Genomic DNA, 46,897 nt, shown 5'->3' with positions numbered 1-46,897 from the left:
ACCGTCCGCGCGATACGCCTCATAGAAAGCCGACAGGTCCGCCTCGCCGACCAGCGACACAATCTCCCACGCCACATGGTCATCGGGCAGCCATTCCCGCATGTCCGAGGAGATCGAAAACAATTCCCCATCACTGTGGTCAACGTCCACAAAAACCATAAACAGACTATGCCCGAAGATCAACCCGAAGTAAATCAGGATCGGACGAAAGAAGCCCGCGAAACCCGAACCAGGAAATGCTTCCGCACCCCAATCGGCGAACCCAAGACACCGCCGTCAATCGTCCTCCGACCGCGGCTCCCGGCCGACAAGCCGACGGAACACGCCGGCCCAACATCCTTGACAGCCCGCAACCCCCAGTTACGCGACAGGCTCTATGACCCCCTAAAGTTTCACGATCTTACTGAATACAGCACCGTCTCAAATGGCGTACACCTGAGCGTCTCGGCTATTGAGAAACCGGGCTTCTGTCTCACATTGCGTACGCCACTTGCTGGATCTCACGCGCCAAGTCCCCACCTCACGCGGCAAATTTCCCTTGCCTGGTAGGGATATGCCCCGCCTCGCACCGCAGAAGGTGTACACAATGTGAGACGCCACCCGCGGCACGCCCCAACTGGCGAAGGTGTGGCGCCTTCTTCGCCGAGACACCGCCACCAAGCCGGCTCCCGCTCCTTTTCACGATGCCGCAAGCTATCGGTGCGACGGGTTTTACTGGCCTGACCGACGACTACTGGCCTGACCGACGACTACTGGCCTGACCGACGACTACTGGCCTGACCGACGACTACTGGTCTGACCAGCGACTACTGGCCTGACCGGCGACGGCCGGCCCAGGTCCAGGCGTACTCCCCGTCATCACTGGCGAGGCCTGCTTCGCCGAGTTCGAGCGGGCGGAACGTGTCGACCATGACCGCCAGTTCGTCGAAGGACTCCGCACCCAGCGCCGCCTCCACCGCACTCGGCTGCGGCCCGTGCGCGTACCCGCCAGGATGCAGGGAGATCGAGCCGAGGGTGATCCCAGAACCCTTGCGCGCCTCGTAGTCGCCGCCGCAGTAGAACATCACCTCGTCGCTGTCGACGTTCGAGTGGTAGTACGGCACCGGAATGGCGAGCGGATGGTAGTCGACCTTGCGCGGGCAGAAGTTGCAGACGACGAAGTTGGTGCCCTCCCACACCTGGTGCACCGGAGGCGGCTGGTGGATCCGCCCGGTGATCGGCTCGAAGTCGGCGACGTTGAAGGTGAACGGGTAGAGGCAGCCGTCCCATCCGACCACGTCGAAGGGGTGGCTGGCGTAGACCATGCGACTCCCGACGACGCCCGACGGCCCGTCGCCACGGTGTTTGACGTACACCTCGACGTCCTCGCCGGTGCAGACGTACGGCTCGTCCGGACCGTGGAGGTCCCGCTCGCAGTACGGCGCATGCTCGAGGAACTGCCCGTACCTCGAGAGGTACTTCTTCGGCGGAGAAATGTGCGAGTTGGCTTCGATGACGTACGCCCGCAGCGGCGCGTCACCCAACGGGATCCACCGGTGGGTCGTCGCCCGCGGCAGCATCACGTAGTCACCGGTGCGGGCCTCGAGCACACCGAACACCGTCTCGACCCGTGCGGAGCCGGCCTCGACGTAGACACACTCGTCACCGATGGCGTTCCGGTAGTACGGCGACTCCTCCCCCGCCCACACGTAGGAGATGCGTACGTCGGCATTCCCGAGGAGCAGCCGGCGGCCGGTGACCACGTCGTAGGCCTTCCAGTCCAGGCCGTCGAACAGACCGTGCAACTTCAGGTGCCGCGGCACCAGGGGATGGTTGGGGCGGGTCGAGAGGTCGGACACCTCCCACACCGTCGAGTCGACGATCGCGGAGGGTACGCCGACGTGGTAGAGCAGCGACGAGTCGGAGGAGAACCCCTCCTCGCCCATGAGCTCCTCGCGATAGAGCGTGCCGTCGGGCTGGCGGAACTGCGTGTGACGCTTGGGCGGTACCTCGCCGACCCTGCGGTAATAGGTCATCTTGGACACCCCTTCCAGGCCGACCCAGGCTCGTGACCGGGCCTCCCTACCCGTCTGTTTCCCCGTCGCGCGCGGGCAGCCGGTGAGCCTTCGCAGCGGCGCGGTGGCGCAGCGTCCGGCGTACCGCCTCGATGTCTCGCGGCGACGTCCTGGACGCCAACCAGTACATCACTCCGGTGGGTATGAAGAAGAGCTGAAACAGCGCCAGGCCCAGCGCGTAGTTGATCGGCGGCGGGAACGCCGACGCCAGCGCGCGGAAGGTCACGCCGACCAGTCCGTTGCCTATCGCCCGACCAATCCCGTTGGCGAGGTTGCCCGCGCTGTAGACCGTGCCGCGGTGCTCCGGTGGGTTGACGTCGGCGATGAGGGCGAACCAGTTCGGTGAGTTCGCCGAGGTCAGCGCGAGCGCGAGCATGGCGGTGAGGAAGCTGGCCGCGACCGTTGGCTCGGTGACGAGGCTGGACAGGACCGCTGCCGCGACCGCACCCGTGCCCGCACCGCTCGGCACGTCGATCCGCAGCGGAAGGAAGAAGAGTACGGCGTAGAACGGCACTCCTCCGAGAATCCCCACCGCCGCGACGAGCGCACGCGCCCGCGGGGTCCGGCGGGCCAGCCGATCACCGAGCAGGCCACCCGCGATCGACAGGACGCCGCCGAGTTGGAAGAGCGTCGCGACGAGGCTGCCGATCACGATGGCGACCTCCTCGCTGTGTCCCTGCGCCTCCGCCTTCGCCTGGAACAGCCGCGGCAACCAGACGAGGGACCCGAACACGACCTGCGCGGTGACCCCCTGCAGGATCAGCCAGAGGTTGGTCCGCCGGGCCAGGATGCCGGGCATGTCGGCGCGGCCGATCCGGTGGTCGTACTCCCCGCCGGCGTCGAAGAGCGCGGCGAGTTCGGGTTCGCTCTGCCCGCGCCGGATGTCGTACGTCAGGAGGTACGCCAGCGCCGCCGCCACGCCGACCACGGTCAGTACGAGGAACGGTTGGCGCCAGTTCGCGGCACCGAGCAGGCCCGCGAGGAGCGTTCCCGCGAGCGTGCCGACGCCCTGCGACAGGCCCCAGAAACTCATCACGAGGCCGCGACGCCTGGGTGAGATCAGGTCACTCACGACCGAGAAGCCGACCGAGGCGACCGCGCCCAGCCCGGCAGCGGCCAGCATCTGGGCGGCGAAGAAGGCGGGATAGTTACCGGCGGCCGCGGTGGCGGCGGTGCCGACCGCCCACACCAGGGTGCCGATCATGAGCATCGGCTTGCGGCGAGTGCGGTCGCCGGCGTACGCCCACCCGACGGCGGCGAACGCCGCGACGAGGAAGCTGACCGCCGTGACCAGCCCGACCGCGCTCTCCCGCACGCCGAGGTCACGGGCGATCGGGCTGTAGAGCGGTGGGACGAGGACGGCGGCCACGTTGTCGACCGACGCCAGGATGATGAACACCACCACGCTGTAAATGCGGTGCGCGGCGCTTCCCCGCAGGTGGGCCAGCCGGCCGACAACCCTCGTCACGCGCACATCCAACCAGGAGTGGCCCCGCAGTGGCGTGCTGCGCCGCTCGGCTGGTGTGCTACGGCTTCAGAACCACCTTCGTCCAACCCGGCTCGCGGGCGTCGAAGTGTTTGTACGCGGCCGGCGCCTCGTTCAGCGGAAGCTGATGGGACACCACGAACGACGGCTGGGCCTTACCAGCGTGGATCAGGTCGCGCAGCTTGCGGTTGTACCGCTTGACCGGGCACTGTCCGGTCCCCATCTGCTGCCCCTTGGACCAGAACAGCCCGTAGTCGAAGACGGCCTCGCCCTTCCTGCTCAGGTCGTCCGCCGCGCCCGGGTCCTGTGGTACGAAGTCACCCACGACACCCATCCGGCCCGCGATCCGGACCGACTTGACGAGGTTGTTCAGGGTGAGGTCGATGTGCTCGTGCCCCTCGGGGTCATGCGCCTGGTAGCCGACGCACTCGCACCCGCAGTCGGCGCCTTCCCCACCGGTCTGGTCGAGCACCTGCTCGACCGGTGACGCCTTGGAGTCGTCGATCGGGATAGCGCCGATCTTTTCCGCGAGGGTGAGCCGGTCGGGGTGCCGATCGACGACCATCACCGTCGCGGCGCTCCTGAGGATCGCGGAGTACGCCGCCATCTGCCCCACCGGGCCCCCGCCGTAGACCACCACCGAGTCGCCGGGGCGTACGCCGGCCATCACCGTGGAGTGATAGCCGGTCGGGAAGATGTCGGCCACCATCACGTAGTCGTTCTCCTTCTCCCGGGCGTCGGGTGGGAGCCGGAGGCAGTTGAAGTCCGCCCACGGGACCCGGAGGAACTCCGCCTGCGCACCCTGCCAGGGGCCCATGTCGGCGAACCCGTAGGCGCCGCCGGCGATGTCCGGATCCGGGTTCGCGATCACGCAGTAGTTGGTGAGGCCGCGCTCGCAGTTCTTACAGAATCCGCAGGCCACATTGAACGGCATACAGACCAGGTCGCCGACGCGTACCCGCTCCACCGCGGATCCGACCTCGACCACCTCGCCGAGCGGTTCATGGCCGAGTACGCGGCCGGCCTCCATGTCGGTGCGACCTTCGTACATGTGCAGATCCGAGCCGCAGATGTTCGTCGTGGTGATCCGTACCAACGCGTCCTTCGGGTGCTCGATCCTCGGATCCGGAACATCGGTGACGGTGACGTTGCGAGGGCCGTTGTATATCAGTGCCTTCATGATCCCGTCCTTCCTGGCGTTCGACCGGCAATGCGACGCGTGGCGCGTCGCGCACGGCACGGCGGTAGGCCAGGCGGTGACCCCTGAGGTCCGCCCAGTCTTCGGATACGTACGCGCACCGGGCCAGGGCGCCATTCCGGCGAGTTGGCACCAAACCGCCCCGGTGCTGAAGCTCTCTCGGCGCAACCGATCGTGGCGCCGGCCCACCCGCGCACTCTGGAGCGCCTGCCCACAATTGACGGGCACAAACGCCCCAGCGGTCGATGCTGTGCCAGACCACCGCCGCCCGCCCGGATGATCGGAGCCGGTGTTTCCGACAGTTGGCTTCCAACCTCGTCAAGCGAACGGACCAACCGGTCTCTGTCGGTTCCCGGTGTTACGGTCGCGACCTCTCACCAGACGCCGGGAGGCACCATGAAACCACCCGTCAAGAACCACATCGGCGCGATCTTCGTGCCTGTCCGTGACGTCGTGAAGGCCCGTGAGTGGTACACCCGGCTCCTTGGGCTCCCCATCGGGGACGAGTTGCCGCACGGACACCTTTATGTCGTCCCGATGGACGGCGGCAGCGGGCTCATCCTCGACGAGATGCCGAGGTGGGGAGGCGACCGTCCGGGCGGACCGCCCACCTACCAGACCCCGGCGTTCATGTTCGACACCGACGACGTGCGCGCCGCCTACGCCCACGTACGCGACTACGGCGCGGAGCTGGTGACGGAGGTAGAACCGGGCGGTTGGTTCACCTTCCGCGACCCCGACGGCAACCTCCTCATGGTGTGCGGCGCCGACCCCGAGGCTCCTTCGGCCGCGGGAGACTAGAGGGGTGACGAGCACCGCCAGCCGGCGCGGGATTCCGGCGCACCTTTCTGGGCTGGTCGACGACGCCGCGATGTTCCCGCCGTCCAGTACGCCCCTTGACGAGGCACTGGCCGCTCACGTCGAGCACCAGAGCGGGTGGTACGCCGACCTCGTGGGGCCCTTCCTCTGCCCTGACCTGAAGCTGCCCGATCTTGCCGGCGCGTTGGGAAGCCTGGCGGGCCACTCACCCGACGCCACGCCGCTCCCCGTCGGGCTGATCGTCACTGGCGGGGCTGGCGCGATCGGCCCGGCGCTCACCTGGGCCGGCCGCGACGAGCGGATCCGGCTTGCTGGCGTCGAGATCGCCCTGCGCGACGAGCCGGACCTCGCCCGCAACGTGGCCCGGATCGCGCTCGCGTTCGACGCCGCCGGTCTCGACGAGGATGTGCCGGCCGCCATCGAGATCCCGCGCACCGAGGGCTGGCAAGGCGCCCTTGACGCGCTCGCCGAGACCGGACACCGCGCGAAGCTCCGCACGGGCGGGGTGTCCGCGGACGCGTTCCCGACTGAGCGGGAGGTCGCGGCGTTCATCCTCGCCTGCCTCGACCGCGAGGTCGCGTTCAAATGCACGGCCGGTCTCCATCATGCGGTGCGTACGACCGCGCCCGGCGACGGGCCGGGCGGGAGCACCACCGCAGACCAGCCCCTGGAGCAGCACGGATTCCTCAACATCCTGCTGGCGACCCGCCGCGCCCTCGACGGTGCGGGCGCGGGCGCGCTCGTCCAGGTCCTCGCCGAGCGTGACACCGCCGCCGTCAGCGACCAGGTGCGGGCCTGCGGCCCGGCTGGCCTCGCCTCGTCCCGCCGGTGGTTCACGTCCTTCGGATCGTGCAGCGTGTCTCTGCCACTTGACGGCCTGTTACGGCTCGGTTTCCTGCAGGATTGACCTGTGGCATTGACAACCTGGGTGCACGTACCCGAAGGTTCCGCGTTCGGCGTACACAGCCTGCCCTACGGCGTGTTCTCCCACGGCGACGAGGATCCCCGCATCGGTGTCGCCATCGGGTCCTACGTCCTCGACCTCGCCCCGCTCGCCGCCAGCGAGTGGGCCGACTTCGCGAGCGTGTTCACCGCACCGACGCTCAACCCCTTCCTGGGGCTCGGGCGGCAGGCGTGGCACGCCGTACGCCAGTGGATCACCGAACGCCTCACTGACGAGAGCTACCGCGCCCTTGTCGAGCCCGAGCTTCTCCCCCTCGACCAGGTCCGGCTGCACATGCCGTTCGAGGTGGCTGACTATGTGGACTTCTACGCCTCCGAGCACCATGCGGCCAACCTCGGTCGGTTGTTCCGGCCAGACGAGCCCCCGCTGCCTCCCAACTGGAAGCATCTGCCGGTCGGCTATCACGGCCGGGCGGGCACGGTGTCGGTGTCGGGTACGCCGCTGGTGCGGCCATGCGGCCAGCGCAAGGCCCCCGACGACGCCGCGCCCACGTTCGGTCCCAGTGCCCGGCTCGACTACGAGGTCGAGGTCGGTTTCGTGGTCGGCACGCCCACCCGGCTCGGTCAACGTGTCAGCGTCGACCAGGTTCGCGACCACGTGTTCGGCGTCGTTCTCGTCAACGACTGGTCCGCCCGCGACCTGCAGGTCTGGGAGACCCGTCCGCTCGGACCATTCCTCGGCAAGTCCTTCTTGACATCCATCTCACCGTGGGTCGTCCCGCTCGAGGCGCTCGAAGCCGCGATGATCGATCCGCCCGCGCAGGACCCACGACCACTCCCCTACCTGGCCGGCAAGGACAACTTCGGCCTCGACGTCGACCTCGAGGTCCGCCTCAACGGCCAGGTCATCGCGCGACCGCGGTACTCCGAGATGTACTGGACGCCCGCGCAGATGCTCGCCCACCTGACCGTCAACGGCGCGGCGCTGCGCACCGGCGACCTCTTCGCGTCCGGCACGGTGTCGGGTCCCGAGCCGGCGGCGTACGGCTCACTGATCGAGCTCACCTCGGCCGGTGCCGAGCCGCTCACCCTCGCCGACGGGACGACCCGAGCCTTCCTCCACGACGGTGACCAGGTGACGATCAGTGCCACCGCGCCCGGCCCCGACGGCACCCGCATCGGGCTCGGCGAGGTCACCGGCACCGTCTGTCCCTGCCTCCCCGCGAGCCCGCCCACGTGAGAGGTCGCGCTCAGTAGAGCGCGGCGGCGAATCCGACGAACACCAACGCGAGTACGCCGGTCAGCACCCGCACCGCCCGGGACATGCCACTCCACGGTGCGTCGAACCTTCGCGTCACCGCGACCACCCCGGCCAGGACCACACCCATCACCGGCAGCCAGCCGATTCGGGCCAGCACCCAGGCGAGGTCGGTCGGCGCGGTCGTCAGCCCCGCCACGTCACCCACGGCCGCACCCGCCATGGAGACGAGCACCATGGGTACCTGATGCCAGCAGAAGATCGTCATCGCGCTGAGGTTCACCAGCGCCACGCCCGCCCACAGTCCCGGGCGCCGCAGCACCTGGTTGAGCCGGCGGTGGAGCAGGATCGCGAGGCCGGACTGGACCGCTGCCAGCGCGGGGACGAGGAGGGAGGGCGGGTGGGAGTTGGTCCGGTCCGCACCCGGCACGCCCACCATGCTGAGCGGATAGTCGAACGCCGTGATCAACAGGACGAACACCGCCGCGCCGCCCAGCACGAGCAGCCACGCGCCGCGCCGCGCAATCCGGCCTTGCGCCCACGACACACCAAGCTGGTAAGCGAAAAGCCAGCCAGGGACCAGGTTGATCATTCCGATCCAGCCCGGCATCGAGTCCTGCCAGGGGCCGTACCGCAGCAGATCCGCGAGCGCGACCACGCCGATCAGGGGTAGGGCCGCCCACCCACCGAGCCTCCGGTCAGCGGCCATGGCGTACTTCGTGAGGGCTGTCAAGGCGAGGTAGACAGCGACGAACCAGAACGGCTGGATGAGCAGGACCACCCAGGTGCGCAGTGTCCCGGAGGGTACGCCGATCGCCCCGAGCACCATCAGGCTCGCCGCCGACAGGGCCACCGCCCCCACCACGGGCCGGCCGAGCCGCACGAACCGCTGGCCGAGCCAACCGGCGTACGACTCTCCGCGTTCCCCCGAGCGCCGCAGGCTCAGCGCGGACGAGTATCCCCCGACGAGGAAGAAGAGGCCCAGCATCTGGAGGAACCAGCTGGCCGGGGCCAGACCTTCGAGGGTGCGCAGCGGGCTGGAGATCCGCAGCGCACCGTCGCTCTGCGGGATCAAGGCGCCTACGAGCCAGTGGCCCACGATGACGCCGACGGTGGCGAGGGCCCGCAGTCCGTCGATGGCGCGGTCTCGGTGAGCCGGCGTGGCCGCCGTTACCTGGTGGGTGAAGGTATTCCAGCCGCGGGCGGCCGGGCGGGAATTCTCGATGGTCGCGAGACTGGTCATGAAAGGTCCCCCGAATTCGTACGTACCGGCGTCACGTCGCCCGGCTGGTCCATGACAATGCGGGCGATATTCACCAGCGATTCACTGCCTGGCTGGAAATAGCGGTCGTGGCCACGAATCGACCCGGTGGAAAAGGAATTCGCGCCAAACTTTCGAGCCACTGGGCTGGTGCCGTGGCCGATTCCGTTCACGCGGACCGCCGGAACCATCCTGATCGGATCATCGGCGGCCCGCGCCGCCCAGACCCGCGCGGTGGTTCGCAGCTCGGCGGCGGAGTCGACGTCCATGCCAGGGCTGCCCAGCGCGATCAGATGGTCGGCGCGGGCTTGCGGAGCGGCCCGCCCGAGGACCACGGTGCCGTAGCTGTGGCCGATCAGGGTGATCGTCGCGCGCGAGGGAAGCAGGTGCGTGAACCGCGCCAGGTCCCGGCCGCCCGCCGCCGCCCGATCCGACCGGGCCGCGACGACATCGATCCGTTCCGGCGCGTCGTACCCCATCCACACCACGACGGCGACCCGCCGGTGCGGCGCCTGCCGCCGGAGTTCCCGGAGCAGCGCCACGCCATTACGGCGCGGTGCGGCCGCGGAAGTGCTCGTCCAGAAATTGCCCAACCGGTGACCCGAGCCGGGCACCACGACGGCGATATGGTCAGCGGTGGCCAGGTCGCCCAGGACCTCGACCACCCGGCCGTCACCCTTGGGGTCATAGGCGAGCAACTGGTGCCCGTCGACAACCCGGCTGCGGTACTCCAACGGACCAAGGGCCGGATGCGTGTCGATGGTATTACCAGCGACACCTGGACCGACCGCTAATGTCGCCGCCAGCGCCGCGACGCTCAGAAATCCCTTCACATCAAATGACGTTAGGGAAATGCGACTCCGGCAACCATCGGGCTGATACCCGAGCTTGCGGTGGGGCCAACCCCACCCCTAGGGGAATTCCCCTGAGTTCCCCCAGAGGCCTATTCAAATTACCTGCGTGACCTGCCTACCGTCCAATATCTTGCTTGTCCGCAATCTGAGACGGCCCGCCCATCACGAGGCTGGCGGTGGGTTCACCAGGCTCCTGCGCCTGGTGATCCCGATACCGGCCTGGTGATGTGACGCCGCCTGCGGCAAATCGTCACCGTACACAGTCCAGGGTGCGGCGATCCTGTCAGCGCGAGGGGTTCTGAAAATGCGCGGTTGATATCACGGCGGGGCAGGTCTGGTGTTAGTCCACCCCGCGGAAACGATGACCACCATAACGTCCTTGAGAATTCCCTTGTCGTTCTCCGTCGTGGTTCTGGTCTCCAGCAGCTGGCCAGAATCGGGGTCGATGAGGAGTACGGCGGTCGACGACACGCCTTTCTCGCGACGGGTCCGCTCTATCGCCACGCCCTCCCGGCCGAGCTGATCACGCACGCCGCGACGACTCGCGACGCTGGGCAGGTCGGCGAGTAGTTCGAACGTCGCCGCGCGCACGCCCGGCGCCAGGGGCGCCCTGGCCAGCAACTGCCCCGCGACGGAGAAGAGCCAGTCCTCCGGCGACGTTTCGACGTCGGCTTGACGCCGCAGGTCCAGCAACCGGGTGCGCAGAGCGTGCGAATCCGCTGGCAGGCCCTGCAGTTCAGTGAGCGTCAGTGATACCTCGCCGATCTGGAGGACCGCACCTCTCCGCGCCGTAACCGGCTCGAGTGTCGCCGCGCCAGGTCGGATCGACACAGTCGAATCCCGGGTGCCGCCGTCACCCGTCTCCCAGGTGGTCGGCTTGCCGTCTCGTCGCCACGCGTCCTCGTCCTGCGCCGTCAACGGCTTCGCGCCGAGGTTACGCATCCCGACCAGCGAGTGCGCGCCCTGCACCCGCTCCGCCGGCGTCCAGGTCTCCTCCAGCCAGCGGCGTGCGATGGTGTATCTCCGCGTCGTACCAACCGTCAGGGGTACGACGGTCTGCGAACGGACCCGCCAGAAGAGTCCCGTGGAGGTCACGCCCCCACGTGCCGCCTGGGCCGCGGCGAGCAGCGGCTGCCGGGTGTCGGACGCCTCGGAGTCCCGCGACGGTGCCGGCGTCCCGGCCGTTGCCGCCGGCTGCTCCTGGAGTCCACCCCCGAGGAGGCTCCCGGAGAGCGCTGGAGGAACGAGGATCAGAGCCGCCACCGCCACTGCGGCGACCGTCGCCGCACCAAGGCCGAGTACCCCGAGGCGGCCCGCCCGCCTGGCGTTCGCGCCCCGCACGGCGTGGTCGTGGCGGACGGCGTTCATCAGTCGCGCCCGCGCCTGCGCGACCGCCTCCGGCGCCGGCTCCGGCCGCTCTGGAAGGAGTTCGCCGACCCGCTCCAGCTCATCCATGTCCGACCTCCCCCGTCGGATCGATGCCACCCAACGCCTCCCGCAGCCGGCGCCGCGCCCGACTCAACCGCGAGCAGACGGTGCCGTACGCGATCCCCAACGCGAGCGCGACCTCGTCATAGGTCAGCCCGGCCAGCGCGACCAGCAGGAGCACATCCCGGTCACCCGCCGAGAGCCGGGCGAGGGCGGCGGCGAGTTCACCCTGGACCCGCAACGCCCCGACCCGGGCGACCGCCCGCTCCTCGTGGCTGTCCACCAGCGGCGTGGCCGGAACCCGGGTGAGGGCGCGGTAGGCGCGGATCTCCTGGCGGCGGTGGCGGCGGATCAGGTTGGTCGCGATGCCGTACAACCAGGCGCGCGGATCGCCTCGCTCGGCGTCGAACCGCGCCCGCTGCCGGAACGCCGTCAGGAAGGTGTCGGAGGCCACGTCGTCCGCGACATCAGACCCGAGCCGGCGGGCGGCGTACCCGTGGATCTCGACGTAGTAGCGGTCGAAGACCTCGGCGAAGCGTTCCGGCTCCTGGCAGGACGCGACCAACGCACTGGCCGCGGCCGCGGCCGCGGTCGACCCGGCGTCTGCTCGGCGGACCACGGCGTCGGGTGGAGCGGTCATGGCGGGCCCCTCCTGGCGGCTTCGCACGGGCCACTCTCCTCGCCAGCGACCCCTGTCGTCACATCCTCTTGCCCTTCCCCGGCCGGACCCTTCTCGCCGAGCTACGGCGTCGCCAGCGCCTCGGTCGGAGTGAGCCGCGCCGCCCTGATCGCGGGGTAAAGACCCGCGAGCGCGCCCACGCACAGGGTCACGAGGAATCCTCCCAACGTCGCCCAGGCGGGCACGAGCGTAGGCCACCCCTGCACCACGGCATAGCCGGCCGTCGTCACCACCCCGAGAAGCACACCGCTGATCCCGCCGAGAGCGGACAGTACGGCGGACTCGGCGAGGAACTGCGCCCGGATGTGACCGCGGGTCGCGCCGAGGGAACGCCGCAGCCCGATCTCCGCCCGGCGTTCGAGCACCGAGATCACCATCGTGTTGGCGACGCCCACACCTCCGACCAGCAGCGCCACCGCGCCCAGACCGAGCAGGAGCCGGTCGAGGGCGGCGTTCGCGGCCCGCTTCGCCGCCAACGCGTCGGAGGGTCTGGAGACCGTCACCTCATGCGGTGCCGAGGGGTTCGCAGAGGCACCGAGCACCGACCGCACCGCCTCCACCTGGCTCTCAGCGGCCCGGGCGTACACCTTCGCCGGATGCCCGTCGAACCCGAGGTACTGTCCGGCCGCACCCCACCCGACCAGGACCGCGGAGTCGAGTTCCTTGGCCAGCGGCACCGGATCCAGGATCCCGACCACACCGAACCATTGGCCGCCGAGCCAGACCCGCCCGCCGACAGCTCGGATGTCGAGGCGCTCCGCCGCCGCCGAGCCGAGCACCACTCCTGGGTACGTCGCGGTCGCCGGGTCGAGCCACGCGCCGACACCGACGGTCGCCCCGACGGTTCGCGGAAGGTCCAACTCGGCCGCGAACACCGCGATGCCGCCGGTCCGGCCGACCGCGATGTGGTCGTTCCGGTAGACCGAGGCCGCCACCTTGCCGATGGCGGCGGCGTCGTGGACGGGGCCGATCCGGCCGACCATCGCCGACGCGGAGTCAGGCAGGGTGGTCTCGTCACCGGCCACCGTGACGCCAGGAGCCACCGTCAACAGGTTGGTGCCAAGCCGCGCCAGGGTCGCGTCGAGTTCCGCCCGGCTGGACGCGGAGATGCCGACCACCGCGACCATCGCGGCGATCCCGATCGCGATCCCCAACGCGGACAGGAAGACCCGCAACGGCCGGCCGCGTACGCCCACCAGGCCGAGCCGGAGGAGTTCGACCGGTCGCAGGCGGGCCGGACGCAGGGCGGCCTTCGGCAGGGTCATCTCCGGCGCTGCCACGCCCGTCATCGCGACCGCCCCGAGTCACCGACGATCGACCCGTCGCGCATTTGGACCTGCCGGGGAAGAGCCGCGGCGATCTCCTTGTCGTGGGTGATGACGAGGACCGTCGTTCCCGCGAGATGCAGCTCACTCAACAACGCCAGAACGCCCGCTCCGGCGGCGGAGTCGAGGTTGCCGGTGGGTTCGTCGGCGAGCAGCAGCGTGGGCTCCCCCACCACCGCGCGGGCGACGGCCACCCGCTGCCGTTCACCACCGGAGAGCTCCTGCGGTAGATGGCCGAGCCGATGGGCGAGGCCCACCCGGTCGAGTGCCGCCTCCGCCCGCCGGCGGCGGATCCGGCGGGGTACGCCGGCATACAGCAGGCCGTCCGCCACGTTGTCGAGGACGGTCACTCCGGTCGCGAGGTGGAACTGCTGGAACACGAAGCCGATGTGGGCCGACCGCAACGCCGACAGCTCCCGATCGGAAAGCCGGTCAACGTCGTAACCCACCAGCCTGACCCGTCCCGTCGTCGGCCGGTCGAGAGTCCCGATGACGTGGAGCATGGTGGACTTCCCCGACCCGGACGGCCCCGCGATCGCGACGAACTCCCCCCGCTCGATCGTGAGACCGACCTCGTGGAGGGCGCGGACGCCGCCGGGGTACGTCTTGGAAACGCCGTCGAGGGCCACAGCCACCGTCGTTCCGGTATCCGGTATCCCCGGCTCCATGTCGGCATCCACCTTCAGTTTGGCGCCCGCCTTCACTTCGGCATCCCCACCGTCACGCCCGCTCGGATGCCGTCACCGCGCACCTCGACCCGGCCGTCGGCGAACATGCCGGTACGCACCGCCACGAGCCGGGTCGTGCCGCCGGTCACCACCTCCACGGCATACCCACCCTCGCTGAGGGCGAGCAGTGCGGGCACCGGCACTGTCAAGACGTCCTTGCGTTCCTCGATGACGTGGCGTACGTCGACCGGAGCCGTCTCGAAGCGACCAAGCGCCCGCTGGTCGTGCACGCCGATCACGACCGGCACCGTGGCCTCCTCGCCCATGCCGCCCGCTTCCGCCGGCTGCTCGCCATCAGTGGACGTAGCACCCCCGGCCACCGGCGCGGCCTGAGCGCCCACCTTCAGGACCGTACCCGGCACGGTCCCGCCATCCGGCAGCGTCAAGGTCACCTTGACGCCCGGTCGGGCCCAGGCAAGCTCCGACGTACCAGCCGCGACCGAGACGACCTTCGTACTACCGCTGTAGGTGAGGACCTCGGCCGTCGCCGCGGCACCGGGGCGCACCTGGTGGGTGGCGATGCGTACCGGCCCCGGCGCGTAGATCACCTGCCCCACTGCCACCTTGCCGGTTTCTTCCAGCCCGAGGTCGGCCTGCCACCGTTTGACCGCTCGGGCCGTCGCATCGGTGAACCTCTCGTCGACGGTGAACCAGCGGTAGCCCAGGGCGCGCAGATTGCGCTCGAACTGCACGACATCCGTTCCCTCGACGCCTTCGGAAAGCTCGCGGAACATCGGCACCTGCCCGTAGAGAAGGGCGACGGGCCGCTCGTCCGCCCTCAGCAACACCCCGCCCCGGCGGACGACCGAACCAACCGGTGCCAGCCACGTCACGGTCCCGGCGGCCTTGGAGTCAAGCGGCCGCGCCTCGCCGTAAGTCAGCTCACCGGTCGCCGTCGCGGTTCGTACCAACGTCTGCCTGGTGACCTGGGCGGTCGCGGCGGGGGTCGTACGCCGCGGTGGCGGCTCGGCCTCACGTCCGCCGAAGCCGACCGCGGCCACCGCCGCCGCCGCGACCGCCAGCACCGTGCCACCCACCGCGAGAAGGACGCCCGCGCTTCGCGGGGTCATCCCTTCGCCTTCACTGAGGGGTCGTACTCCGGGTCGATGATCCCGTAGCAGGCACGGAACGCGCGGTCCCAGGTTGCCGCACTCGCACCGTAGGGCACGTCCGGCCCGTCCTCAGGAAAACGCCCCTCCGCATCAGGGTCAGGAAAACCGCTCACCCCCTTGTCCCGCATGCAGTCCGCGTACCGTTGGCTGTTCCTGATCTGCTCGGCCGAGAGCGGCGGCAGGTCGCGAGCCTCGATCGGAGGCAGGTCCTTCGTGCACTCGTTGCTGGCCGCGGCGTACTTCGGGTCCTTCTTCAACGCGCGGTTCTGCTCGGCGCCCATCTCGAGGTCACCGTCCGGGCCCGGGTCAGGCAGGTCGAAACCCTCGGCACGCATGCAGGTGACCCAGGCCAGTTGGCGTTCCGGCAACGACATGGGGGTCGCGGTGCCACCGGTCGACGGCGAAGACCCTGGCGCCGTCCGCACGCTGGCCACTCGGGGCACTGGCTCCTCGCCAGCGCAGGCGACCAGGCCGACGGTCGCCAGTGCGAGTCCGGACAGCAACCAACCCACAGCTCTCGACATGTACCCGTGCACTCCTCGTCAGGCGGGTGAACTCTTCTATGGAGTTGTTCACCGAACGCCGACAAACCCTTCTCGGGCTCCCGTCAAGCATCTGCTTACCCGCCGAACTGCCGGCCGGTGGCGGCGCCGACGGACGACGGGGGACAGGCCCGTGAAGGGAGCCGGAGCCGACTTGGCGGAGGCGTCTCGGCTTCCTTGCCGAAATTCCTCCGCCAAGTCGCCGCAACTTCGCGACCGATCTCGCATAGTGGCGCCTCGAACCCGTTCAAGATCCTTTTCGGGGAAGTGGCCCACGGTCCGCGCGAAAGATGGGCCACTTCCCCGAAAAGGATCTTGAACGAATCCCAAGCCGTCCGGTATCCGAGACATGAGGCTGAGCCTTCAAAGATCGTGAAGGATCTTGGTCATATAGCGACGAAAACCCTTCACGATCACGGCCCGCGGCTTCAGGCGAGAGGTCCTGAACAGGCCTCGCACCGCAAAAGGCGTACTCAATGTGAGACAGCTGGGCCCTCGCGCGGCGAGTCGTCACTATGCAAGGCGAATTGAGCATGCTTCGTCGGGCAAGCCGGGTGAGTCGCGGCCATCTCGAATGGCGTACACCCGACTGTTTCGGATGCTGAGAAATCAGGGGGCAAACCCGAGTTGTCACAGGTTTCTCGGTCTCTTAGCCGAGGAACCTATGACAACTCCGCAAGCTCACCTGTGGCGGCTCGGCGGACCCGTGGCACCTGGCTTGCTAGCCGAGGGTGGTGTCGTGGAGGCGGGGTACGTCGGCCAGCAACCGCTGGGTGTATTCATGCCGCGGGTTGAAGATCACCTCGTCGGTCGGCCCCTGCTCGACAAGGCGACCTTGACACATGACGAGGACGCGGTCGCTCACATAGCAGGCCTGGCCGATGTCGTGGGTGATGAAGAGGATCGTCATGTCGTAGTCGCGCCGCAGATCCCCCAGAACGTTGAGGATGTTGGCGCGCAGCGACGCGTCGAGCATCGAGGTGGCCTCGTCGGCGACCAGCACCCGCGGCTGCAGCATCAACGCGCGCGCGATCATCACCCGCTGCCGCTGCCCGCCGGAGAGCTGGTGCGGCCACTTGTCGAGCACGTCGCGGGCCGACAGACCCACGTGGTCGAGCGCCTGGCCCATCAACGCCTCACCGCGGTCCTCGGTCGCACCCGAGAGCCGCAGGGAGCGCGCGAGCAGCCGGCGTACCGTGAAGAACTGGTTGAACGCGCTGAACGGATCCTGGAAAACCGCCTGGACGTCCCGCCAGTACGCCCGCAGCGCACTTCCCTTCAACGCCGTGATGTCCCGGCCGTCGAGCGCCAGCGTCCCAGCTGTCGGGTCGAGGAGGCGAAGGACGAGCCGGGCAAGCGTCGACTTCCCGCTGCCGCTCTCGCCCACGATGGTGACGACCTCCTGCCGGCCGAGCGTGAACGACACGTCGTCGACCGCGTGTACGGCGTTCCTGCCGTGGCCGAAGACCCGGGTGAGCCCGCTCGCAGTGAGCAGTGGCGCGCTCATCGCTCACACCTCCCGTGCGCGGCTGGGGTTCTGGCTGGGATTCTGGCCAGGGTTCTGCTCCGCCCACCAGCAGCTGGCGAAGCGACGCTCGTCGCCCACCTTCGGCGGGGCCTGGTCGCGGCAGACGTCCATCACCAGACCACACCGCGGATGGAATCGGCAGCCACCCGGTGGATGCATGAGGCTGGGTGGCGCCCCGGGAATCCCCTGAACGCGGGTACGCCGCATCGCCGGCTCCGGCACGAGCACCGACGAAAGCAGCGCCGCGCTGTAGGGGTGGCGCGGCTGGTTGATGATGTCGCGCGCGGTACCGACCTCCGCGATCTGCCCGGCGTACATGATCGCGATCCGGTCGGCGACGATGTTGAGCACCGGCAGGTCGTGAGTGATGAAGATGACGCCCCCGATGATCTCCTCGGACAGCATCTCCTTCAGCATCTCGATGAGGACCCGCTGGGACGACACGTCGAGCGCGGAGGTCGGCTCGTCGGCGATGAGCAGCCGCGGATTGAGCAGGGTGGAGATGACGGTGACCACCCGCTGCTTCATTCCCCCGCTGAGCTGGTGGGGGTAGTAGTCGAGTACCCGCCGGGGAAGGTCGAGGTGCTCCAGCCGCTGCCGGGTCCGCTCGATCGCGTCGTCCCTTCGCACCCCCGACTGGTGCGCCCGGATCACGTCGTACGCGAAGTCCCGGATCCTGACCGTGGGGCTCAGGGAGTTCATGGCGCCCTGCGGCAGCAGGGAAACGACCTCGCCGCGCCAGCTGCGGGGCGGCTTCTGGTGCGGGCCCAGGTCGAGCCGCCGCCCGTCCACCTCGAGCTCGCCACTGCGTACGAACAGCGGCGGCCGGAGGGTGAGCGACAGCACCGCGCCCAGCGTCGACTTGCCGCAGCCGGACTCGCCAGCCACGCCGAGGACCTCGCCTCGCCGCATGTCGATCGACACGTCGTCGACCGCGACCACCTCGCCGCCGTCCACGGTGTACGCCGCCGTCAGGCCGGTTGCCCGCAACAGCGAGTCGGTCGTGGTCAGTACGTCGCTCGTGGCGTTGCGCTTGACTATTCGCTCGCTCATGCCCCGGGCGACCCTTCCTTCGAGCGTGCATCGACAGCGGGCGCGCCCACCTGCGTGAGCACACTCGCCGGGCGGCCGGCGCGTTGCCGTCCACGCCGGAGCCGGGGATTGAACACCTCGTCCAGGCTCGACTGCAGCATCAGCAGCGTGAAGGCGACGAACGTCAACAGCAGCGTCGGCGGCACGAACGCCCACCAGGCGCCGGTGCGGACCGACTCGCCGACGAGGGCCCAGTTGAGCATGATGCCGAGCGAGACGCTGTCGCTTGGGCCAAGACCCAGCAGGGAGAGTCCGGCCTCGGCGAGGATCGCACTCGACACCTGGAGCACGAACGCCATACAGATGTACGACATGAGGTACGGCAGGACGTCCCAGAGCAGGATGTTCAGCGTGCTGGCGCCCGACAGCCTGGCTACGTCGAGGTGCTCGCGGGTCTTGACGCTGCTGGCCTGCGCCCGCACGGCCCGGGCGGTCCAGGGCCAGCTGGTGATCGCGATGACGATCGCCATCGCGACGATCGAGCGGAAGTCGAGCGCGACCGACAGCAGGATGAGCACGACGATGCCGGGGATCGCGAGGGCGACGTTCGTGATGCCCATGAGGGCTTCCTCGACGACACCGCCGTGGTAGCCCGCGATCAGGCCTAGGACGACGCCGATGACGGTGGCCACCGCACCGGCCACCAGCCCGATGATCAGCGACGTGCGGGTACCGAACACCAGGTTCGTGAAGATGTCGTGGCCGAGGTCGTCGGTGCCGAGCCAGGCGGCACCGGACGGCGGGTCGTAGAGCCCGCCCACACCCTCACCCAGCTTGTCGCCCACGAAGATCGGGCCCAACAGGGCGAACGCGGCGACGAGGAGGAAGACGCCGGCCGAGATCCAGAAGCGTGGGGTGAACCGCACCATCCGCATCAGCGCTCACCCGCCCGGGCCGCACGGATCCGGGGATCGACGAATCCGTAGGCGATCTCGACCAGGAAGTTGGAGGCGAGAACGGCGATCGCGATGATCAGCGTGATCGCCTGGATGACCGGATAGTCGTTCTGGCTGATCGCGCTGAACAACAATGAACCGATTCCTGGGTAGGAAAAGACGATCTCGGTGATCAGCGCGCCACCGACGAGCGTACCGATCGAGAGCGCGAGCCCGGTCACCTGCGGCAGCATGGCGTTCCGGAAGATGTAGCGCACGATCCGCTTGTCCGGCAGACCGAGCCCGCGCCCGTAGTTGACGTAGTCGGAGTTCAGCTCATAGATCGCCATCGAGCGCATGCCGACCGCCTGGCCGCCGATGAAAATGATGACAAGCGAGAAGAATGGTAGCCAGTAATGTCGGAGAACGTCGGTGGCGAAGAGCAGCGACCAGTCCGGCATGAGACCCGGCTCATAACCACCACCGGGCGGCAGCATGCGTAAGGCGACCGCGAAGAGATAGAGCAGGATGATCGCCAGGCAGTAATAGGGCATGCTCGACAGGAACAACGAACTCAGAAAGGCGCCCCGGTCAAACCACCCACCCTTGAACGCCGCGAGCGCGCCCAGCCCGTTGCCGACCAACCACCCGATGAGGATGGCCGGCAACTGCAGGCCGAGCGTCCAGGGGAGGGCCTCGGCGATCAGGTCCCCCACCTTGGCGGGACTTTGCGCGAACGACGTTCCAAGGTCGAAGTGGAGCAGGTTACCCACGTAGGTGAAGAACTGCGCCCACATGGGTTGGTTGAGGCCGAACTCCGCGACGTAATGCTCGTGAATTCGCTTGAGCTGCTCGGCCTGCGCCCCCGAACGTCCAAGCTGCGCGACGATGGCGTCGACCGGATTGCCCGGCACCAGACGCGGCAGAAGGAAGTTCAGGACGAGTGCCACGATCAGGGCGCCGACGTACCAGAGCGCCTTGCCCACGAGGTACTTTCGTAGCCGCATGGCGAGTCCTCACCTGCTCCGATCTGGGGTTCTCCTTCGCTGGACGAATGCCGCCTCAGCTCTCATGCCTCGGAGATCCGCTTGATCTTGTAGAGCCAGGTGATGCCGGCGCCGGAGAACATCGGCGGCGCGTAGGGGTTCTTCTCGCTGGGGAAGTTCTTCCAGTTGGTTTCGTTGAACTCGAAGAACTCCAGCGGACGGTACATCAGCGGGATCATCGGAGCGTTCTTCATGAAGATCGTGTCGAGCTGGTTGTAGATCTCCTGGAGCTCGGAGTCCTTGGCCGCCGCGGCCTGGTCGAGAAGCTTGGCGACACTCGGATCCTTGAACCTGCCGTAGTTCCAGAACGCGGGCTTGCCGGGCTTGGCGACACCACGGTCGTCGAGCACGTCGCGGAAGCGCTGCCACGGCGTCGCGACGTTCGTCGACGCGACTCCCCAGCACGCGAGGTCGAAGTCGCCGGCCTGCACCGAACTCGTGACGTTCGGGGCCTGCGGGAACTTCGTACGAATCTCGATGCCGACCTCTTTGGCATTGGCCGCCACGATCCGGAGCGCGTTCTGCCAGTCGCTCCAGCCGGTGGGGGTCTGCGCGGTGTAGGGCCCGAGCCGAGTGCCGTCGGAAAGGACGTAAATACCGTCCGAACCCTTCTTGGCGCCGAGCTCCTCCTCGAGGATCTTCGTAGCCTGCGCGGGGTCGTACTTCCAGCCGTTGGCGGCGACGTTCTCCTTGTTGAAGAACTTCTGCTCGGCGCCGGTCGGCAGGATGACGCTGGAGTTCGCCGGCTGCGAATACCGCGACATCGCCTTGTCGGCGATATCCGCGTAGTTGATGGCGAACCCGAGAGCACGCCGGACCTTGGGGTTGTCCAGGCCCTTCTTGGTGGTGTTGATGACCAGCATCGGCATGCCGCCGGGTACGTGGTACGGCGCCTTCTTGTACCACGTCGAAACAGCGAGTTTCTTTACCTCCCACATCTTCCAGATCTGGGGAGTGAACTGCTGCATGACATCGACGCCACCGCGCTCGAACCGCAGGTCGCCGTCCTGGTTGCCCTTGAAGATCGGATGGACGATGGTCTTGGGCTTTGCCAGACCGCCAGTGATCTCCTTGCCCCAGTAGTCATCGTGCCGGGTGAGGGCGAGCTGCTGCTGGTTGTAGGACCCGACGGTGTAGGGGCCCGAGCCCACGGGGTTGATGTTTTCGTGCTGCCCCATGGGTTTGCCCTGCTTCTCCAGCGGCTCCCAGATGTGCTTGGGCAGGATGAATGTCGAAGCCAGGCTGTTCTTGACCAGGGCGGGGTTGTATGGCTCGCGCCCGAGCGTCACCTTCACCGTGGCGTCGTCGGTCTTCTCGATTTTTTCGACGTAATCCCAGAAGGTCGCGTACGAAAGCTCGCTGTGCCGCTCGGCGAGTTCGAAGGTGAAGACAACGTCGTCGGCGGTCAGCGGTTTGCCGTCCTGCCACGTGGCACCCTCCTGCAGCGGCACCACCAACGAGCTGTCGTCCGGCTCCTGAATCTCCTTGCCCAGACCGGGTTGGAGACTTCCGTCGAGCAGGTTGAAGCGTACGAGCGTTTCGTAGACGAGTTGCATGCTGCCCTGGCCGCATGGCCAGGCGGCGCTTTGTCCCAACGGATTGAAGTGGTTGGGTGGCCCCCACTGAAATCCCGCGATAAAGAGCGTCTCACCCTCTTTACCGGTTCGACCGCGGGTTTTACCTCCCTCTCCACTGGGGCCCTGACCACAAGCGGTCAGGGTACTTCCCCCGATTCCCGCCGCCGCACTCAACAATGCGGCATTGAGCAGGAACTTCCGGCGCGACTGTCGCGCGCCACCGAAACCGGACATCGCTGCGCTTCCCTCCTCGCGGGCGAGGCTGTACAACGCTCCGAACGCCGCAGACGCGGTCATCGGGGCGACGGTTGCCCAGCAGGTTACGGGGTCCCTCATTCGGAAACCAGAAGGAAGCGGCATTGAAATTCTTTTGTTGTGTTCGGCCGACGGAGGCAACTCTCGTAGTCCGATTGCACTGCGCACAGGCAGCGATCAGCACCATGCCCTGAGTAAAGGAATGGCCGCGTTCGGTCAGCTCCGCGTTCAATTCTTGAATGCGATAACTGCCGCTGGCCTTTTACGAATACCGCTCGCGACCGACTTCGAACGAAGTCACGGACGGGGTGGGGCGTCGGCGATTTCGGTGGCCAGAACCTTGCCGGGATTCAGGATCCCCTGCGGGTCGAAGAGCCGCTTGAGCTCGTGGTGGACGCGGAGCGAGACCGGTCCGAGTTCGCGAGCCAGCCACTCCCGCTTGAGCAGTCCGACGCCATGCTCACCCGTCACGGTGCCGCCCATCTCCAGGCCGATCCGCATGATCTCGTCAAAGGCATGCTGGGCCCGGCGTACCTGATCGGCGTCATCGGCATCGAACATGACGTTCGGGTGCAGGTTGCCGTCTCCCGCGTGGCCCACCACCGCGACGGTGAGGCCGACGTCGGCGGCGACCTTCTCCACCCGTTGGACGAAGTCGGCGAGCAGGGACAGCGGGACGCACACGTCGTCGGTGAGGCGGGAGCCCAGCGCCTCGAGCGCGAAGTGGGAGTCCCGGCGCGCGGCCAGCAGGAGATCGCCTTCGGCCGCGTTCTCGGCCTCCACCACGTCGAACCCGCCGGCTCCGGAGAACACCGCGGCAATGGCGGCGATGTCCGCACCCGCCTGGTCAGAATGCGCGTCAGACTGGGCGATGAGCATCGCGGCGGCGTGCTCGGGCAGGCCCATGTTGCGGTAGGCGTTCGCCGCCCGCAGCGACCGCTGGTCCATGAACTCCAGCAGACTCGGCACCAGGCCGCTGGCCACCACGCGCGCCACGGCGTCACCGGCGGCGGCGAGGGTCGGAAAGAGCGCCGCGACCGTGCGCGGCTCCTGACTGGCGGGCCGCAGGGCGAGGGTCGCCTGCGTGATCACCCCGAGCGTCCCTTCCGAACCGACGAACAACCGGGTGAGGTCGTACCCCGCGACCCCCTTCGCGGTCCGGCGTCCGGTCCGCAGCACCTCACCGTCAGCGAGCACGACCTCGAGACCGCGGACGAAGTCGGTGGTGACGCCGTACTTCACGCAGCACAGGCCACCGGCGTTCGTCGCGAGGTTGCCGCCGATCGTCGAGATCTCCCAACTCGACGGGTCGGGTGGATAGAACAGCCCGACCTCGGCGACCGCCCGGGAGAGAACGGCGTTGACCACACCGGGCTCGACCACGGCGATCCGGTTGGCCGGGTCGATCTCGATGATGCGGTCCATCTTCTCCAGCGAAAGCACGACGCATCCGTCGACGGCGTTCGCGCCACCGGACAGGCCGGTCCGCCCACCCTGGGGCACCACCGGAACTCCGAGTCGCGACGCGACCCGCAGTGCGTGCTGGACGTGCGCGGTCTCTCTGGCCAGCACCCCGACAGCCGGCGTACCGGCGGGGCAGAAGGTGGCCATGTCCTGGCGGTACGACGCCAGCCGGTCGGGGTCGGTGACGACCGCCTCGTCGGGCAGGCCGGCACGGAGTTCCGCGATCAGAACATCAGAAGAGTCCGCCGTCATGGGACCTACCGTAGAGGGCCGTCGCCGACGGGATCTCGACGGCAGGAACTGATTGCCCAGGCTTGCGGATACTCCGGACGCGCCGCCGTCGGCGGACTTCGTTGACCGTGACCGGGCCCTTGAGCATGCGGATCACATGGCGACGCCCTGGTTGGGTGTGAAGTTTGCCTGCAATAGGGTCCTGAATGCTGAGGGCGACAGAATCAACCCAATCGGACAAAGGCGGGGCATGGACGAGTTGCTGGTTGAATTCTGTCGAAGCGGCACACTGGGGCCAGTGGTCTTGGGCATGTCTCCGACGACGTGGTCGAACGGATCGGGAAGCCCAGCAGGATCAAGAACGCGCAAGGCGACGATTGCTTCCAGCGGTACGGCTATTCTGCAGTCGAACTCACGATGAGATGTTTCGCCAGGGACCCCGGGATCCGGCGTGGGGCCGGGCGTGACCTGGCACTGGCCTCCATCAGGATCAGACTCGGCGGCAAACCGCTGGTCCTCCCTGACGCCATCGCCCGCAGGCCCATCGCCGCCCCGCTGCTGCAGCTTGTGGACGCACATCGCCTCCTCAATGACTGCGGCGTTGAGATGATCCGCGACCACCACCTGGTGCTGAAGCGGACCCTCGATGAAGCAAGCGTCCGGATGGTCAGTGCTGATGACGGGTTCGTACTCGAGATGTCCGCCGGGTGGCGGCCCCGGCCCGGCGGCCGGTTCTACTCCGAGGAGAACGAAACGGGCGTCTGGGTGACCGGTAACCCAGACCGACGCAACACCAGCGGATCTTGAACGAGCGCGGGAGCTCAGGGCAGGAGCAGAAGCTTGCCGGTGGTACGGCGTCCCTGCAGATCCTCGTGCGCCCGCGCGGCGTCGGCGAGCGGATAGCGTCCACCGAGGTGGACCTTCACGCGGCCGTCGCGGATCCACCCGAACAACTCCTCGGCGCGGCCCAACAACTCCGCCCGGTCGCGGGTGTAGTGAGCAAGGCTCGGCCGGGTGATGAACAACCCGCCCTTGGCGTTCAGCACCTGGAGGTCGAACGGCGGCACCGGCCCGCTGGACGCCCCGAAGAGCACCATCATCCCGCGGATGCGCAGCGCGTCGAGGCTCGCGTCGAACGTCGTCCGCCCCACCCCGTCATAGACCACCGGAAACCCCTCGCCGCCGGTAAGGTCGCGGGCGCGTTGGGCGAAGTCGTCGTACGACGCGATCTCGTCGGCGCCGGTCTCGCGGGCGAGCTTTGCCTTGTCGGGAGTCGACACGGTGCCGAGGACGTGACCGCCGCGCAGCTTGGCGATCTGGGTGAGCAGCAGCCCCACTCCCCCGGCCGCGGCGTGGACCAGCGCCCAGTCACCGGGCTGGATGGCGTACGTCGAGGTGGCGAGATAATGCGCGGTCATGCCCTGGAGAAGGGCCGCCGCGGCATCTTCCGCCGTCACGCCGTCCGGTAGCGGGACGAGCCGATCGGCCGGCACCACGGCCTGTTCGGCGTACGAACCCAGCACACCGGTCCAGGCCACCCGGTCCCCGACGGCCACCTCGCTGACACCCTCGCCCACCGCGCGGACGGTCCCCGCACCTTCGCTGCCCGGGATGAACGGCAGGGGGACGGGATAGAGCCCGCTGCGGTGGTAGGTGTCGATGTAGTTGACGCCGGCCGCGGCCACCTCGACCAGGGCCTGGCCGGGAGCGGGTTCGGGCGGGGCCACCTCCCTGAACTCCAGCACCTCCGGGCCACCCGGCTCTCGAACCTGGATTGCACGCACGCGATCACCCCTGGCCTACCGGATTGGAGTCGGCTTGGTACGAAAGGCTCCTCCCGCGAACCCTCGTTGCCAGCTTTTCATCCGTGCCCGTACGCCTGGGTGGGGGGCACCCGGGTACGGCTCTATTGGCCAAGGGTGCCCCCGACCCAACTCGCCGCGCCGAGCGCGTGCTCGGCTGCGGAACGGCCGGCTCCACTCAGAACAGCTGACGGCGTTGTGACGCGGCGCGGCTGACTCAGAACAGTTGCCCGCGGACCGCCCCCGCCGGGAAGCTCGCGGTGTGGACGTTGACGTAGAAGTCGGCGGGCTTCGCGAGAATCGCCGCCAACTCGCTCCTCGTCAGCGTCATCTGAGAGTTCTGATCGTCCGGCACCGCGGTGATGCAGTCGGCCGACCAGCCACCGACTGGCGACTTCAGCCCGACCACGATGCCGCCGGCGACTCCGAACGGCGCACCGTGGATGTGGGCGGCCATCGGTGTCTCGATCTTGCGAGCACTGAGTGCGTAGCAGAGAGTGTCGCCCTTCACCTTCGCGACAAAGACTCCCCTCCCGTCCTCGTCGCCGGGCCCAGGCACCTCCTGCCCGCCGGTGAGTACGGCGACCAACACCTGCGGCTTCTTCCAGGCGTTCGCGGCCGCCGTTTCACTGGCGTTCGCCGGCGCCGTTACGGCTGTGAGGACGCCTGCCATCGTTGCGAGAAAGACGGTCAACCGGATACACCACGCGCGCATCCTGCCCTCCCTTTGTGCGAACAAGAGGTCACGCCGGGAGCGGCGTGACCGCCCGGCCCAGTCCGGGCCGGTTACGGGAGGAGCACGTGCCCAGCGGCAGGCAGGTTCATACCTGCCCAGAACCGGCCACACCCACTGCGGAGAGTGCTGGATTCGCAGGCCGTTGAGCAACTTGACCGAGGCGCAGGGCCAGGATGTCGCCGACCGAGGTCGCCGAGGTGGTGCGGTCCGGCTCCGGGATGCTGACGATGATTGAGGTGGTGGGTTCACCAGGCATAGGAGCCTGATGAACCCACCGGCAGCCTCATGATGGCCAGGCCATCTCAGGATCGTGAAGACTTTGGGGTGCTATAACCCCCTCAAGTTTTCACGGTCTTACTGAGATGCAGCAGATGTGAGGCCAGTTCGGGTTCTCGTTGCGGCGAGTCGTCACCAAGCAAGGCGAATTGAGCGTGCTTCGTGGGGGCATGCCGCGTGAGGTGGCGGCTGTCTCGAATGGCGTACACCCGGGTGTATCGGATAATGAGAAACCAGGGTTCTGTCTCACATTGCGTACACCCTTTGGTAGACCTCACGCGGCAAGTCCCAACGCCACGCGGCAAATTTGCCTTGCCTGGTGGGGACATGCCGCGCCTCGCACCGGAGAAGGTGTACACGACGTGAGACAATGCCCGCCTTGTCTCACATTGCGGCCAAACCTGAAGCTGTCGCGGCGCGAGGTGGGAATCACACAACCCGGCGGCGGACCGACCAAGGAGAGCAGCGCGGGGCGGCTCAGAGATTTCCGCGGCGTTCCTGCTCCCGCTCGATCGCCTCGAAGAGCGCCTTGAAATTACCCTTTCCAAACCCCAGCGAGCCATGGCGTTCGATCAACTCGTAGAACACCGTCGGGCGGTCGCCTATCGGTTTGGTGAAGATCTGCAGGAGATAACCGTCCTCGTCACGGTCGACGAGAATGCCACGCCTTTGGAGTTCCTCGATCGGCACCCGCACCTTACCGATCCGCGCTCGCAGCTCCGGGTCCTCGTAATAGGACGCGGGCGTCGGCAGGAATTCGACGCCGTTCTCCCGGAGGAGATCGACGGCGCCGAGGATGTCGGAGGTGGCGAGAGCTATGTGCTGGCAACCCGGCCCGTTGTAGAACTCAAGGTACTCGTCGATCTGGCTCTTCTTCTTGGCGATGGCGGGCTCGTTGAGCGGGAATTTCACCCGGTGGTTGCCGTTGGCGACGACCTTGCTCATCAACGCCGAATACTCGGTCGCGATGTCGTCACCGACGAACTCCGCCAGGTTCACAAAACCCATGACCCGGTTGTAGAACTCCACCCAGTAGTCCATCCTGCCGAGCTCGACGTTGCCGACGCAGTGGTCGACGGCCTGGAAGATCCGCTTCGGGTGGCCGGCCGGTCGGGTGACGGTCGCCGCCCGCTCGGCGAACCCCGGCAGGTAGGGGCCGTGATACCGCGACCGGTCGACGAGGGTGTGCCGGGTGTCGCCGTACGCCGCGATCGCCGCGCGGCGTACCGTCCCGTGCTCGTCGGTTTCGTCGTACGGCTCCTCGAGGATCGTCGCGCCCTGCGCGCGGGCGTGTGCGACGCACCGGTCGACGTCCGGCACCTCCAGCGCGAGGTCCACCACACCGTCGCCGTGGCGGCGGTGATGATCGAGGATCGGACTGTCGGGAGACGCACCGCCTTCGAGCACGAACCTCGCCGAGCCCGACCGCAGGACGTACGACCGCCGATCGCGCACCCCGGTCTCCGGGCCCGCGTAGGCCACCAGGTCCATGCCGAAGGCGAGCTGGTAGTACGCGGCGGCCTGGGTGGCGTTGCCGACCCAGAAGACGATGGCGTCCATACCCGTGACGGGGAACGGGTCACGCGAGACGTCGTAGTCGACCAGTCCGACGAGTTGGCGGAGCTGGTCCAGACGGAGGTCGGCGGTCCGCTCGTCCTCGGTCAGGTGGGCTCGCATGGGATCCGTGACAGACATCTCGGCGACCTCCTGGTCCTCCCCAGACCTTCCGTTGCCTCGAGCCTGGTCGATGTCATACAGGATGCGCAACTGATACCGATTGGCTTGGACAAGATGCCTAGCAATCGGGCTGTCCTGCTCGCCATACTGCCCAGACAGCACAGAGCCCACACCCGGTGGAGGGGAATGCCATGGCGTCGCCCGTCGACCCACTCGACGCCCGTATCGTCGACGTCTTCACTCGCGAGCCACGGGTCGGCGTGCTCGAGGCTTCGCGTCGGCTCGGTGTCGCCCGCGGCACCGTGCAGGCCAGGCTCGATCGGATGGTCCGCACGGGAGTCATCCGGGGGTTCGGGCCCGAGCTGGACCCCGCCGCACTCGGCTATGACGTCTCGGCGTTCGCAACGTTGGAGCTACGGCAGGGCGTGGGGCACAAATCGGTGGCCGACCACCTCGCGCGGATCCCGGAGGTGCACGAGGCCTACACGATCACCGGACCAGCCGACATGATGGTGCGCCTGGTCGCGCGCTCTAACGCCGACCTGCAACGCGTGATCGACGACGTGCTCGCGTTCGAAGGCATCGTCCGCACCTCCACCGTGATCGCGCTGGCCACTCAGGTCGCTCCCCGGGTCCTTCCGCTGCTCGCCAAGGTCGCGAACGACGCCGCGGGCGGGGTCACACTGTGAAGGCCGCGCCATGAACGCCGGGCCCCGGCGGCCACGCTAGGAACGCCGGGCCACCGCCCACGAGCGGATCATGTCGATGCGCGCCTGCAACTGCTCGGCCGACGCGGCAACCGCGGGCGGCCCACCGCATGCCCGGCGCAGCTCCGCGTGGATGACGCCGTGCGGCTGCCCGGTACGGTGGTGCCAGGCGGCGACGAGGCCGTTGAGCTCGCGCCGGAGCACGCCGAGCCGTTCGTACGCCGTCTCGTTCACGTCCGCCGCCGGTGGCGCCGCCTCCCGCGCGGGCTCGGCGGAGATCCGGGCGGACCGCGGCGCCTCGCTGCCGTTGGTGTCGCGGCGCCGGCGAAGTAGTTCGGTCACCTGGTCTGGCTCCAGCAGGCCGGGAATCCCGAGGAACTCCGTCTCGTCTTCGCCAAGCTCCCCGCCAAACTCGTTGCCGTCGTAGACCAGCCGGTCGAACGCCGCGTCAGACTCCAGCGCCTTGAACTTCTTCTCCTCCAGCAGGTCGGCGGAGGAGTCGCTGCGGTTGGCTTCGGCGAGGAGCTGGTCTTCGGCCGCGAAGATGTCCTCGTCGTCGCGCACCGGCCGCCCGAGGGCGTGGTCGCGTACGACCTCCATCTCGGCGGCATGCCGGAGCAGCACGGGCACGGTCGGCAGGAACAGCGAGGCCGTCTCACCGCGGCGCCGGGCCCGCACGAAACGTCCGACCGCCTGGGCGAAGAACAACGGCGTCTGGGTGGCCGTCGCGTAGACACCGACGGACAGCCTGGGCACGTCGACGCCCTCACTCACCATCCGGACGGCGACCATCCAGCGACTGTCAGATTCGGCGAACTCCCCGATCCGCTTGCTGGCGGTGGCTTCGTCGGACAGAACGACGGTGGGACCTTCCCCGGTGATCTGCCGGATGATCTTGGCGTACGCCCGGGCCGTGTCCTGGTCGGTGGCGATCACTAGGCCGCCGGCGTCGGGCACGTGCCGGCGTACCTCGGTCAGGCGGGTGTCGGCCGCCCGCAGCACCTTCTGGATCCAGTCGCCGGCCGGGTCGAGGGCGGTCCGCCAGGCCTGTGCCGCCATGTCCTTGGTGAGCGGGGTGCCGAGCCGCGCCGCCACCTCGTCGCCGGCGCTGGTGCGCCACCGCACGCCGCCGGAGTAGGCCATGAAGAGCACCGGCCGGACCACCCCGTCGGCCAGCGCCCGGCCGTAGCCGTAGCTGTAGTCGGAGAGGCTGCGCGGGACGCCGTCGTCATCGGGCGCGTACGTCACGAACGGGATCGGGTTGGCGTCACTGCGAAACGGGGTGCCGGTCAGGGAGAGTCGACGCGTCGCCGGCTCGAACGCCTCCCGCACCGCGTCGCCCCAGGTGAGCGCGTCGGCAGCATGGTGGATCTCGTCGAGGATCACCATCGTCTTGAACCGCTCGCACCGGACCCGCAGCGCGAGGGTGGCGGCGGCCACACCGGCGTAGGTCACCACCACGCCGTCGTAGTCACGGCTCGTGCGTCCCTTACGTCCGGAGAACGCCGGATCGAGCGCGATCCCGCCCCGGTCCGCGGCGTCGGCCCACTGTCGCTTGAGGTGCTCCGTGGGCGTCACGACGATCACGCGCTCGACGACCCTGCGGGCCAGGAGGTCGGCCGCGATCGTGAGGGCGAACGTCGTCTTGCCCGCTCCGGGCGTCGCGACCGCGAGGAAGTCGCGGGGGCTGGTGGACGTATAGCTCTCGAGGGCTTCCTGCTGCCAGGCACGCAGGATGCCCCACGCACTCGCAGCTCGGCGTTGACGGAGCTCACTCGTCGACGCAGGCGTACTCACACACGTCCTTCCGGTCAACTGGTCTGGGCAGGACTCGAGATCATCAACGGCGATCACTGGCGGGCCGGACGCGAGCCTAACCCGAACCCCTGACAAAGGGATCCATCACCACGCGGTCGGTACAGAGTCGGCACACAGTCAGTACGCGATTGCCCAACAGTCGGTAGGCAGTCGGCCTGTGGCCGGGCCGTCCCACCAACCTTGGCCAGGCTTGACCATTCCGTAACCGTCGGGCAACACAGAGTGGGGAATATCGAGCTTGGACCGACCGGGCAGCACGCTGCGGCCGGGGGGGACTCATGAGGAGTAGCGATGGTCGACGATGCCGCATCGACGCCTGGATCCACGCCGTCAACGCCCGCGCCGTACGGCCTGATGGAGACCGCCAGGCGAGTTCTCGGGCAGGTGGCGGCCCGGGTACCCGGCTTCGATGGCGGTGCCGCGCAGCGCAATGCCTGGGAGGCCGTGTGCGCTGACCTCCAGCGGCGGCAGCAGTGGAACGACGTGGTTGACCTCGCGGTGAACGTGACCAGGCGCCCGACCCGGCGTCGCGCGAGCACCGCCCGCCGTGCTCCGGTCGCGAGCCAGGTCAAGTCTGAGGCGCGTACGCGGGCACAATCACCCGGTCAACCCTGAATGGGCCTTGTTGTCGAGCAGGATTGACCAGCGCGCAACGAGCCGGCAACACGGCGCGGGAACCATCGCCAGGAGAGGCACCCGTCGGTAGGTGCTGCCGGTGATACCGGCGGCGTGCTTCACCCTCGACGGAGGTTCCCATGAGGAGTCGCCATGGCCCGCTCTGCCGTGTATGGACCGGTGAAGGACTTCCGGTCACCGCTCCCGTCGTCCCCGCACCGTACCCTGGCCGACACCGCGCGCACGGTGGTCAGACACGTGACCGCACGCGTTCCCGGCTTCGACGTGAATGCCGCCCGTCGCAACGCCTGGGAAGCTGTCTGCGCCGATCAGGAACGCCGCCGCCAGTGGGAGGAGGCGGCGTAGGGCCGAAGGGCTCAGGCGTCGCCGCCGCCGTCCCCGTCACCGCCGCCGCCACCCTTGGGGAGGCCGTCCCAGATCTCCTTGCACTCGGGGCAGACGGGGTATTTTTCCGGGTCTCGACTGGGCACCCAGACCTTGCCGCAGAGCGCGATCACCGGGGTGCCGGTGACCATCGCCTCGACAAGCTTCTCCTTGGGTACGTAGTGGGAGAACCGCTCGTGGTCACCGTCATCACCGTGTGACGGAACCGTGCGGGTTTCCTCGATCGTCTCGGCACCGGGACTCAGCTGGGTACTCACGCCGCAAAGTCTAGTGTCAGGCCCGCTTGGCCCGTCGCTCCAAGCCCCGGCCCCGCTCGCCTGACCAACTGCCGGTTAGTTCATCAGGGGGTCGTCCGGGAAGGTCGCGACCAGGGCGAGCTCGTCCCGCTGGCGCCGGAGAACCCGCCGCCAGAGTCCGGGCGGGTCAAGGGTGAAGACGTCGCCTGGCTCGGATTCCACGACGTACCATCCGCCGTCTTTGACCTCGGCCTCGAGCTGGCCCGGTGACCAGCCGGAGTATCCCGCGAAGACCCGCATGCCCCGCACTCCCCCGGCCAGTAGCTCCGGCGGCGCGTCGAGGTCGACCAGGCCGAGCCGGCCGTAGAGCCGGCGCCATCCGAGCGGCTCGGCATCGACCTCCGCGGGCACCTCCGCGAGCGCGAGCGCGGAGTCAGTCGCCACCGGACCGCCCTGGAACAGCACGTCGGGCTCGCACACGAGGTCGTTCCACGGCGCGAGCACGGACGTCACGGGGAGTTCGGTCGGACGGTTGACCACCACCCCGAGCGCCCCGTCGCCGTCGTGGTCGAGGATGAGTACGACGGTCCGGGTGAAGTTGGGATCGCGGAGGGCAGGAGTCGCTACGAGCAACTGCCCGGTGTAGGAAACCCGGCTCATATCCTCATGATCCCGCGTCCAGCGACTTGTCACGAGGTTCTGGGCCGGTTGGCCGCCATCGGGTTGTGAGGGTGGCGGCGCCAAGGCCCAGCGCGATACCCACGAGGTCGGCCACGAGATCACCAACCTCCCCGGAGCGTTGCGGCAGGAGCGCGCCCTGGATGATCTCGCTGGTCACCGCGTGGACCACCAGGACGCCGCCCAACAGCCATCCGTTCAGGCGTACCTGACGACCGGTCCACGCGACGGCGCCGAAGATCATCAGGTGCGCCAGCTTGTCGGCGTGCGGTAGTACGAACATCGCCGGACCGGGTTGGGTGGGCGCATAGAGGCCGAAGAGGTTGAGCCCGCAGGCGAGGACGAACGCCGCCCACCAAGCCACCCGGGCCATCACAGGATCCCTCGCGCCAGCAGGGGTCGCGCCCGCGCGCTCAGCTCGCCGTCGCGGCGACCGCGTCGCGCACGGCGGCGGCGACCGCGTTGTGGACGTCTGGGTGGAACACGCTCGGGATGATGTAGTTGGCGTTGAGTTCGTCCTCGGTCACAACATTGGCGATCGCCTGCGCGGCCGCGACCAGCATCCCCTCGTCGACGTGGTGGCTGTGCGCGTCGAGGAGGCCGCGGAAGACGCCGGGGAAGGCGAGGACGTTGTTGATCTGGTTGGGGAAGTCGCTCCGGCCGGTGGCGACCACGGTCGCGTGTTCGCGGGCCTCGGCGGGATCGACCTCGGGCTCGGGATTGGCCAGGGCGAAGACAATCGCGCCGGGGCTCATGGTCGCGATGTCGGCGCCGGTGAGGATGCTGGGTGCCGAGACCCCGATGAAGACGTCGGCGCCCGCGACCGCACCGTGCAGGTCACCGGCGTACTGCGCATGGTTGGTCCGCTCGGCGATCCACCGCAGCTCCGGCGACAGGCCGTCGCGGCCGGCATGGATCACGCCCTGGACGTCGGCCACCACGACGTCCTTCGCCCCTGCCCGGAACAGCAACCGCAGGATCGCGCTGCCCGCGGCGCCCGCGCCCGACAGGACGATGCGCGTCTGGGCGAGGTCCTTGCCGACGATGCGGAGGGCGTTGGTGAGGGCGGCCAGGACGACGATCGCGGTGCCGTGCTGGTCGTCGTGGAAGACCGGGATGTCGAGCAGATCCCGCAGCCGGCGTTCGACCTCGAAGCAGCGCGGCGCGGAGATGTCCTCGAGGTTGATGCCGGCGAATCCCGGCGCGATGGCGCGGACGACCTCGACGATCGTGTCGACGTCCTGCGTGTCGAGGCAGATCGGCCAGGCATCGATGCCGGCGAACCGCTTGAACAACGCGGCCTTGCCCTCCATCACCGGCAACGCCGCCCGCGGACCGATGTTGCCGAGCCCGAGCACCGCCGAGCCGTCGGTGACGACGGCGACGCTGTTGCGCTTGATCGTGAGCCGGCGGGCGTCGTCGGGGTTGGCGGCGATCGCCTGCGAGACCCGCGCGACACCCGGCGTGTAGATCATCGAAAGGTCGTCGCGGTTGCGGATCGGGTGCTTGGCCTGCATCTCGATCTTGCCGCCGAGGTGCATGAGGAACGTCCGGTCGGACACCTTGTGGATGGTGACCCCGGTGACGCCGCGCAGCACCTCGACGAGCCGGTCGGCGTGGGCGGTGTCGGTGGCCGCGCAGGTGACGTCGATGCGCAGCCGCTCGTGCCCGGACGCGGTGACGTCGAGGGCGGTAACGATGCCGGCCGCGTGCTCGACCGCAGCGGTGAGCTCGCTCACCGCCCGACCGCCCGCGGGCACTTCGAGTCGCACGGTGATGGAGTACGAGACGCTCGGCACCGACGTCACTGTCGCCTCCGAATCAGATCAACGCTGGTCAGATGCGCATCGATCGTCTCACTCTTTGGTCCCGAGAACGACGGGACCCCTGCGTCCAGCCACGATCGGCGTGGATCAAGACGCAGGGGTCCTCGTGAGTTTCCTGATCCGGCGGGGCCCCTCAGGCGTCCCGCTTGTGGAAGAGCGCGGTCGCCGACCCCAGGACGAGCACGACCCATGCGGTGAACGTCAGCCCGCTGGTCAGCCGGCTCGGAACGGCTGGCATGCCGGTCTCCTGGCCACCCGTGATCGCGTCCATGTCGAACGTCTGTGCCATCGCCTTGCCCGCGTTGAACGGCAGGTAGTAGACGTACTCGCGAATGGGCTCCAACGCCGGCAGCATGCTGAGGGCGCTGATCAGGGGTTCGACGACCAGCGGAACGACGAACAGCAGGACCATCGCGGCCGGCAGGTTGCGGAGCAGGCTTCCGAGCCCGAGCCCGAGCAGTCCCCACAGCGCGACGAAGCAGAGGTAACCCACCAGCGCGGGGCGCACGGGGTCTTCGGTCAGCGGAAGCGACTGGCCGGACAGCACCCGCGCGAGCGTCCAGTTCAGAGCGACGCCCACGACGGCCACGACCAACGACCACACGACGACCATCACGACTTTGGCGAGCACCAGCACTCCCCGGCGCGGCACGGCCGCCAGCGTCGGGAGGATCAGGCCGTGGCGGTATTCGTGGCCGAAGGCGAAGACGCCGAAGATTCCCATGAAGAGCGCTGTGAACGGCAGCGGGCTGAAGGACGTGCCGCCGGTCAGGATGACGCCGGCAAGCTCGCCGCTGATCCGGTCGTCCCGGGAGAAGTAGGCCACGAGTCCTGCCACGGCGGCACTCAGGACCAGCGCGAGTCCGGTGAGCCAGTAGGTCGAACGCAGGGTGCGCAGGCGGACCCACTCAAAGCGCAGGGCGTCGATCATCGGTCGCCTCCAGCGGGCGTCGAAGGAGCAGAGCCCTGGTGCGGGCCGGGCGGAAGGTCAGAAGGCTGGCCGCCGTGGAAGTTGGGCGGCGCGGCATAGGTGCCGGGTGGTGCCACACCCGGTCCTGGTGCGTACGGCCCGCCTGGTGGAGTCGCGTAGGGTCCGCCGGCCGGCCCGGCGTATGGCCCGCCGGGTGGGATGCCTGGTCCGCCGGGTGGTGGTGCGGCTCCCCAACCCACCTGCGCGACGTACTCCTGCGCCCCGCCGGTCGCCTCGAGGAACGCCTCCTCGAGCGTGGCCGTGCGGGTCGTGAGCTCGTGAAGGACGACCCCCGCGGAGAACGCCAGCTCCCCCACCTTCGCCTGGTCGGGTCCGGTGACGAGGAGGGCGCCGTCAGGCTGCGGCTGCACCTCGGCCCGCTCCTCCAGCAGGACCCGGGCGAGTTGGTCGGTCTGGGGTGTGCGCACCAGGACGGTCGTGCTCGACACGGAACGACGGAAGTCGTCGACGCTGCCGGCGGCGATGAGCCGGCCCCGCCCGATCACGACAAGCCGGTCGGCCATCAACGCCATCTCCTGCAGGAGGTGGCTCGACACGAACACCGACTTGCCGAGGGACGCGTAGTTCTTGAGGAAGGTGCGGAGCCAGGTGATGCCCTGCGGGTCGAGACCGTTCGCCGGCTCGTCGAGGATCAGGGTGTGCGGGTCGCCGAGGAGCGCGGACGCGAGACCGAGTCGCTGGGCCATCCCGAGGGAGAAAGTCTTGGGCTTCTTGCCGGCGACGTCCGAGAGCCCGACATACCCCAGCACCTCGTCGACCCGCTGGCGCGGGATGCCGTTGGCCGACGCGAGCATCAGCAGGTGGTTGCGCGCCGTGCGCGTCGGGTGGAACGCCTTCGCCTCCAGGACGGCACCCACCTGGCGCATCGGGTGGCGGAGGTCGCGGTAGAGCTTCCCGTCGAACAGTGTCCGGCCCGCGCCATGGTCGAGCTCGAGCATCAGCCGCATCGTCGTCGACTTGCCCGCGCCATTCGGGCCGAGGAAGCCGGTCACGACACCGGGCTCGACCGTGAATGAGAGGTCGTCGACGGCGAGCTTCGAGCCGTATCGTTTACCGAGGTTGGTCGCCTCGATCCGTGCCATGCGCTCCTCCAGTCGCCAGATCCGTGACCTTCCTCACCGTAGGGGACGGCGCGGACAAACCCATGGACCGGCAGGCGGAGTTTCGCCGCGCGTGGGTCCGCCTCAAGGATGAGTCCGGCTCAGGGACGAGGCCGCCCGCCGAGCTGGCCGGATCCGTGAGTCTCCCCTAGGGTGGAACTCGTGGGTTGTCTCAGTCGGCGATTTCGTCGCCCCGGCCGGCACAGCGGTGCCGTCGGGGTGAGTCGTCGACGCCTGGTGGCCTGAGCACGTCTGCTCGAACGCCGTTCCCACCTCTCACCAGCCAGGTCTTGGCGCCGTTCCTCTCCTCGCGAGTTCTCCGCGGCCGGCCGGGGTGTGTAAGCCCCGGTTCTTTCACCCCGCCGTGCAGCTCTTCGAGGAGAATCCCCATGCCCACCGTGCTTTCTGACGACGAGCTCCGCCAGTGCCTCGCCGTCCGTGACCTGAGCGACCCCGCCCAGGGGCCCCATGCCATGCAAGCCGTCCTTGACAACCTCGTCGCCGCCCTGGCGGACGCCTGGAAGTGTCAGACCCGGGTGGTACGCGACCATCCGGCCGTCCACGTGGCGGACAACTACGACCATCTCGGCTACGCATCCGACGCGGTGACGCGGGAGGAGCGTTACACGAGGTACGTCGACGACACCCATGTCCTGCGTAGCCACAGCTCGGCCCTCATACCGGGGGCGCTGCGGACCCTCGCCCGCGACACCAGCGCCGCCGGCGCCGACGGTTCCCCGGGCGACATGGACGGCTTGGGCGACGTGGACGACGTAGTCCTTGCCTGCTCGGGCGTCTGCTACCGGCGCGACAGCGTCGACTGGCAGCACACGGGTACGCCGCAACAGCTGGACCTGTGGCGGATTCGCCGGGGACCTGCCTGTGACGACGCCGATCTGGACGAGATGATCGGGCTGGTCGTCGACGCGGTGCTGCCCGGCAGTCGATGGCGGACGATCCCGAAGGTGCATCCGTACACCCGCAACGGCCGCGAGATCAACGTCTGGTGGCACGAGCAGTGGATCGAGATCGGCGAGTGTGGGTTGGCGGCGCCGACCGTTCTCGCCGGCGCCGGGCTCGCCGTCCCTCCGTGGAGCGGTCTGGCGATGGGACTCGGCCTGGATCGTCTTCTGATGTTGGCGAAGGGCATCCCCGACATCAGGCTGCTCCGGTCGGCAGACCCGCGGGTGGCGGCCCAGATGCTCGACCTGTCGGCGTACCACACCGTGTCGCACATGCCGCCCGTTCGTCGTGACCTTTCCGTCGTCGTCGGCTCGGACGTCGACGTCTCGGTGGAACTCCTGGGCGACCGGGTGCGTGCGGCGTTGGGTGCTGACGCGGATGTCGCGGAGTCGGTGGACCTGATCTCCGAGACGGGGTACGACGACCTGCCGGCGGGCGCGCGGTCCCGGCTCGGCATCGCACCCGGCCAGCGGAACATCCTTGTCAGGCTGGTGTTGCGCGCCCTCGACAGGACACTGACGGACGTCGAAGCCAACCAGTTGCGCGACCGGGTGTACGCGGCGCTGCACGAGGGCGCCGAGTCTGAGTGGGCCGCCCGCATCTGAGTGCACCGCCGCATCTGAGGCCTGATGATGCCCGCGTCCCACAATCGAGGCTCTATGCAAACTCGCATTCCCCAGGCGTCTGCTCGCGATGGCGGGCGCTCTGTGAGAGGGGGCCCGGACCATGGGCTCGCAGATTGAACCTTGAGTAGATGACCACTTTCGAACCGAACCTGGTCATCTACTCAAGGCTCGGTGGAACTCACCCTTGAGCCGTCTACATTTTCGGATGGCTTACCGGACGACTCTCAGCTCGTTCATGATCAACTTGCGGAAATCGCCCACGCTTCGCGCAAGCGGTGGGCGTTTTTCGCTGTCCGGAGCTTCTCCGCGTGGAGGGGGTGTCGATCCTTCGGACAAGTCCCACGATCCCTTACCGCGACGGTCCCAGCTGTCTCACAGACCGGACGGTTTGCATTCATGTCAGCATCCGGGCTGTTGGGTGTACACGATGTGAGACAGCTGGGACCTCGCGCGGCAAGTCGTCACCATGCAAGGAAAATTGAGCGTGCTTCGTGGGGAAATGCCGCGCGAGGTTCGGCCCGTCTCACATGGCGTACACCCAATCGTTTCGGATGCTGAGAAACCAGGCGCCAACTCCGGGTTGTCATAGGTTTCTCGGCTAAGAAACCGAGAAACCTATGACAACCAGGCAAGGCCAGCGGCCCTGTCCCAGATCGCGAGCAGATCTGAAGAACCCCTCGCGTCGAACCTTGCGTGCATGTGCAACGAGCACGGGTGCCTGTTCGCCACCGCGCTCTGGCAACGCTGATCGACGGTCCTCTGTCCGCGCACGCGGCCTCGCGGGCCCGCGGAGGTCAGCCGTCGGCGTTCGCGGGCCCGTGCGCGGACATGGCGATGTCGGGGTTGAGTTCCTCCTGGCTGCTCCCCGCGCCACTCCCGAGCAGACCCGCGGCGAAGAAGATCAGGACGACGAACGCCAGCGGAATCGCCAGCGCCCAGGTCAACCCGACGTGCTGGGCGATCGCGCCGATCGCCACCGGCCCGACAACAGAGCCGACGTACCCGGCCGAGACCACGGGTCCGAGCACGGACGCCCGCCGGGCGGTGCGGGTGTTGCCCGCGGCGCTGAAGACCACCGGCACCGCGGGGCCGATCCCGAAGCCCGCGATCGCGAACCCCACCAGCGCCATCTCCGCGGACGGCACCAGCAGGAAGATGACGTACCCCACCGCACCGAGCGCCGCACCCACCCGGGCGACGAAGACCGGGCCGAACTTCGCGCCCACCCGGTCAGCGATCAGGCGGGACACGGTCATGGCACCGGAGAAGACTGACAGCCCCAGCGCGGCCATCGCGACCGACGCGTCCCGGCTCTCGTGCAGGAACACCGCGCTCCAGTCCGCGATCGCGCCCTCGCCGACGAAGGAGCCGAAGCCCATCAGGGCCAGCATCACCACAACGAGAATCCCGACGGGAGGTCGCCCGCTCTGTGGCTGCTCGACATGATGTCCGGTGATGGCGGCTTCGCGGTCACCCTTCAGCAGGCCGGTGAGGAACGGCGCGCTCAGGATCGCGCACACGATCCCCGCCACGACGAAGTGGATGTGGACGTCGACACCGGCGCGGGCGACGAGCGCGGCCACCGCCGATCCGCCCATCGCGCCCATGCTCCACAGTCCGTGGAAGCCGGACATGATCGGCCGGCCGTACAACCGCTCGACCGCGACCGCGTGGGCGTTCATCGCGACATCGAGCATCCCGCCGAGCAGTCCGAGGAACGCCAGTGCCGCGGTGAGCGTGACGAGGTCGGTGGCGAACGCCGGGCCGATCAGCGCGACCGCCTGGACCGGCAGGAGAATGCGGATCGCCACGCCCGTGCGTCCCCGCTTCTCGATCCGGCCGGTCAGGCGGGTGCCCACCAGCAGGCCGATCGCAAGCCCGCCGAGCGCGATGCCGAGGTCCTCATGGTCGAGGTTGAGGGCCTGCTTGATCGACGGGATCCGCGGCGCCCAGGTGGCGAAGATCGCCGCGTGCACGAGGAAGGTGACACTTACCGCGAGCCGGGCCCGGCGGAGTTGTCGGGTCACAGGGATCACGCGCATCACGCAGCGACCCTAATGGGTGCGCGGTGTTCGTACGACCGTGCGTCCAGAGTTTCGCCGCCGCGACCACTTAGAGGTCGCGCGGAGCGGACGCGCTCAGCCGAGCAGGCGGACGTTCCAGGGATAGCGCCAGCGGTTGCCGGCGGCGGCCGACAAGCCCCCGACCCCCATCAGCACCAGCCACACGAACAGCAGCGGGACGAACAACAGGCCGGCGATCCCGAACGTGATCGCGGTGCCCACCCCCACCGCGATGTTGGCACCCACGAAGGCGAGGTTGAAGTTCGCCGCCTCCCACGCCTGCTCGCGGACGAACGCCGACTCCTTGCCCTTCGTCACCGCGATCAGTGCGGGTACGACGAACAGCGTGAACAGCCCCGACCAGTGGGCAATGAGCGCCCAGGTGCGCTCGTCCGCGGACGGCGTCGGGCCACCGGCACCCGGCGTCTGGACAGCGCTGGTCGCATTGTGCGGCATCCCCGTGGACAACGGCAGACCGCGCAAGGCATGGGAGAGGTCGGCCCGATCGCGGGCGGCGAGGGCGCCTTCGATCCGGCGGTCGAGTTCGGTGTGGTCGATCCGCCCCTCCGCGAAGGCGTTCTGGAGCAGTTCGACCGCCTGCTCGCGTTCGGCGTCCGAGACCCGGAGCGCGGTCGCTGGCGGCACACCCGGTGCGGGAAAACCTGGTCCTCCGGTCATGTCCCGATCCTGTCCCGCCCGGGGCCACGCCGGCCATCGGGTAAGACCCTGGCCCATCCCCGATGGGAACTGAGCGCCCCGAATTACACCGGTGTATCGGACGGGCCGGCCAGGGTGACGGCATGCGCGTCACCGAGCGCGATCCGGGCGAAGTTGCGCAGCGACTCCGTACCCGGCGCGAAGTACGCACTGTGACCGCTGGCCCCCGAGGTCACGACAACCCGGGCACCGAACGACGGATCGACCGGGTTGGTGCCATGCCCGTAGTCACCGAGGCGTATCGGCGGAAGCCAGCGGATCGGGTCCCCGTCGGCCAGCGCCGCCCACACCCGCGCCGAGGGTGCCAGCTCCTTCGCGCTCCGCGCGCGGACCCCAGGGCTGCCGAGTACCACGATGTCACGCACCTGCCTGGGCAGCGGAGTCATACCGCAGACGACAGAACCGTAACTGTGACAGAACAGGCTGATCGGCGCGGACGTGTATCCAGACAGCCCGGCCAGGAACCGCTCCAGCCGCGCCGCCCCCGCGCGGGCGAGGCCTCCCTCCATCGCGGCCAGCCCGGGATCGACCGGCGTGGCGTAGCCGGCCCACGCGATCACGGCGAGCCGGGTCCCCGGCCACTGGCGCCCGGCCTCCTCGAGAAGTGCCTGGGCACCAGCCGCCACTCCCCCTTCACCGTCGAGGTGATGCAGGTCTGATCCGGCACCGGGCACGATCACCGCGACCCTGGTGGCGGTCCGCAGATCTCCGAAGACCTCGACGGCCAGGCCACGATCACGCGGATCCAGGGCCAGCACCTGCCGGCGCCCGAGTTCCGAGCCGCTGAGGCCAGAGCGGGCCGCTGCCAGTTGGTTCGCGGCGTACCGGAGCAGCAACGGCGCGCCGTCGAGGTTTCCGACGACGTCCGGGAAGCGCTGGAGCAGGTTCTGCTGACCGGTGGGTGGCACCTGGGTGAAGAACCGCGCCACCGTCTCGGGCGTCGCCGCCGGGTCCGGGAGCCGAAGGCCCTCCCACCGGGCCGCGCGCCAGGCGGCCGACCCGGGCAGGTCATGGACGACCGCGGTGGACGCGAGCGAGGGTTCGACGGCGGGAGCTGCGCCGGTCGCCAGGAGGAGTGCCACCAGCGACGCGAGCACCGTTCGGGGGGTACGCGGCATCCGTTGCGTGTCCTTCCACTCCGAGCCGGCCATCGAGTACGGCCCGCATCGGGGCGGAACGGTACGTACGAGACTGGCGCCTTCGTGTCCCCCTGCAGTGCTGTCATGGGGCCTGGCTCCCAGGTAGGCCCTGGTCCGCCAGAGTAAGCGACCTGGCCGAGGATGGCGCCAGAGGGACCTGCCCCCAGGCCGTCCGTAACCGGCACGTCCCGGCCGGCCCGATCACGCGAGGCGTTCAGGCAGGCTCAGGGCTGGTCGGCTCCCGCGGTGACCAGGCCGCTTTCGTACGCGAAAACCACCGCCTGCGCCCGGTCACGTAGGTCCACCTTGGTGAAGATCCGCCCGATGTGGGTCTTGACCGTCTGCTCGGCGACGACGAGCTGGTCGGCGATCTCGGCGTTCGACAGTCCCCGGGCGATGAGGGTGAGCACCTCCAGCTCCCGGGCGGTCAGGGCGTTGAGCTTCGGTGATCGGGCTCGCACGGCCGGCCGGGCGCGCGCGAACTCCTCGATGAGCCGCCTCGTCACCGAGGGCGCCAGCAACGCGTCCCCCGCGGCGACGACGCGGACCGCCGCGATCAGGTCAGCCGGCGGCGCGTCCTTGAGGAGGAACCCGCTCGCGCCCGCGCGCAGCGCTTCGTACACGTAGTCGTCGATGTCGAACGTCGTGAGCATGAGCACCCGCGGCCGGTGCTCCACTCCGGGTGGCGGGCGGAGAAGCTGCCGGGCCGCCTCCAGACCGTCCATCTCGGGCATGCGTACGTCCATGAGGACCACGTCGGGGTGCAGCCGGCGGGACGCGGCGACCCCGGCGCGCCCGTTGTCCGCGTCGCCGACCACCTCGATGTCGGGCTGGGCGGCGAGCAACGCGGCGAACCCGGCCCGCACCATCGCCTGGTCATCGACCACGAGCACCCGGATCCTCACGAGCCTTCCTCCTCTTCCGCCTCCGCCGCCGCACCGGCAGGGCCGGCCGACGCTCCGGCCTCCACCGGCCCGTCGGCCCGCAGCGGCAAGCGTGCCTTGACAGTGAAGCCGCCATCAGCGCGCGGCCCGGCGCTCACCTCGCCACCGACGATTGCCGCGCGCTCGCGCATGCCGGCGAGCCCGTGCCCCGGACCGGTCGGCTCCAGCGGTGCCCGGAAGCCGGGCGCCTGGTCGTTGTCGACGACGATGCGAAGGTCGGTGCGGTCAGCACGCACCTCGACTCGGGTCTGCGCGCCAGAAGCGTGGCGTACGACGTTGCTGAGTGCCTCCTGCACGACCCGGAACGCGGTGAGCCCCACGAGTTCCGGCACTTCATCGGGAAGGTCGACGGTGCTGAGCGTCACCGGCGTACCCGCGCGCACAGTGCCATCCACCAGGGAGGCGAGGCGTTCCAGTCCAGGCTGGGGTGCCCGCGGCGCGTCGTCGACCTCGTTACGCAGCACCTTCAGCAGGCGCCGCATCTCGGTGAGCGACTCGCGGGCCGCGCCGCCGATCGCCGCGAACTCCTCCACGGCCGCCGGCGGGAGATCCGGGAGACGGTACGCGGCGGTGGATGCCTGGACGGCGATCATCGACATGTGGTGGGCCACGATGTCGTGCATCTCCCGGGCGATCCGGGCACGTTCCTCGAGCAGCTCCCGGCGGGACCGTTCCTCCGCGGTCAGCCGCTCCTCAGCGGCCAGCCGTGCCCGCGCCTGCGACCACACCCGCAGGCCCGCGCCCACCGCGAGCGCCAGCGCGGACAGGAGCGCGAACAGCGTGAAGTCCGGCCCGGTGTCCCACCGGGGCTCGCCGGTGTCCGCGACCAGCATGTAGCCCACGACCATCACGAACCAGCACGGCACCACCACCAACAACCGCCGGCTTCGCGCGAGGGCGAACTGCACGACCAGGTAGGCGATCAGGGCGGTCGGAAGTAGCGGCCATGGTTCTGACGGGTGGATCGGCCGCACCACGAGTGGCACCAGTAACGACGGGGCGTAGATCAACCAGGCGGTGAGCGGCCGGAAGACCGCGATCACAAGGGGGATGGTCTGCCAGGCCGAGAACCACAGCGCGAACTCCGGTGCGTACCCGACGACCCGGTAGTTGGTGTTGGTGAACACCGCGCCGGAGGCCCCGAGGATCAGCGTCAGAGCGACCGCGCCCGCGATCAGGAGCCACCTTGCCCTGGGCCTGGCCCTGGGTCTGGGTCTGGTCTCGGCGCGGGCGGCGCCGGTGTCCTGCTGGCACATCGGCGTTCAGCCTAGACGCCGAGGGCGCCGCGACCCGTCACCCCAGGGACGGAGATCACGGTCGCTCGCTGGCTCTGTGGTACGACAGCGCGGGTCATACCGGCGGGGTCGCTCCACGGTATGACCCCGAATGTCACGCCGTCGTACGACGTGCGCGGCCCTTCCTCCCACCTAGCGTCCAGCGGCATGACGCCATCCCGACGCCTTCCAGGAGGAGCCGTGCGCGACCTCACCGTGCCGTTCGTGACGAAGCTGTACGACAGGTACCTCGACGAACTCCAGCTGGTCCGCAAGGAGCAGCGCGAACTCCATGAGATCAACGCCAACGCCGGTATGAAGGCGCAGCTGGACGATCTCGAGGCCGAGATCACCTACCTACTGCTGCGGGAGTACCGCCCCGACACCGTGGTCGAGATCGGCTCACTGCACGGCTGGTCCACCAGCTGGATCCTGCGGGCGCTCCGGGACAACGGGAGCGGGGAGCTCCACACGTTCGACCGGATCAACAACGCCACGAGGTACGTCCCGCCGGACCTCTCGGCCGGCCGGTGGACGTTCGTCCACGGCGACGTACGCCGGAACCTCCCCCGCATCCCCGCCACTGTCGACTACCTCTTCATCGACGCGGCGCACTCGGCGCGGTTCGCGCGGTGGTATCTCGCGGCGCTGCTGCCCACCCTCCCGAGCGGCACTCCGGTGAGCGTGCACGACGTCTTCCACGGCCGGTCTCCGCTGCCCTTCACCGAGGGTTCCGTGCTGCTCGACTGGCTGGGCTCCCGCCAGATTCCGTACCTCACCGCCTCCCCCGCGAAGTCACCCGAGGTGTACCGCGAGCTGATGCGGGTACGCACGGACCTCGGACTGGTTGAACCCATCCATCGCGGCAAGGACAATCCGATGGCGTTCTTCAACCTGGCCTAGTGAGGTCGTGTCGCGTCGATTCGGCCTCCGACTCCATCAGGGGGCACACGTGCGCGTACTCGTCGTCGGAGGTTCGGGTCTGGTCGGGACCCTCGTCCTCCCCTATCTCGCGGAGCACCACGAGTTGCGGGTGTTCGACCTCAAGCCGCCTCGCGCCGCCGTACCCGTCGATCACGCTGCCGGTGACCTCCGCGACGTCGCCGCCGTGCAAGGTGCGGTTGACGGCATGGACGCCCTGTTGTTCATGGCGATGGGCCCGACGGCCGGCTGGGGTAGCCCCGACAACGCGCGGGCGCACCTCGAGGTGGCGGTCGCCGGGTTGCACGTCGCGCTGGAGGCCGCCCACCGCGCCGGCATCACCCACGCGGTCTACACGAGCAGCATGTCGGTCTATCGCGAGCCCGGCGACGCGGACGCCGGTCGCGACCGCTACCCCGCCGAGTCGGTGCCGCCCGACGCTACGAACTTCTACGGCCTGGCGAAGCGACTCGGCGAGGAGGTCTGCCGCAACGCCGTGGACGCCTGGGACCTGAGCGTGGTCGCGCTGCGGCTGTGCCACCCCACGCCGGACGCGGAGTTCCCGCGTACCGACTTTCCGCGGGCGCGGGCGATCTGTACGTCGGCCCGCGACACCGCACGCGCCCTGCTGGCCGGGCTCGCCTACCAGGGCGGGGGGTTCGAGGCGTTCGCCATCAGCGGCGACGGTGCCGAGCGATTCGTCCCGCTCCAGAAGGCGCGCGAGGTCCTGGGCTGGGAACCCCTCGACCGCACCGACCAGATGTGACTGGCAGCTGTGACTGACCGCTCTGACGTGCAGATGTGACTGACCGGGGTTGGCGATGACGGGGGATGAGACGGGCGCGCGTCGCCGGGACGCGCTCGTCGTCGCGCTCAGCTTCGCCTCGGGCGCCGTCGACGCGGTCGGGTTCCTCGCCCTCGGCGGGGTGTTCCTCGCCAATATGACGGGCAATTTCGTCCTGTTGGGACTCGCTGCGGGGCAGGGGCGTGGCGTGGAGACGCTGGGCCACGCGGTTGCCTTCGCGGGTTTCGTGGGTGGCCAGCTGGCTGGATTCCGGCTCGTCCGACAGCCTGCTGACGAGACCACGATCTGGCCCGCGCGGGTGAGGTACCTGCTGGGGCTTGAACTCCTCCTACTCGTCGCGGCGCTGTCCGGTTGGATCGTGACCCGGGGTGAGCCGGCTGGCGACTGGCGGTTCCTCTTTGTCGCCGTCCTGGCCGCGGCCATGGACATGCAGAACGCCGGAGTCCACCGGCTGTCCGCCGGCCTCGCAACCGGCTACATCACCGGGGCCCTCACCGCCCTGATGGGGCAGTTCATGCTTCCGGCGCATCGGGATGGCCGGGCGGTGAGCAGGATCGCGGTCATCCTCGCCCTCGGGATCGGGGCCGCGGCAGCCGCACTGCTCCTTACGTACGCCCGGCCCATCGCCCTCGTGCTGCCCGTCGTCACCGTCCTGGCGGTCGTGACGGCGGTCAGCGGACCGCCACGGCGATGAGCTGGTTCACCTGCGTGGGGTTGAAGTTGTCGTCGGTGACGAAGACCAGCGTGCGTTCGCCGGTCGGCAGGGTGGGGCCCCAGCTCACGCCCTCGACGTTGTCCACGTGCGAGAGTCCCAGCGTCGCGAAGTCGACGACGAGCCGCTTCCGGACTGCTCGGACGCCGCC

The 46,897-nt window shown here is 68.8% G+C and carries 45 protein-coding genes (1 of these 45 only partly in view); 11 read left to right on the top strand and 34 right to left on the bottom strand.

The genetic code is table 11. The annotated features are described in order from the left end of the window. Positions 1 to 806: 806 nt before the first annotated feature. The 3 genes from B141_RS0115480 to B141_RS0115470 are packed head-to-tail and all read right to left on the bottom strand — an operon-like array spanning position 807 to position 4,720. Positions 807 to 2,015, bottom strand: a complete 1,209-nt coding sequence (locus B141_RS0115480) for a homogentisate 1,2-dioxygenase (RefSeq protein WP_026257258.1) — start codon at positions 2,013 to 2,015, stop codon at positions 807 to 809. A 46-nt stretch (positions 2,016 to 2,061) separates the two neighbouring features. Next, positions 2,062 to 3,522 carry an MFS transporter gene (locus B141_RS40840; RefSeq protein WP_020576087.1) on the bottom strand — a complete coding sequence of 487 codons (1,461 nt, stop codon included), beginning with the start codon at positions 3,520 to 3,522 and terminating at the stop codon, positions 2,062 to 2,064. 58 nt (positions 3,523 to 3,580) lie between these two features. Next, a complete protein-coding gene (locus B141_RS0115470) occupies positions 3,581 to 4,720 on the bottom strand; it encodes a glutathione-independent formaldehyde dehydrogenase (protein ID WP_020576086.1) in 1,140 nt (379 codons plus the stop codon). Positions 4,721 to 5,134: 414 nt separating this feature from the next. On the opposite strand from B141_RS0115470, the gene B141_RS0115465 reads away from it, so the two are divergent. The 3 genes from B141_RS0115465 to fahA are packed head-to-tail and all read left to right on the top strand — an operon-like array spanning position 5,135 to position 7,700. Continuing rightward, positions 5,135 to 5,539, top strand: a complete 405-nt coding sequence (locus B141_RS0115465; RefSeq protein WP_020576085.1) for a VOC family protein — start codon at positions 5,135 to 5,137, stop codon at positions 5,537 to 5,539. A gap of 4 nt (positions 5,540 to 5,543) precedes the next feature. Beyond that, a complete protein-coding gene (locus B141_RS0115460) occupies positions 5,544 to 6,464 on the top strand; it encodes a hypothetical protein (protein ID WP_020576084.1) in 921 nt (306 codons plus the stop codon). 3 nt (positions 6,465 to 6,467) lie between these two features. Further along, positions 6,468 to 7,700: a fumarylacetoacetase gene (fahA, locus tag B141_RS0115455; protein WP_157181036.1), complete on the top strand. Its 1,233-nt coding sequence runs from the start codon at positions 6,468 to 6,470 to the stop codon at positions 7,698 to 7,700. Positions 7,701 to 7,710: 10 nt separating this feature from the next. Here fahA and B141_RS0115450 read toward each other — a convergent pair whose 3' ends face one another. The 14 genes from B141_RS0115450 to B141_RS0115385 all read right to left on the bottom strand — a co-directional run bounded on the left by B141_RS0115450 (position 7,711) and on the right by B141_RS0115385 (position 23,736). Further along, the gene (locus B141_RS0115450; RefSeq protein ID WP_020576082.1) at positions 7,711 to 8,961 is read right to left on the bottom strand and encodes an acyltransferase family protein; all 1,251 of its coding nucleotides are present in this window, start codon (positions 8,959 to 8,961) and stop codon (positions 7,711 to 7,713) included. Beyond that, the gene (locus B141_RS0115445) at positions 8,958 to 9,812 is read right to left on the bottom strand and encodes an alpha/beta hydrolase (protein WP_020576081.1); all 855 of its coding nucleotides are present in this window, start codon (positions 9,810 to 9,812) and stop codon (positions 8,958 to 8,960) included. The genes B141_RS0115450 and B141_RS0115445 overlap by 4 nt, the downstream gene beginning before the upstream one ends. A gap of 339 nt (positions 9,813 to 10,151) precedes the next feature. Then, complete coding sequence (locus B141_RS0115440; protein WP_020576080.1) at positions 10,152 to 11,288, bottom strand: CU044_5270 family protein; 1,137 nt, start codon at positions 11,286 to 11,288, stop codon at positions 10,152 to 10,154. Continuing rightward, entirely contained in the window at positions 11,281 to 11,901 is a 621-nt protein-coding gene (locus B141_RS0115435) for an RNA polymerase sigma factor (protein ID WP_020576079.1), read from the bottom strand. Before B141_RS0115435 ends, B141_RS0115440 begins: the two co-directional genes overlap by 8 nt. Positions 11,902 to 12,002: 101 nt before the next feature. Then, complete coding sequence (locus B141_RS0115430; protein ID WP_020576078.1) at positions 12,003 to 13,229, bottom strand: ABC transporter permease; 1,227 nt, start codon at positions 13,227 to 13,229, stop codon at positions 12,003 to 12,005. After that, complete coding sequence (locus tag B141_RS0115425) at positions 13,226 to 13,969, bottom strand: ATP-binding cassette domain-containing protein (protein ID WP_020576077.1); 744 nt, start codon at positions 13,967 to 13,969, stop codon at positions 13,226 to 13,228. Before B141_RS0115425 ends, B141_RS0115430 begins: the two co-directional genes overlap by 4 nt. After that, positions 13,966 to 15,063: a peptidoglycan-binding protein gene (locus tag B141_RS0115420; RefSeq protein ID WP_020576076.1), complete on the bottom strand. Its 1,098-nt coding sequence runs from the start codon at positions 15,061 to 15,063 to the stop codon at positions 13,966 to 13,968. The genes B141_RS0115425 and B141_RS0115420 overlap by 4 nt, the downstream gene beginning before the upstream one ends. Beyond that, positions 15,060 to 15,629, bottom strand: a complete 570-nt coding sequence (locus tag B141_RS45670) for a hypothetical protein (RefSeq protein WP_157181035.1) — start codon at positions 15,627 to 15,629, stop codon at positions 15,060 to 15,062. Before B141_RS45670 ends, B141_RS0115420 begins: the two co-directional genes overlap by 4 nt. A gap of 739 nt (positions 15,630 to 16,368) precedes the next feature. Beyond that, positions 16,369 to 17,154 carry an ABC transporter ATP-binding protein gene (locus tag B141_RS0115410; protein ID WP_020576074.1) on the bottom strand — a complete coding sequence of 262 codons (786 nt, stop codon included), beginning with the start codon at positions 17,152 to 17,154 and terminating at the stop codon, positions 16,369 to 16,371. Positions 17,155 to 17,157: 3 nt separating this feature from the next. Continuing rightward, positions 17,158 to 18,228 (bottom strand): ABC transporter ATP-binding protein, encoded by a 1,071-nt coding sequence (locus B141_RS0115405; protein WP_020576073.1) that lies wholly within the window; start codon positions 18,226 to 18,228, stop codon positions 17,158 to 17,160. After that, the gene (locus tag B141_RS40830; protein WP_020576072.1) at positions 18,225 to 19,142 is read right to left on the bottom strand and encodes an ABC transporter permease; all 918 of its coding nucleotides are present in this window, start codon (positions 19,140 to 19,142) and stop codon (positions 18,225 to 18,227) included. Before B141_RS40830 ends, B141_RS0115405 begins: the two co-directional genes overlap by 4 nt. After that, entirely contained in the window at positions 19,142 to 20,149 is a 1,008-nt protein-coding gene (locus B141_RS0115395) for an ABC transporter permease (RefSeq protein ID WP_020576071.1), read from the bottom strand. Before B141_RS0115395 ends, B141_RS40830 begins: the two co-directional genes overlap by 1 nt. A gap of 62 nt (positions 20,150 to 20,211) precedes the next feature. Next, positions 20,212 to 22,062: an ABC transporter substrate-binding protein gene (locus B141_RS0115390; protein WP_157181034.1), complete on the bottom strand. Its 1,851-nt coding sequence runs from the start codon at positions 22,060 to 22,062 to the stop codon at positions 20,212 to 20,214. A 255-nt stretch (positions 22,063 to 22,317) separates the two neighbouring features. After that, positions 22,318 to 23,736 (bottom strand): FAD-binding oxidoreductase, encoded by a 1,419-nt coding sequence (locus B141_RS0115385; RefSeq protein ID WP_020576069.1) that lies wholly within the window; start codon positions 23,734 to 23,736, stop codon positions 22,318 to 22,320. 303 nt (positions 23,737 to 24,039) lie between these two features. Between B141_RS0115385 and B141_RS0115380 the strand changes: the two genes are divergently transcribed. Next, on the top strand, positions 24,040 to 24,522 hold the full coding sequence (locus tag B141_RS0115380) for a hypothetical protein (RefSeq protein ID WP_020576068.1): 483 nt from the start codon (positions 24,040 to 24,042) through the stop codon (positions 24,520 to 24,522). A gap of 14 nt (positions 24,523 to 24,536) precedes the next feature. On the opposite strand, the gene B141_RS0115375 is transcribed toward B141_RS0115380, so the two are convergent. The 3 genes from B141_RS0115375 to hppD form a co-directional block, all read right to left on the bottom strand. Then, a complete protein-coding gene (locus tag B141_RS0115375; RefSeq protein ID WP_026257251.1) occupies positions 24,537 to 25,499 on the bottom strand; it encodes a quinone oxidoreductase family protein in 963 nt (320 codons plus the stop codon). A gap of 235 nt (positions 25,500 to 25,734) precedes the next feature. Continuing rightward, positions 25,735 to 26,232 carry a CHRD domain-containing protein gene (locus B141_RS45665; RefSeq protein WP_020576066.1) on the bottom strand — a complete coding sequence of 166 codons (498 nt, stop codon included), beginning with the start codon at positions 26,230 to 26,232 and terminating at the stop codon, positions 25,735 to 25,737. A gap of 774 nt (positions 26,233 to 27,006) precedes the next feature. Then, positions 27,007 to 28,224 carry a 4-hydroxyphenylpyruvate dioxygenase gene (gene hppD, locus B141_RS0115360; RefSeq protein ID WP_026257250.1) on the bottom strand — a complete coding sequence of 406 codons (1,218 nt, stop codon included), beginning with the start codon at positions 28,222 to 28,224 and terminating at the stop codon, positions 27,007 to 27,009. A gap of 173 nt (positions 28,225 to 28,397) precedes the next feature. On the opposite strand from hppD, the gene B141_RS0115355 reads away from it, so the two are divergent. Next, positions 28,398 to 28,895: an Lrp/AsnC family transcriptional regulator gene (locus B141_RS0115355; RefSeq protein WP_020576064.1), complete on the top strand. Its 498-nt coding sequence runs from the start codon at positions 28,398 to 28,400 to the stop codon at positions 28,893 to 28,895. 36 nt (positions 28,896 to 28,931) lie between these two features. On the opposite strand, the gene B141_RS0115350 is transcribed toward B141_RS0115355, so the two are convergent. After that, positions 28,932 to 30,710: a DEAD/DEAH box helicase gene (locus B141_RS0115350; RefSeq protein WP_020576063.1), complete on the bottom strand. Its 1,779-nt coding sequence runs from the start codon at positions 30,708 to 30,710 to the stop codon at positions 28,932 to 28,934. A gap of 312 nt (positions 30,711 to 31,022) precedes the next feature. On the opposite strand from B141_RS0115350, the gene B141_RS0115345 reads away from it, so the two are divergent. Then, positions 31,023 to 31,346 carry a hypothetical protein gene (locus tag B141_RS0115345; protein WP_020576062.1) on the top strand — a complete coding sequence of 108 codons (324 nt, stop codon included), beginning with the start codon at positions 31,023 to 31,025 and terminating at the stop codon, positions 31,344 to 31,346. Between the two features lie 153 nt (positions 31,347 to 31,499). Beyond that, positions 31,500 to 31,712: a hypothetical protein gene (locus tag B141_RS0115340; RefSeq protein ID WP_020576061.1), complete on the top strand. Its 213-nt coding sequence runs from the start codon at positions 31,500 to 31,502 to the stop codon at positions 31,710 to 31,712. Between the two features lie 11 nt (positions 31,713 to 31,723). On the opposite strand, the gene B141_RS0115335 is transcribed toward B141_RS0115340, so the two are convergent. From B141_RS0115335 to B141_RS0115310, 6 genes are all read right to left on the bottom strand, one after another. Then, positions 31,724 to 32,008: a DUF3039 domain-containing protein gene (locus B141_RS0115335; RefSeq protein ID WP_020576060.1), complete on the bottom strand. Its 285-nt coding sequence runs from the start codon at positions 32,006 to 32,008 to the stop codon at positions 31,724 to 31,726. Between the two features lie 75 nt (positions 32,009 to 32,083). Beyond that, a complete protein-coding gene (locus tag B141_RS0115330; RefSeq protein WP_020576059.1) occupies positions 32,084 to 32,647 on the bottom strand; it encodes a YqgE/AlgH family protein in 564 nt (187 codons plus the stop codon). Between the two features lie 4 nt (positions 32,648 to 32,651). Continuing rightward, positions 32,652 to 33,038, bottom strand: coding sequence for a VanZ family protein (locus B141_RS40820; RefSeq protein ID WP_020576058.1), 387 nt, complete (start codon positions 33,036 to 33,038; stop codon positions 32,652 to 32,654). Positions 33,039 to 33,078: 40 nt separating this feature from the next. Beyond that, entirely contained in the window at positions 33,079 to 34,473 is a 1,395-nt protein-coding gene (locus tag B141_RS0115320; protein ID WP_020576057.1) for an NAD-dependent malic enzyme, read from the bottom strand. A gap of 151 nt (positions 34,474 to 34,624) precedes the next feature. Beyond that, positions 34,625 to 35,422, bottom strand: a complete 798-nt coding sequence (locus tag B141_RS45660) for an ABC transporter permease (protein WP_020576056.1) — start codon at positions 35,420 to 35,422, stop codon at positions 34,625 to 34,627. Next, positions 35,419 to 36,564: an ATP-binding cassette domain-containing protein gene (locus B141_RS0115310; protein ID WP_020576055.1), complete on the bottom strand. Its 1,146-nt coding sequence runs from the start codon at positions 36,562 to 36,564 to the stop codon at positions 35,419 to 35,421. The genes B141_RS45660 and B141_RS0115310 overlap by 4 nt, the downstream gene beginning before the upstream one ends. Positions 36,565 to 36,971: 407 nt before the next feature. Between B141_RS0115310 and srmL the strand changes: the two genes are divergently transcribed. Next, positions 36,972 to 38,150: a PheS-related mystery ligase SrmL gene (gene srmL / locus B141_RS0115300; protein WP_020576053.1), complete on the top strand. Its 1,179-nt coding sequence runs from the start codon at positions 36,972 to 36,974 to the stop codon at positions 38,148 to 38,150. 815 nt (positions 38,151 to 38,965) lie between these two features. Here the strand turns inward: srmL and B141_RS40810 are convergent. The 6 genes from B141_RS40810 to B141_RS49310 all read right to left on the bottom strand — a co-directional run bounded on the left by B141_RS40810 (position 38,966) and on the right by B141_RS49310 (position 44,478). After that, positions 38,966 to 40,213: an MFS transporter gene (locus B141_RS40810; protein ID WP_020576052.1), complete on the bottom strand. Its 1,248-nt coding sequence runs from the start codon at positions 40,211 to 40,213 to the stop codon at positions 38,966 to 38,968. A 96-nt stretch (positions 40,214 to 40,309) separates the two neighbouring features. Next, positions 40,310 to 40,912 carry a DUF1707 and DUF4870 domain-containing protein gene (locus B141_RS0115290; protein ID WP_020576051.1) on the bottom strand — a complete coding sequence of 201 codons (603 nt, stop codon included), beginning with the start codon at positions 40,910 to 40,912 and terminating at the stop codon, positions 40,310 to 40,312. Between the two features lie 83 nt (positions 40,913 to 40,995). Continuing rightward, complete coding sequence (locus tag B141_RS40805) at positions 40,996 to 42,069, bottom strand: alpha/beta hydrolase (protein ID WP_020576050.1); 1,074 nt, start codon at positions 42,067 to 42,069, stop codon at positions 40,996 to 40,998. A gap of 245 nt (positions 42,070 to 42,314) precedes the next feature. Beyond that, the gene (locus tag B141_RS0115280; RefSeq protein WP_020576049.1) at positions 42,315 to 42,995 is read right to left on the bottom strand and encodes a response regulator; all 681 of its coding nucleotides are present in this window, start codon (positions 42,993 to 42,995) and stop codon (positions 42,315 to 42,317) included. Beyond that, on the bottom strand, positions 42,992 to 44,290 hold the full coding sequence (locus tag B141_RS40800) for a sensor histidine kinase (protein WP_020576048.1): 1,299 nt from the start codon (positions 44,288 to 44,290) through the stop codon (positions 42,992 to 42,994). Before B141_RS40800 ends, B141_RS0115280 begins: the two co-directional genes overlap by 4 nt. A gap of 11 nt (positions 44,291 to 44,301) precedes the next feature. After that, positions 44,302 to 44,478, bottom strand: a complete 177-nt coding sequence (locus tag B141_RS49310) for a hypothetical protein (protein ID WP_020576047.1) — start codon at positions 44,476 to 44,478, stop codon at positions 44,302 to 44,304. 31 nt (positions 44,479 to 44,509) lie between these two features. On the opposite strand from B141_RS49310, the gene B141_RS0115265 reads away from it, so the two are divergent. From B141_RS0115265 to B141_RS40795, 3 genes are read left to right on the top strand one after another with little or no spacing between them, the layout of a single operon-like run. After that, a complete protein-coding gene (locus tag B141_RS0115265) occupies positions 44,510 to 45,211 on the top strand; it encodes a class I SAM-dependent methyltransferase (protein ID WP_020576046.1) in 702 nt (233 codons plus the stop codon). A 49-nt stretch (positions 45,212 to 45,260) separates the two neighbouring features. Then, positions 45,261 to 45,995 (top strand): NAD-dependent epimerase/dehydratase family protein, encoded by a 735-nt coding sequence (locus B141_RS0115260; protein WP_020576045.1) that lies wholly within the window; start codon positions 45,261 to 45,263, stop codon positions 45,993 to 45,995. Between the two features lie 55 nt (positions 45,996 to 46,050). Further along, positions 46,051 to 46,728, top strand: a complete 678-nt coding sequence (locus tag B141_RS40795) for a YoaK family protein (protein ID WP_020576044.1) — start codon at positions 46,051 to 46,053, stop codon at positions 46,726 to 46,728. Here B141_RS40795 and B141_RS0115250 read toward each other — a convergent pair. Beyond that, positions 46,706 to 46,897 carry the end of an esterase-like activity of phytase family protein gene (locus B141_RS0115250; RefSeq protein ID WP_020576043.1) on the bottom strand. Its footprint extends 945 nt past the window's final position, so the window shows 192 of its 1,137 coding nt (coding positions 946-1,137); its start codon lies beyond the right edge, outside the window — the gene reads right to left on this strand; it ends in the stop codon at positions 46,706 to 46,708. The genes B141_RS40795 and B141_RS0115250 overlap by 23 nt on opposite strands.

It is taken from the genome of Actinopolymorpha alba DSM 45243 (genome assembly GCF_000373925.1).
GTDB classification, from domain to species: Bacteria; Actinomycetota; Actinomycetes; order Propionibacteriales; family Actinopolymorphaceae; genus Actinopolymorpha; species Actinopolymorpha alba.
This window is presented reverse-complemented; position numbering and strand designations above follow the sequence as displayed.

Bases quoted from the DNA above. Each gene is read 5' to 3' on its own strand.
- B141_RS0115480 (WP_026257258.1), bottom strand. From the start codon at position 2,015: ATGACCTATTACCGCAGGGTCGGCGAGGTACCGCCCAAGCGTCACACG.
- B141_RS0115470 (WP_020576086.1), bottom strand. From the start codon at position 4,720: ATGAAGGCACTGATATACAACGGCCCTCGCAACGTCACCGTCACCGAT.
- B141_RS0115465 (WP_020576085.1), top strand. From the start codon at position 5,135: ATGAAACCACCCGTCAAGAACCACATCGGCGCGATCTTCGTGCCTGTC.
- B141_RS0115450 (WP_020576082.1), bottom strand. From the start codon at position 8,961: ATGACCAGTCTCGCGACCATCGAGAATTCCCGCCCGGCCGCCCGCGGC.
- B141_RS0115440 (WP_020576080.1), bottom strand. From the start codon at position 11,288: ATGGATGAGCTGGAGCGGGTCGGCGAACTCCTTCCAGAGCGGCCGGAG.
- B141_RS0115435 (WP_020576079.1), bottom strand. From the start codon at position 11,901: ATGACCGCTCCACCCGACGCCGTGGTCCGCCGAGCAGACGCCGGGTCG.
- B141_RS0115430 (WP_020576078.1), bottom strand. From the start codon at position 13,229: ATGACGGGCGTGGCAGCGCCGGAGATGACCCTGCCGAAGGCCGCCCTG.
- B141_RS0115420 (WP_020576076.1), bottom strand. From the start codon at position 15,063: ATGACCCCGCGAAGCGCGGGCGTCCTTCTCGCGGTGGGTGGCACGGTG.
- B141_RS45670 (WP_157181035.1), bottom strand. From the start codon at position 15,629: ATGTCGAGAGCTGTGGGTTGGTTGCTGTCCGGACTCGCACTGGCGACC.
- B141_RS0115410 (WP_020576074.1), bottom strand. From the start codon at position 17,154: ATGAGCGCGCCACTGCTCACTGCGAGCGGGCTCACCCGGGTCTTCGGC.
- B141_RS0115405 (WP_020576073.1), bottom strand. From the start codon at position 18,228: ATGAGCGAGCGAATAGTCAAGCGCAACGCCACGAGCGACGTACTGACC.
- B141_RS40830 (WP_020576072.1), bottom strand. From the start codon at position 19,142: ATGCGGATGGTGCGGTTCACCCCACGCTTCTGGATCTCGGCCGGCGTC.
- B141_RS0115395 (WP_020576071.1), bottom strand. From the start codon at position 20,149: ATGCGGCTACGAAAGTACCTCGTGGGCAAGGCGCTCTGGTACGTCGGC.
- B141_RS0115390 (WP_157181034.1), bottom strand. From the start codon at position 22,062: ATGACCGCGTCTGCGGCGTTCGGAGCGTTGTACAGCCTCGCCCGCGAG.
- B141_RS0115385 (WP_020576069.1), bottom strand. From the start codon at position 23,736: ATGACGGCGGACTCTTCTGATGTTCTGATCGCGGAACTCCGTGCCGGC.
- B141_RS45665 (WP_020576066.1), bottom strand. From the start codon at position 26,232: ATGCGCGCGTGGTGTATCCGGTTGACCGTCTTTCTCGCAACGATGGCA.
- hppD (WP_026257250.1), bottom strand. From the start codon at position 28,224: ATGTCTGTCACGGATCCCATGCGAGCCCACCTGACCGAGGACGAGCGG.
- B141_RS0115355 (WP_020576064.1), top strand. From the start codon at position 28,398: ATGGCGTCGCCCGTCGACCCACTCGACGCCCGTATCGTCGACGTCTTC.
- B141_RS0115345 (WP_020576062.1), top strand. From the start codon at position 31,023: ATGGTCGACGATGCCGCATCGACGCCTGGATCCACGCCGTCAACGCCC.
- B141_RS0115340 (WP_020576061.1), top strand. From the start codon at position 31,500: ATGGCCCGCTCTGCCGTGTATGGACCGGTGAAGGACTTCCGGTCACCG.
- B141_RS0115330 (WP_020576059.1), bottom strand. From the start codon at position 32,647: ATGAGCCGGGTTTCCTACACCGGGCAGTTGCTCGTAGCGACTCCTGCC.
- B141_RS40820 (WP_020576058.1), bottom strand. From the start codon at position 33,038: ATGGCCCGGGTGGCTTGGTGGGCGGCGTTCGTCCTCGCCTGCGGGCTC.
- B141_RS45660 (WP_020576056.1), bottom strand. From the start codon at position 35,422: ATGATCGACGCCCTGCGCTTTGAGTGGGTCCGCCTGCGCACCCTGCGT.
- B141_RS0115310 (WP_020576055.1), bottom strand. From the start codon at position 36,564: ATGGCACGGATCGAGGCGACCAACCTCGGTAAACGATACGGCTCGAAG.
- srmL (WP_020576053.1), top strand. From the start codon at position 36,972: ATGCCCACCGTGCTTTCTGACGACGAGCTCCGCCAGTGCCTCGCCGTC.
- B141_RS40810 (WP_020576052.1), bottom strand. From the start codon at position 40,213: ATGCGCGTGATCCCTGTGACCCGACAACTCCGCCGGGCCCGGCTCGCG.
- B141_RS0115290 (WP_020576051.1), bottom strand. From the start codon at position 40,912: ATGACCGGAGGACCAGGTTTTCCCGCACCGGGTGTGCCGCCAGCGACC.
- B141_RS40805 (WP_020576050.1), bottom strand. From the start codon at position 42,069: ATGCCGCGTACCCCCCGAACGGTGCTCGCGTCGCTGGTGGCACTCCTC.
- B141_RS40800 (WP_020576048.1), bottom strand. From the start codon at position 44,290: ATGTGCCAGCAGGACACCGGCGCCGCCCGCGCCGAGACCAGACCCAGA.
- B141_RS49310 (WP_020576047.1), bottom strand. From the start codon at position 44,478: ATGCCGCTGGACGCTAGGTGGGAGGAAGGGCCGCGCACGTCGTACGAC.
- B141_RS40795 (WP_020576044.1), top strand. From the start codon at position 46,051: ATGACGGGGGATGAGACGGGCGCGCGTCGCCGGGACGCGCTCGTCGTC.